The organism is Thermanaerothrix sp. (genome assembly GCF_056331585.1).
In genome coordinates this window covers 1-57,671 of record NZ_JBWGPQ010000003.1, presented here as the reverse complement: position 1 = coordinate 57,671, position 57,671 = coordinate 1, and the positions used below count along the sequence as shown (strand labels likewise).

Here is a 57,671-nt window from a genome sequence, read left to right as displayed (position 1 = left end):
CCTTGAAACGATCTGGTTTTTGGGTTTATGTCATTGGGTTAGTTGTCCTAATCGGATGCTTGGGTTTGCTTTTAGTGGTTAATCTTCGTTTATCTCAGATTTCTCGCTTAGGAACCGATTTCCTTTGGGGGTGGCAATCCGCACGTTTACTCCTTCAGCAGGGCGTAAGTCCTTATACGCCGAACGCGGTCAAACAAATTAATCAAACGGCAACTGATCTGGGGCTAGAGGTTAATGATGGTGGGTTTAATGCACCTCTGTATACTTTGATTTTATACTTCCCGCTGGCAATCGTAAAGGATTTTGCTTTAGCGCATGCTATTAGCATGATCCTATCTGAGTTATCTCTTGGTTGGGCGATTTATTTGGGGTTACGAATGACCACATGGCGTCCAAAGGCATGGGTTATTGGCCTATTGATTATGGTTGGATTAATAGGGTATCCAGGTGCGCTGGCAGTCCTGGGCGGCAGTGTGGTTCCGGCGGTATTGCTGATGGTCACCCTAGTCCTATGGGCTATCCGTACCCGTCACGATGAATTAGCGGGTGTGGCGTTGGGATTAGCGACTGTACGACCTCATATCGTTGGGATTTTTATTGGCGTGTTGGTATTGTGGGCGATTTTGAACCGAAGGGGATTGATTGTGTTATGGTTCTTCATTACTCTAGCGCTTTTGAGCCTCTTTTTTGCCCTTTTTCTGCCTTCGTGGCCCCTACAGTATTTAGCGATGATCATAAATCACCAACGTCCCTTATTGGGCCAAACGATTGGTGAGGCTTTGGGAGTGTTTTTTCCTGGTGTCGGGGCTCGCTTGGGCCAGGCTGCGAGCGTTTTTGCGGGTGTGTTATTATTGATTGAGTTAATCCTAAACCGTCGTTCTGGTGTGCGTGCTTTTTTATGGATTGGGGCATTGAGTCTGACCGTTACGGCGTGGTTCGGTGTGCGGTTCCAACCGCAAGATATGGTTCTCTTTTTTCCAGCGTTGATCCTGGCGGGCAGTTTATGGGTGGAGAGGTGGCGGCATTGGGGTTTGGGGGTGGCTTTAATGGCGATGGTCGGATTAAGCATTGGGTCTTGGGGGTTAATGTCTTGGCGCCTGACAGAAAGGCCCTCTGAGCAGAACCTGGCATTGCTGGTGCTGCTCGTTCCTTTAGTCGTCGGGGGATTATTATATTGGGTGCGTTGGTGGGCTATTCACCCTCCTAGTGTGTGGTTGGAGCTTATCCAGCGGGAAGACATTGAACCTGTGGATTAGAGGGGGCGGATGAAGCGTGTCCATTTCTTTATCTTGGGCCTTATAGGAACCGGAATCGCGGCTATGATGCTATGGACGCAGCCGGTAGCAGCCGTCATGGATAGTGATTATTATTATGCGCTTGGTCAGCAGATTTTCTGGGGTCGAGGGGGGGAACAACCTTTTATCTGGAACTACCTGGCGGATCCGAAAAGCGTACCAATGCCCTCGTTTGATTATTGGATGCCGCTACCGGCAGCTGTAGCAGCGATAGGGATGTGGTTAATCGGAACCCCTGCCTTATGGGCGGCGCGATTACCCTTTGTTGCCCTCCATGGTGTAAACGTTGTTCTGGTTGCTTATTGGGTATTTCGAAAAACTGGGCAAAGGTTATTGGCCTGGTTGGGTGGGTTGGCGGTGTCTTTTCCCATCTTTTATGCTGGTTTTATCACCTTTCCTGAATCTTTTACCCCGATCGTAACGTTGGGTACTTCGTATTTTATCCTTGTGTTTGGGGCTGAGCGTATTTGGGGAGAGAGAGCAGAATTTCTGCGTTCGCTTAGTGTTGGCGTCTTATGTGGCCTGTTTCACCTCTCTCGAGCCGATGGGGTGGTCTGGTTGCTAGCCAGCATATTTCTCCAAGTAGGCATGGTGCTTAACCTGGTGATATCCAAACAGGTGAACGGTATCTCCACAAAAATGCGTGTAGCCATTCTAAATATCTTGGTTATGGGTGTAGGTTACGGCCTTACGATTACACCGTGGCTTTGGCACAACCTACAGGCGTTTGGCACGTTGTTGCAACCGGGCTCAGGACGGGTGTTGTGGTTGCGAGAGTACAACGAATTATTTTACTATCCAGCCTCGCAACTGACCTTTGAGCATTGGATTGAGCAAGGGTGGGGTGCGATCATAAGAGATCGTCTTTGGGCGTTGGGGCAGAATCTGCTTACTGCCATTGCTGTTCAAGGGCAAGTGGTTTTCTTCCCTCTTATCATATGGGGCATAGTGAAGACGTGGCCCCGCTTCGAGACACGCTTTGGACTTGGGATGTGGCTTGTGATGGGGTTGATTTTTACGCTGGTTTTTCCCTTTGCGGGTGTTAGAGGGGGATTTTTTCACTCGGGTGCCGCTCTCCAACCCTTCCTTTGGGTATTGGGTTGGCAAGGATTTCAAGCCCTGATCGAGTGGGGCACACAACACCGGCGGTGGCAACCAAAGGTTAGTCAGGGCTTTTTGGGAGTCGGGATTCTGTTGATAGTTTTTATAGCATCGGCTGTCATTTACATCCGACGGTACATTGGGGATAAGGACAGGCCTCCGGCGTGGCAGATGACGCAGGATAGGTATCTGGCCATCAATCACAAACTGTCAGATTGGGGATTCTCTGCCGAATCTTCACTGGGAGCTGTCAATAACCCACCTACGTTTTTTGTCTTTACCCATCGTTCCAGCATCGTTATCCCCGGCGGTGATGTTTCCCAATTGTTGGCGGCGATGTGTCGCTACCAGGCTGATTATGTGGTATTGGAGCCTGATCAAATTAACCTTAATACGTTGTATGCAAACCCAACAAGCATTGAGGCTTTAAGATATTTAGAAACTGTGCAGGGTGCGCATATTTTAGCGCTGAAAGATGCCGAAAAAACCTGCCGCTAATTTTTAGGAGCAAGCATAGACAATTGTGCTATACTTACGCTTGATTAGCGCCCCTTTTTACTAAAGAATCGAAAATGATTTCGCTAATTGACGTGGAGTTGAAGCATGGTGATTCAAGCAACCGACGAGTCAAATGCGTGGGAATCGTTTGTGGATTTTGTTGCCTCTGAACTCGAAACATCGCGACGTGCCTATGATGAAGTCACCCAGATGATTGAGCGCAGTCAAGTGGAATTAACACGATTGACGCAACGGAACGCTAATATTAATGCGCATTTACAGCAACTCCACACTCAGTTTGAATCGGTGCCCAGGAGCGATATTCGGGTGGTTTATGACTCGGCTCTGGATGCCCAGCGAAGGCTTCTGGTAATGCGTAGTCAGGTTGAAAAGTTGCAGAGCGATCAGGTGCATTTGGAAAAGTATATTAACCTCTTAGAAAGGGTGCAGAACTTTTTGACCGAAGGTTCGCTAGCAGGGGGTAAACGAGGGGGAAACAGCGGCATGGCTATGCTAGAAAAACTCATTGATGCTCAGGAAACCGAACGGCAGAAACTATCACGGCAAATGCATGATGGTCCAGCTCAAGACCTTTCTAATTTTATTGTGCAAGCCGAAATTGCGTCACGCCTCTTTGATTTAGATCCGCTAAAGGCTCGAGAGGAATTGGAAAATCTAAAGAACGCAGCCATGGCGACTTTTCAAAAGGTGCGCCTATTTATTGCTGGGTTGCGTCCAATGATGTTAGATGATTTGGGACTTTTTATCACTGTGCAACGGTATGGGGAAACATTTAGCAGCGAAACCGGCGCTGAGGTTAACGTGATCACACGCGGTGCTCAGCAACGCTTTGTGCCTTATGCTGAGGTTATGATTTTCCGCGCCATCCAGGAACTCATGAACAATGCATACCGCCATAATCAAGATACATTACGGAAACTCTCGATTGAAGTCTTCTTGGAGGTGGGTGATCAATTCGTGCGGGTTGTGGTTCGGGATGATGGTAAGGGTTTTGACCTCCATCAACTTCAAGAAAGCAGCGGCCTGGGATTGCGCTTGATCCGTGAGCGTGTCGAGATGCTTGGCGGCACAGTGGATATTGACACGGCGCCAGGGCAGGGCTGCCGCGTAACCTTGCAAATCCCCCTGAGTAACATTACACTCTAGGGATTGACTGACACCATAATCGAATTCTTTCACGGGAGGATCTGCTTATGACACTGACGATTGGGATCTTAACCGGTGGTGGGGATGTGCCCGGGTTGAATCCCTGCATCAAATCGGTGGTGATGGGGGCATTGGAACTGGGCTATCGCGTTATTGGCATTCGCCGGGGGTGGGCTGGCTTACTTCATTACAACCCGGACGAGCCCTCTACGCGTGATTATTACATTCGTGAACTGCACGCCGAAGATGTGCGCACCATAGATCGAACTGGGGGAACCGTGCTTCACACATCACGCACTAACCCGCAGCGTGTTTCTCCCAAGGATACACCGGACTTCTTGAAGAATTCAAAGTGGGGGAAACCTATCCCTGAGGAAGGGAAAACTGATTACACCGACTATGTTCTCAACGTGCTAGGTCATCTGGGAATTGATGTACTTGTGCCAATCGGTGGAGATGATACGCTCTCGTTTGCGGTGCGTCTACACCGTGAGGGCTTTCCGGTGGTAGCCATTCCTAAGACCATGGACAACGATGTTTTTGGAACGGATTACTGTATTGGTTTTTCCACAGCAGTTACCCGTAGTGTGGAATTTATCACGAACATGCGCACCTCAGTGGGCTCCCATGAACGGATTGGCGTGGTGGAACTGTTCGGGCGCTATTGTGGTGAAACATGTTTGATCAGTGGTTATCTGGCTTATGTGGATCGGGCAGTCATCCCTGAAGTGCCGTTTGATATTCAAAAGTTATGCGATTTCTTGATGTACGATAAACGCAACAACCCTTCAAATTACGCCATTATGACCATCTCAGAGGGTGCAATTATGGAAGGGGGAGAAATGTTTGTAACTGGTGAGGCTGACGCATATGGTCATCGCAAATTAGGGGGAATCGGGATGCTTGTGAGTGAGGAAATCAAGCGGCGCACCGGTCAAAATACGATGTATCAACAATTGGGGTACCTGATGCGTTCTGGGGCACCAGATTCCCTGGATCGGATGGTAGCAATGTCCTTTGGTAACCTTGCCATCCAATTGATTCGGCGCAAAGAGACCGGCAAGATGGTCGCCTTACACGGCGGTAAATACACAACCGTACCGGTGGAGATTGTAATGGCCGGTCGTAAGCGTGTGGATGTGCCTTCCTACTACGATATTGAAACTTATCGCCCGCGGGTTAAGGATTTTATGGGCGTTCCAATGTTTTTGAGTTAAGAATTAGAGAAGAGGCCCTGACCAATGCCAGGGCCTCAATTTAGAATTTGGATTGGAACTTCTGCCATGGGACGAGAAGAACAAGGCGTTTTTAGGGACCGATACACCATTATTCCTCGCACCCTCATTTTTATTACCCATAATGACAAAGTGCTCCTCTTAAAAGGAGCACCACAAAAGCGGCTCTGGGCTGGACTTTATAACGGTATCGGCGGACACGTTGAGCAGGGTGAAGGAATTTTGGCTGCTGCCAAGAGGGAAGTTCAAGAGGAAACGGGACTGGAGGTTGCTAACTTACGGTTATGCGGTGTGATTATGATTGATACGGGTGAAATGATCGGAATCGGGCTTTATGTCTTTCGCGGGGACTATGTAGGGGGGGAAGTGAGGTCATCTCCAGAAGGAAATGCCGAATGGATTGCCCAGAATGACGTCAGTAGATTGCCGCTGGTATCTGATTTGTATGTCTTGTTACCCCGTGTCTTGAGGCATCAGGAGGATGAGACCCCCTTTGTGGCGCGTTATTACTATGATGACCAGGATCGTCTCCAGGTGGAGTTTGAGACCTCTTAACCTTCTATTTTGAAGTGGCGATTGCCTCTTGAGAAGGTTTGAAACGGTAGAAAATCAATTGGGTTGATCCATAATGACGCCGATCTTCTTCGGCAAAATGTCGTAATGAGAGGGGCTTATATTCATTGGGGTCTATTTGAACGATAATTGTGCCGGTAGGAGAGAGCCAGGTGGGGTTTGCGTCCAACACCGAGAGGGCCTTCTCCCATAAGCCCTTATACTGAGGTGGAGCCACAAAGATAAAATCAAAAGCGCGGGTGGGAGGACGGCGCAGAAAAACAAAGGCGTCCATGTGTAATATTTCTGCCCCTTGCTCTAAATGGGTAAGGCGCAGGTTTTCCTTAATGGTTGAGATAGCCTGACGACTTGCATCTATAAAGCACACATAGGATGCCCCCCGGCTCAATGCTTCCAAACCTACGCTACCCGTTCCAGCAAATAGGTCCAAGAAGGTTGATCCCTCGATCTCAGGTCCGAGGATATTAAATAGGGCTTCTTTCACCCGATCGGTGATCGGGCGGGTTCCACTACCCGGAACGCTGCGGAGACGAATTCCCCCGGATTTACCACCGATAATGCGTGGAGGTGTCATATGAATTCTTTATGCCCTATACCAAGTTCGTCGCTTGGCAGGCCGCTAAGATATTCCCATGTGGGGTAATGATGGGCAAGACACAACCGGTACCCAAGATAAATCGTTTTCTTTGGGTCTCTTGAATGGCTTGGCGCGCTTCGCGTTGCACATCCTCCGGATTACCCAATGCCATTGTACTCCATTGGGAAAGCCCACCGCAGACAGCAGCAGAAACCCGGGTAAGGGCTTCGTGCAGGGATGGCATAGTTTGCCGATCGTGCCAATTCAGAATTTGTACCGGATAATCTTGAATCATGGAGAACATAATATGCTCACCGTGAATATGCCCCACATTTAGCCAGAAATCATGCGCTGCATCTAAAATTTTGAGATCATACGCTCGACCGAATTCGCTGAATTCTAACGGAGAAAGCACATCATAGCGAGCATGCTGGACTGCATAAAAAATTCCATCAATACCAAGTTTCTTCAGTGCACCCACAAAAGCGAGGGTGGATTCAGTGATTCTCTGTAGGCCGGCATGGAGGGCGTCAGGTGCGGTACGTAAATGTAGAATAAGGCGTTCTTCACCGGCCAGATTTTTGGCTTGGGCCAAGGGGGAAAAGATGGTCTGAAGAATCGGCGCCTGCTCTGCAAAGTGGTGCTTCAAAGTACGAAGGGTGATCAGCATGTCGCCTAATGCACCCTGATAAGGGTTTAGAGGGGGTAATTTTAGCCAATCCTCAGGATGGGCAACAGGATGATGGAGATAAGTACGAGTACCTTCAGGATCTCCCTTCCACTGATCCGTGATACCCCAATCGCGGAGACAGTAAGATGAGGCAGGGGTCACCTTTATAAAATCGAAATCGTACGTACTTTGAAATTGGACGATGGCCTTGGCCAGACGCTCAGGGTGCTGGTCATCTACTGGAAAGTGTCGCCACAGGGCGATGGGAATGCGGTCAACATCTTCGCCAGCCAGGCAGCGTTCTAGGCGTGTGTAGTGATTAAGAGCGGGGGGCATCTTTATCCTCCTGAGCGGGGGCTACCGATAAATTAGGCTCCACTTGAGAGGAAAAGAGTTGCAAAATTTCCTCATCCTCATTGCTTTGATTTTCGAGGTATTTTTCCATAAAGATTGAGCGGCGCATACGCAAAGCCATGGGAGCAACTTGGCGAATATCTTCAAGGGTGACTTCGGTGCGATTATCAGCGGCAGTGTAGGCACGGGCGGCTTCAAGTAACGTGATCTCTGCACGCAATGAATCAATCCTAAGGCGCTGGATGAGTCCGATGGCTTCCAAGGCAATTTGATCTGAAATTTGTACCGACGGTAATAAGCGGCGGGCCATAGTGATTTCTTCACGCATCAACGCAGTCTCTTCAGCATAGTGAGCCACAGTCGCGCGAGGGTTTACCCGATAAAACTGAGTGCGTCGGTAGGCTTCGAGCCGTTGGTGTGGATCTTTCAGACCATGGACAAGGACACGCAACCCAAATCGGTCAAGGATCTGGGGGCGTAAGTTGCCCTCTTCGGGATTCATAGATCCGATGAGGACAAAACGGGCACGATACGTGGCTGAAAGTTGACCTCTACGCACCGTGTAGGTACCGCTTGAGGCTGCATCCAGAATGGCGTCTACGATTTCATCCGGGAGAAGATTGACTTCGTCAACATACAGGATATTTCGATCCGCCTGAGCAAGAATGCCTCGCTTGAGGCGGAACCGTTCATGAGCAACGGCGCGCTCATCCAGCCCTCCTACCACGTCTTCAAGGCGGGCGTTTAGGGGCAGTTCGATTAACTTGACGCGATCCTTTACTGTGAGTGGGCGCCCCTCAGCATATTTGCGCGCACAATCAGGACAAACAGCATCCATGCCCCCAGTCTCAATGTCCTCGGGTAGACACCCGTAAAAACAGGCGCTGCGTTCAGTTTCAGGAAGTAGATCTAACAGGCTGCGCACTGCCGTGGTTTTGCCGGTACCGCGAGGGCCGATTAACAGAACACCACCAATGGCGGGATTAATGAGGTTAAGGCACAACGCCAGGCGCATTTCAAATTGGCCTACAATGGCTAAAAAGGGGAAAGGCAAAGGTTCGGCAAGACCTGCGTCCTCTTGGGGAAGAATGTCTTTGAGGGCTCGTCCAGAGACAATATCAATTAATTCCCGCAAGGAACGCGGTTGTGGGGCATTGGTGGAGGATGTATCGGGGTTAGTCGTGAGAGGTGAGTCGCTCATTGGTTGAACTTAAACATCATTATACGTCCAATAACGATTAGCAAAGAAGTTCCATAGCATAACAACGCCAATGACAATAGCAAGCGCAACATTATGAGCCACAATAATAGGGGAGAGGATGGCCCATTTCCACCATGCCTGGAAAAAGCGGATCAGTATTGGCTCAAGAAAAGCAAAAAGGGGGGTGCGGATGAACAGGCCTATGGTGCTAACCAATAAAAACTGTGCGCCTTGTTGGGCCAGGGGTTTGCTCCGGGAATCGGGATAGGTCCAATAACGATTCCAAACGAAATTGCTCGTTACGGCGGCAATAAAAGAAATGACACTTGCCCATACGGCATTTTGACGAAAGAAGGCAGAAGCCTGGGTCAAAGCATTAAACAGCCCAAAGTCAATCACTGCGCCAATGGTTCCCACGACTGCAAAGCGCAGGAAGCGCCCCAGTTCTTTAGTATCGGTGAAAATGGCGATTAGAGCCCCATTTTTTGACGGAAATACGGTATGGTCAGTCGTATGCCCTCCTCTAAACTTGTTTGGGGTTCCCATCCCAAGATGGTGCGGGCGCGTGTGATATCCGGTTGGCGGCGTTGAGGATCATCCCCAAGACGGCTCCCCGGCTTGAAGACGACCCCAGCTTTGTTGCCGGTTAGGCGGTTGATCACTTCGGCAAATTCCAAAATTGTGATTTCCTGCGGGTTACCCAGATTTACGGGGTAGTGCTCATCTGAAAGTAAGAGGCGATAAATTCCCTCAATTAGGTCATCCACATAGCAAAAGCTACGGGTTTGTGAACCATCTCCGTAGATAGTTAAAGGCTCTCCGCGCAGGGCTTGTTGGATAAAGTTAGGCACCACACGGCCATCATCAAGACGCATCCGTGGGCCATAGGTGTTAAAAATGCGAACGATGCGGGTATCCAACCCATGATAACGGTGATAGGCCATGGTCAGTGCCTCGGCGAAGCGCTTGGCTTCGTCATAGACCGAGCGCACTCCAATGGGATCTACATGCCCCCAATAGGTTTCTTTTTGGGGATGTTCAAGGGGGTTACCGTAAATTTCGCTGGTCGAGGCAAGCAAATACCGCGCGTTATGCGCCCGCGCAACCCCTAACGTGTTGTGCGTCCCTAATGCACCGGCTTTCATGGTTTGAATGGGGAGGTTGGTGTAGCCGTAAGGGGAATTAGGGTTGGGACTGGCCGGTGAGGCAAAATGGAGCACAGCGTCCACTTTACCGGGCACAAAGATGAAGTTGGACACATCATGGCGAATAAAAAGAAAGCGCGGGTTTCCAGCCAGGTGGGCGAGATTATCAGGACTGCCGGTAATGAAGTTATCCATACCGATAACTTCGTGGCCTTGAGACAGTAGATAATCACAGAGATGTGATCCTAAAAAACCTGCCGCGCCAGTAACTAAAACTCGCATAAATCTTTCTCCTTGGACATGATCACTTCCAGTCTATACGACGGATGAGTCCGTCACTTGTAATCTGGCGGACTTGCCCAGATGGCACTTCAACTAGCCAGAGGTTGCCCTGATAAATTACCCCAATCCATCGTGGTGAGGAAGAGGGCGACCAAACTGGTCGTTGAGGTTCCAAGCCGATTGAACCCTCAGGCGGGAAAAGGATGCGTTGATCTGAGCCATCTCGGTCCATGAGGACTAAACGGTAACGACTGGTTTCACTTTGGGTGGGGAACAATGCCTGAAGATAGGCGACCCACTGTGGAAATGGTTGAGGGTCGGGCTGGGGGGTGGGGTTGGCAAACATACCGGCATTTTTAACCACATCCACCATCAGGTCAGAATCAAGTGAAAGCGCACTCAATGAGAAAAACAGTGGGTCAGATTCGCTATTAGTTGGGGTAAATAGGAAATGCCCATCTGCAGACCAGGCTATCGCAGGAACCCATGCCCAGTTTCCTCCGGTTTCCAGAGGCTGGAGAAAGAAGCGTGGTTCGAAAACCTGTTCTTTGAGATTTACCAAGCCGACCGAGTCGGGACGAGCATAGGCCAAAGCGTTTCCATTAGGCGACCAGGCGTAGGTTGTTCCCCACCAGCCGTAAATTCCCCCAGCATTTGTCTCTATTATTTTTTCGTTTTTCAGAATTCTCCCCTCAGGGGAAAAGCTTAGGCGGTAGAGATCATTATTGGCTTGCCACCCTGGCGGGGCGTTGCGGGGTTCGACGGTAGAGTAGGTGATAGTCAACGACGTGCTGGGCACCCATTCGGCATAATGCACAACATTACTGACCTTAAGATTAATTGGCTGGGGATGCTCTTTCGTCAGGTTTACCACCCAGAGAGAATTGATTTCATTTGTAGTGCTACTCTGTCGGGTATAGAGCAACCATTTTCCATCCGGTGATAGGGTAAAAATGCGTCCATCTAGATCGCCAGTTGTAACGATGGGATAGCGGTTGGCGCTGTTCTCGCGGATCAGCCAGGCATTCCCGCCGGCCAGGTAAACCAAGGATCCAGGTAATTCCAAAGGGGTAACGGGTGATTGTACACCAACCATAACGATTTCAGGCCGTGGTTCGCGGATGGTTTCAACCTTAAAGACCGTTCGCGCGACCTCTTTACCGTTTTCCAGTAAACGGCGATAGGTAATTTGCTGTAAGCCATTTTCGCCGGGTTGAACTAGTCGGGTTTCTCCCTCGGGGAGCGACTCGTTTCTGACCATTTGTCGTTCAAAGGGAACGACCACCTCTTCAGTCTCAAAAACTTCTTTAACGCGTATAATAGTAATTCTTGAATCACGATTTAACACAGTGAATGTGGGCGGATCCGTGCGATCCAGTACCTCTAATGAAAGGTTTAGACGATCAAGCACGGCTTGAACGGTGGTGCCCACGGGCACATTAGTCTGGTAGCGTTGTTCGTTATCTTCCACAGTAATATTTATCTCTTGGTGAGACGGAAGGAAAACCGTGCACGCACTTAATATCGGTTGCCACAAGACAGTGACTATGAGGCTGATGAGTTTCAGGAATCGAAAGGTTGTACTCATGAAGTCCGTGAGAGGCACACATTTTTAAGGCGGTTTCAATTATAGCATGCAGTCAGGCGAACTCAGTGCGTCTTCACTTCCTCTTGAAAGCATCCTCGAAGCCTTGATCTTTGTCGCTCCGGCGCCGGTTTCCGTTGCCCAATTGGCGACGGTGGTTGGAACGGATGAGGAAACCGTTATAGCCGCCCTTTCGCGATTGCAAGAAGGTTACCAACAGCGAGGGTTGCGTTTGCGCTTACATCAGGGCCGTTATGAACTCACCACAGCCCCTGAGGTTTCTGTTTACGTTGAGCGGTTATTGGGTTTGGAGGTGGGGGCAAAGTTAAGTAAGGCAGCATTGGAGACTCTAGCCATTATTGCTTACCGCCAGCCGATCACTCGGGCCGGGATTGAGGCTATCCGCGGGGTGAATAGTGATTCGGTTGTGCGCAGTCTATTGGCTAAGGGGTTGATTGAAGAACGAGGACGGGCTGACTTGCCGGGACGTCCACTTCTCTACGGCACTACGTCTGATTTTCTGGCTTATTTTGGTCTCGAATCATTGGAACAACTACCACCGATTGAAGAAACTGAAGGGCAAGATCAATCATTGTTAAAGGATTAAAATTGTTAAAGGATTAAAAATGGCAGAAGAACGGTTGCAAAAAATTCTTGCGCGCGCCGGCTTGGGATCACGGCGTGAAGCAGAAACCTTAATTGCTCAGGGACGGGTTAAGGTGAATGGGGTCACGGCAACACTAGGGATGAAAGCCGATCCGGAGCGCGACCAGATCACCGTAGATGGGCATCCGATACCCAGGCCGGTCTCTCAGTTTACCTATATCATCCTCAATAAACCCCAGGATGTGCTTTCAGATCATGCGCTTCATGAAAAACGCCGCACCGTTTATGATCTGGTGCCTTTTCCGGGACATTTATTTGTAGTTGGTCGTTTGGATTACGACAGCGAGGGATTGATCCTCCTTACCAATGATGGTGAATTGGCTAATCGTCTCACTCATCCTCGCTATGGGAAGGAAAAAGAGTATCGGGTCTTAGTGGTAAAGCGTCCAGATGAAGAGCAACTCGAGGCCTGGCGTCATGGGGTGGTGTTACCGGATGGACGGCGGGCGGCGCCGGCCGAGGTGACCTTGGAAGGTGTGGTGCGTGAGGGGGCTTGGTTGCGCGTGGTTATGTGCGAGGGGCGTAAACGCGAAATCCGCGAAATTGGGCGGACGATTGGGTTGCCGGTTAAGCGGCTAATTCGCACCCGCATTGGGCCGATTGAATTGGGCAAATTAAAACCCGGCGAATGGCGCCATCTAACTTCAGAAGAGGTGCAACGTTTACGCGCTTATGCGATGAGCGATTCGCCGGGGTCGGTGTCTAAACGTCCGCGACGCGTTAAGACTCGAGGCTAGGCTCTAGCTTCCTTCCCATTTCTCATTGGGCAGCGCCTGTTGCAAGGCTTGAATAATGGACGCAGGTGCTGGATTCTCCTTGGCTTGGCGGCGCATGAAGTCTTTTAATTTGGCTAAAGGCACAGCCGGGATCGGCGATTCTTCAATTTCCAGCACGGCTTTGGGATTGGTAAAAACCAAGACGGCTTGGGGGGTTGGAATAGGATTGGTAGCCTCTCCTAAGGTCTTCTTGAGAAATTTGGTTAAATCCTCGATGGCATAACTGGCTTCTAAGTCGGGTCGTCCGATGTTTTCCTGTCCAAAGATTTTGAGGTAAATATTGCCACCCTTTTGGCGAAAGCGGCGCTTGTTGGCATCATAGGTGATTGTTCCGGCAACAGTGACCGGAATTAGTGCCCAGATGCCCGCCGGTCCAATAAGCATATGAGGAATTCCTGAGACATAATGATAAACCGCGAATTTATCTTCTAAGCCTTTCAGGGCGTTGGTAAGGAGTTCATCCGGTCGTGGAGAGCGCCCCCAGCGGTTTCCGAAATAAATTCCGGCCTGGGAAAGCACAAACCCGATAATCAATGCCGTAAGGCTTAAAGTGTATCGTTCGGGATGGACAAAAGAAATATAGAGCCCAAAACCGAGGACGACTAATGCAATTATGGTGGCTATTTGACCAATGCGACGGTTGCGTTGAATCAGGCGTGTATTTCGGATGACCTTCATGGTTAACCTCATGGATTATCGGAGATGGTGTTTTCAACGGCGGAAAGTTTTTCCCGAATTGCTTCTCGGATGTTACTCAGTAGGTTGGCTTGGATGGCCTCATGGGCAACGTGCAGAGCGTTCATGATTGCACGGGCATCCGAGCGGCCGTGGCCGACAAAGACCAAGCCGTCAATGCCCAACAGGGGAGCCGCACCGATTTCCGAAGGATCAAGCATTTGGCGAATTTGGGCGAAGGCGGGCTTGGCTAAAAGGGCGCCCAGTTTGGTACGCCAGGATGCCATAAGCGATTCGCGTAAAACGTCAGTGATCAATTTAGCCACGGCTTCACTGGATTTGAGCATGATATTACCCGTGAAACCGTCCGTGACCACGACATCGGCATCACCGTTGAACACTTCTTTGCCCTCGACATTGCCGATAAAATTCAGGCCACTCTTTTCTAATAGGGGGTAGGTCTCCTTTACCAGTTGATTCCCTTTGCCAGGTTCTTCACCGTTGGAAAGTAATCCAACGCGAGGGTTGTGTTTGTGGAGGACTTTCTCGGCGTAAACACTGCCCATAATGGCGAATTGAAGTAGAAACTCAGGTCGGCAATCGGCATTGGCACCAATATCTAAAACGATGGCGTGACCACCGCGAACCGGAAACATGGCGGTTAAAGCAGGACGGGCCACGCCGGGGATACGTCCAAGGATACGCAATGCATTAAACATGACGCCGCCAGTATTTCCGGCGCTAACAAATGCCTCGGCATCACCCTTTTTGACCAGTTCTAGCCCAATGGCCATTGAATTACGCGGTTTCAATCGGGCGCCTTCAACCGGTTTTTCGCCCATTTCTAAAACATCAGGCGCATGTTCGATCCGCACTGATAAACCTCGGGTGTTAAGGGCTCGCAATTGGGGTTCCAGGCGAGATTGGTCACCCACGAGGATGATTTCGAGGCCCCACGTTTCGGCAGCCCATAAAGCCCCCTGGATTTCCGGCTCGGGGTAACGGTCACTTCCCATAGCATCAAGTGCGATTGTCATAATTACTCCTTCTTCGGAATAGATTAGGGTGGGTAGAGGCTAACATTGGCTTGACATTAATACCTAGTGAATTATATAATAAGCCGCGGATAAATGCGCTGGTGCTGGAATTGGCAGACAGGCATGGTTGAGGGCCATGTGCCGAAAGGCGTGCGGGTTCAACTCCCGCCCAGCGCACAATCAGGAACCCACCGTGATGGTGGGTTCTACGTTTTGCGCTGCGTGACGAACCAGGTTAGTTCTTCCAAATACTGTTGTTCTGGGCTGTTTGGGAGGGTACGAAGGTCGTCCAGCGCATTTTTTATAAATCGTTGAGCTTCCTGATGTGCATCCTCAATGGCGTCACTGTGGCGGAGACGTTCAATAAACGCCAAGATGTCTGCATTGTTTTGCAAACACTTACCCTGAAGAATCATCTGAGAGAAAGGATCTTCGGGATGTGTGTGCAAAAACCGAATGACCGGCAGGGTTATGATTCCTTGTCGCAAGTCACTACCAATGGGTTTGCCAAGTTGGGTCTCGTCGCCGGTGAGATCAAGGATATCGTCAATGATTTGAAATGCCATACCTAATTCGCGTCCAAAGTGACGCAATCGCATGATCAAATCGCTATCTGTGGTGCTGATCATAGCGGCACACCCGGTTGAGGCCTCAAACAGCGAAGCCGTCTTGGCATAAATACGTTGGTAATAGTTTTCTAAGGTGCTGATACATGGGGGATTGAACATTTGGCTGATTTCACCATTGACGATGATGGTCAGGGTTTCGGCAAAGAGGCGCATTACGGGGATGGAATTCGTTTCGGCAGCAAGTTTTGCGGCTCGGGCAAAGAGGAAATCACCGGTGAGGACGGTTGCACCCGGTGACCATCGGGCGTTAAGGGTGGGAATGCCGCGGCGGAGCAGTGCTCCATCAATTAGGTCATCATGAACCAGCGTGGCAGTGTGTAACAATTCAATTGAAGCCGCCAAGGTAATGAGTTGGGGCTCAGGGGCTCCGAGCATGCGCCCAACCAACAACGTCAAGGTCGGGCGAATCCGTTTGCCTCCTGATTTGAGAAGGTGCTCTAGCGCGGCTTGTAAGTCGGGATGATAGCCCTCGGCCTGAGCGCGAATTAGATCTTCTACCTGATGAATTTGATCCAGTACTGGGACAAAGAAAGAAATCATGGCGCTCAATGCGAACTCCAAGAAGATGGCAGATTAAAAAGACGAATGGCGTTCATGCTGGTTATGTTGGCTAAGGTGGGCAGAGGAATATTAGAGAGGGACGAGATCTTCTCGGCGATAAGAGGGATGTAGGTGGGCTCGTTTCGTTTTCCACGATGGGGAACGGGGGTTAGATAAGGTGAATCGGTTTCGAGTACCACATGGTCCCAAGGTAAAAGTTGAAGCAGGGATTGGGTACGTTCAAGAGAGCGATATGTGATTGCACCGGCTAACCCTATATAAAAACCGTGTTGCGTGATCCAGGTGAGTTCCTCGGAGCCGCCCTCGAAAGCGTGAAAGACGCCTCGCGGTCCTTGGGTTGGGGTGTTTGGGGATTCTGTACCTTGAAGCCACGCCTCTAAAATAATTTGAAGATCATAAAACGAATTTCGTTGGTGCAGAATAACCGGAAGGTTGCGCTCTGCAGCAAGTTCCAATTGGGCTATTAAAGCGGCCTTTTGCAATTCAGGTGGCGCATAATCCCGATAGTAATCCAACCCAATTTCTCCAATAGCAACAACTTTGGGGTGCGAAGAAAGGGCCCGCAGTTCTTGGAGTGAGGTGTTTTCCCACCGGGTTGCATAGTTGGGATGTATACCCACTGCCGCAAATACACTGGGATAGCGCTCACTTAATTCGATGGCAGCCCGACTGGTTTCGAGATCAATTCCGGGTACCACGTATCCCATTACCCCTTGGCGTTGGGCGCGTGAAAGCACCTCAGGTAGTTCGTCGCGAAAGGGCTCCATATAGAGGTGACAATGGGTATCTACCCAGAAGGTCTCAGGCAAGTCCGGCAATGCGTAATCCATCCTGCAATATAGGTTGAACCCGATCGGGATGCGTGGTTTCGCAATATACGCGAATGATGGGCTCCGTGCCCGAGAAACGGATCAACATCCAGCCACCATCCTCTAACAAGAATTTGTAACCATCCAGTGTATTCAGCCCAACGACCTTGAGCCCCCCGATGGTTTGGGGATTGGCGTTGAGGATCATAGCCTCGCGTGTTTTGCGGTCGCCGCTGAACTGCTTGTCAACGCGGTCATAATAATGGGGGCCTACTTTACTGAAAAGAAGTTCCAAAAGTTGTGAGGGTTTTCGATTGAGGCGCACCATCATGTCCAAGAAGTAAAGCCCGGCCAAAATGCCGTCCCGTTCCGGTACATTACCGCGAAAAGCATAACCGCCGGATTCTTCACCACCGATAAGCGCATTGGTTTCTAAGAACTTGGGTGCTACATACTTGAACCCCACGCCAGTTTCATAGACTGGGACACCATAGATTTCCCCTAATTTTTCAAGCATGCTGGTGGTGGACAGGGTTTTAATGATCGGCCCGCGTTCGCCACGGACTTCAAGCAAGTAGAATGCTAATAAGCCATACACTTGAAGTTGATTGACGAAACGACCGTTCTCATCACCAATGCCGACGCGGTCAGCGTCTCCATCGGTAACGACGAGGACATCAGCACCTTGTTCGACGGTTGTACGTAGCCCAACATCAATGTTAGGCGGGATCGGTTCGGGGCGCTTCATTTCGGGAAAGATGGGGTTACGGATGTTATGAATTTCGACAATCTGAGTTTTTCCTCCACTGAGCAGACGAGGGAACCAACCTGCGCCATTGCCCCACATAGCATCAACTACGATTTTCAACCCGGCATCGCGGATGGGTTGCATATCAATTAGGGTGTGAAGGTGATCAATGTAAGCCAGTGCCGGATCAAAGCGCACTAATCGCCCTTGCAATTCAGCCTCAGCTGCGGGTATTCGTTGAACAGCGTTCATCTCGTCAGGAATGGCGCTTTCGATCTGTTTAAGGCCCTCTGGGTCAATGGCGCCACCGCTGGAATCGCGTACTTTAAAGCCGTTGTCGGTAGGTGGATTATGAGAAGCCGTGATATTAATGGCGCCGACAGCCTTGCGGTCAATTACGGCATAAGAAATAACCGGGGTGGGGGTGGCTTTATCGGTGAGATAAACCCGAAATCCGTTGCCGCATAAAACTTCAGCGGCAGCCTGGGCAAAATTCTCAGAGTGGAAGCGCTTATCATAACCCACTACTACCCACTCATCATGATACCCTTTGCTTCGAAGATAATGTGCAAAGCCCTGAGCACACCGGCGCACATTATCAAATGTGTAGTTCTCGGCAATCACGCCGCGCCATCCGTCGGTGCCGAATACGATTTTATAACTCATGGCGTCCTCCCCGTTGCAGCCGAATGTGATAATCCTAACAAAAGTAGCCTTATTATATCAAGGGAAACATCAATCTGGCGTGGTTCGAAGAGGGTTTATTCTAGACCTTAGACAGTTGAGATGGTGCAGGCATTCACAATCTGACTTATAATTGGGAACGTGTTTTAGAGATGTTGGATTGGAGTGGTTAAAGCCCGTAGGAGGAAGGGGTATGGACTTGGCGAAGGTGAGGGCTGATTTTCCGAGTTTACAAGGCCAGAATGGCCGCAAGGCTGTCATTTATTTTGATAATGCCTGTCAGACATTGCGACCACGCCAGGTCATTGAAGCCATTAATCGCTACTATCATGATTTTCCGGCCTGCAGCGGACGGAGCATGCACCGCATGGCGGCTGAAGTAACTCGCGAGGTGGATCAGGCGCGAGAAAAGACGGCCAAATTTTTGAATGCTGGGCGGAAAGAAGAAATCATCTTTACCCGCAATACTACTGAGGGGGTAAATTTATTAGCCTCGGCATTGAACTGGAGGCCGGGCGACGTTATCCTGGTAACCGATAAAGAACATAACTCGAATCTCATCCCATGGCAAATGGTAGCTAAACGGTGGGGTGTGGTTCTGCGGGTTGTTCGAACTCGCGATGACAACACCTTTGATTGGGATAATTTTGAACATGCGTTTAAAGACGGCGCGGTAAAATTGGTAGCCATGGGATACACCTCTAATCTAGATGGAGTTACTCTCCCCGCAACCGATATTATCAAGTATGCACACCGTCGGGGGGCTCTGGTATTCCTGGATGCAGCACAGACTGTGCCACATCAACGGGTGAATGTGCGTGCATTGGACGTTGATTTTCTGGCATTTTCGGGCCATAAGATGCTCGGCCCTTCAGGAACGGGTGTGCTCTATGGCAAGTATCGTCTTTTAGAGCAGTTGGAGCCCTTTTTGGTCGGTGGTGATACCGTTTCTACATCTACTTTCAACTCCTGTCAATTTTTACCTCCACCTGAAAAGTTTGAGGCTGGCTTACAGGATTATGCCGGTATCATGGGTTTGGCGGCTGCCGTGCAATACCTGAGTCAAATTGGTTTTGACACGATTGAAAAACAGGAAAGACTACTCAATGAATACCTGACTAAAGCACTCAGCGAGATCCCAGGCCTCAAAATTATTGGTCCGGCGGATCCACGCCTCAGGGGTGGAATTGTTTCTTTCTACATCGAGGGGATTGATCACCACCGCATCGCACTAATGCTTGATCAGATGGCGAATATCGCCGTACGATCGGGGCAACACTGTGTGCATTCTTGGTTCAATTCGCGAGGTGTATCGGGATCGGTACGCGCTTCGGTGTATTTCTATAATACCCTGGAAGAGGCCCAACAATTTGTGGAAGCCTTGATCAAAATTCGGAAGGTGTTATAGCCATGTTCTGTGTCATCGCGTTTATCGTATTGTCTATTTTGGGGATATTCAGCGCCTCCAATCGCCAATTGGCACGCGAGGCCTTGGATTGTGTGCTGCGCCGGGTGACTCTGCGCCCCTGTACGACCGGCTTTGACGAAAAGATGAAGGCGAAAATTTTGGGTTATGTGATAACACGTTCTGAGGCTGGGGCGCGCTTTCTTAATCGTTACTTTGAACCTCTCTCCTGGGCGTTTTTCTTCCTCCTGATTGGAAGCACTTTTTTTGCAGTCCGAGGTTTCTATCTCTTCTACACGACCGGTAGTTGTAACGGATTGAATCAATCGGGGTTTTGTGTCTTCGATCCAACGGGACAAAATACCCAGTTTTCTACCGTAGATGAGAGTTGCCCCGTAGTGCCAGGAGGAAGCACAACATTAACTCTCGAAGGGATAGATATTAGTGGTTTTCCTAAGATTAGTGGTGCAAGCGCTGAGCCAATTGTGTTTATTGGCTCGTATGGATGTGATTACTCGCGCAAAGCCTATCCCCTGCTGCGCCGCCTGGTTCAAAAATATGGGGTGGAACTGATTTTCCTCTACTATCCGGTCAAAGAACACAGCGATTATTTGGCCAAAATAGGCTACTGTGCTTACCAACAGGATCAAGCCAAATTTTGGAATTTAACCGACCGTCTTTTTACCACGGAAAAGGGGCACCTTGAGGATGAAGCGTTTATCAAAGATCTATTGAGCGAAGTCGGTTTTAATGCTCAGTCAGTGCAATTTTGTGCCAAAAGTCCTCAAACCGAGTGGGCAGTTAAGCGCCAATTGGCAGAAGTGCGTAAAACGAATTTTTATGGTACACCCACCGTTTTCATCCGGGGAAAGGCGTTTGTAGGACCTAAGCCTTACCGAGTCTATGCCATTGCTCTGGAAGGCTTGTTATACTGGTTGAAATAGCCATAAGAACGCCTAAAAACCTAATGCAATGGGTAAGTGGATCGGAGTGGTTGATTATTACTCCGGGATGCCTTATAATCTTCGCCAGACAATTTTTGCCTGAAGAGACTCGTGTGTTAGAGGCAGCCTATGACCAACAAACGATTTAGCGGAGCCTATATCCGACAATCCTTTATTGACTTCTTTGTGGAACGTGGGCATACGTTTGTCCCTTCGTCCTCCTTGGTGCCGGGCGGAGATCAGACGTTGCTCTTTACCAATGCGGGTATGGTCCAATTCAAGGATGTCTTTCTGGGCACTGATCAGCGTCCCTATAAGCGTGCGGTTAATTCCCAGAAATGCATGCGTGTAGCCGGAAAACATAATGATCTTGAGGATGTGGGACGTGATGATACCCATCACACCTTCTTTGAAATGTTGGGCAATTGGTCGTTTGGCGACTATTACAAGAAAGAGGCCATTGCCTGGGCATGGGAGTTATTGACAGAGGTCTGGGGGCTGGATAAGGATCGTTTATGGGTCACCTGCTTTAAGGATGAATACGGTGAGATTCCAACCGATGAAGAGGCAGCCGAAAACTGGGCGAAACAGCCAGGGATGGACAGCGCTCATATCCTCTTCTTCGGACGCAAGGATAATTTTTGGGAGATGGCCGAGACGGGGCCGTGTGGCCCATGTAGTGAGATTCATATTGATCTCGGGCTCGAGTTTTGTGATAAGCGCGATGTGCCGGGACATATATGTCGTGTCAACGGCGATTGCAAGCGTTTTTTGGAGTTGTGGAATCTGGTCTTCATTCAATATAACCGGTTAAGTCCGACCCGTTTAGAACCCCTGCCAGCTCGTCATGTGGACACCGGAATGGGGCTGGAACGCATCACGGCTATTTTGCAAGGCGTTTCCTCAAATTATGCTACGGATTTGCTTTCCCCCCTTTTGGACAAAGTCCAGCAATTGACCGGCCACACCCTTGAAGAACGGAAGGCCAATATCACCCCTTATCGTGTGATCGCCGACCACTCTCGTGCAGCCACCTTTCTCATTGCCGATGGGGTTGTGCCGGGTAACGTGGGGCGTAATTATGTCTGTCGGATGATCATTCGCCGCGCAGCACGTTTTGGTCGCAAGATTGGTCTGATGGATCCCTTCCTTGCTAAAGTGGCCGATACGGTGATTGAGATTTACGGTGAGGCCTATCCGGAATTGGTTAAGAACAAGGATGTTATTCGGGAAAATTTGACCCGCGAAGAAATCCGTTTCCGACGCACTATTGAACAGGGTTTGAGTCAACTCGATGTCTATTTGGAAGATCTCAAAGCCCGTGGTGAAAAGATTCTGGATGGCGAACGCGCCTTTGATCTCTACGCTACCCATGGGCTTCCCCTGGAACTGATCCGTGATGTAGCCCAAGAGGAAGAATTGGATGTGGATCAGGAAGGCTTTTTACGGGCGATGGAGGCGCATCGCACTATTTCAGGGGCTGGGAAAGCCTTTGGCCCGCTGGGGGGTGAAAGGGTGGATATTTATCGCTCGATTTTAGAGGACTTACAGCGGCGAGGTGCTTTAGGGCCGGAAGGGGTGATCTATGACCCATACAGCAGTCTAGAGGTCGAGGGACAGGTGTTAGCGCTGGTCCGGGATGGCGAACAGATTGAGGAGGCCATCGCAGGCGATGCCATTGAAGTCATCCTGCCTCGCACCTGCTTTTATGTGGAAGCCGGTGGTCAGGTTTCCGATACGGGACGGATTATTGGCTTGGAAGATGCGGATTGGGAGATCCGGGTTAACGATACCCGCAAGCCGGCTGCAGGAGTGATCGTCCACATTGGAGAAGTGGTACGGGGGCGCCCTCGGGTTGGCGATATAGCCCGTGCCCAGGTGGATGTTGAACGACGCCGAGATATTATGCGCAATCACACGGCGACCCATCTCTTGCACGCTAAATTGCAAGCCATTTTGGGTAAAGAAGCGCGGCAGGCAGGTTCATTGGTGGCGCCAGATCGTTTGCGATTTGACTTTACGTATCCTGAAGCATTGACGCCGGAGCAGTTAGAAGCCATTGAAGCCGCAGTTAACCAGGCTATTTATGAAGATTACGAACTGGAAATCGAGTACAAGCCGTTGAGCCAAGCGCTTCAGGAAGGCGCCATGGCCCTTTTTGGTGAAAAATATGGGGAGGTCGTGCGCACCATTGTGATTGGTGATGAGCAGCCGATATCCTACGAATTGTGTGGTGGGACGCACGTTGAGTCCACAGGGGATATTGGGATCTTTATTATCACCAGTGAAAGCAGCGCCGCAGCCGGAATTCGCCGCATCGAAGCGGTGACCGGACGCGAGGCTTATGCCTTAATTCGCAAGCGCCTGAACGATCTTTCGCGGATCGCCGAAGTTTTGAATTGTGGTGTAGGCGAGGTTCCGGATAAAGTTGTGGCATTGGTTGAAGATGTGGAGCGTCTGCGCAAGCAAAATGCGCAGTTACGTCAAAAGGTCGCCATGGCGGAATTTGAGCCTTTGCTCCAAAATGTTCAAATGGTAGATGGTATCCGTGTTCTGACAGCCATAGTTAATGAAACCGATGCTGATGTGTTGCGTCAATTATGCGACCGTTTCCGCCAGCAGTATCGCGAGAAGGGGATAGCAGTACTGGCAACGACTAGTGAGGGGCGACCAATTATCGTCGCAACTCTGACCGACGATCTGGTTAAACAAGGCTTCCATGCGGGTGAATTGGCTAAAGAGGTGGCGCAAATTGTCGGCGGTAGTGGAGGTGGCCGCCCTCATCTTGCACAGGCGGGCGGCAGGGATGCAAGTATGCTTCCCACCGCTCTAAATCGCGTCCTTCCCTGGGTGAAACAGCGCCTCAGCCAACGGTAGGCTTGGCTTTAGGATTGAAAAAAGAAGAAGTCCCCTTTAGGGGACTTCTTCTCGTTAGGTTCAGACTTTATGAGTTTTTTTCTTTTTGCTCAATGAGGGCTTGAATCAGTTCGCGACAGAAGTCAGGGATATCGGCAACGACACGTCCCCAGACGATATTACCCGATCGGAAGGCCGGAGCATCGCGCCAAATGGCGCCGGCGTTGATTAAATCGTCTTTGATACCTTCGCTACCGGTGGCCTCGTGCCCTTTAACAATTCCCGCGCTGATACCAACTAAACCGGCGTGGCAAATCATTGCGACCACTTTGCCTTGATTGTAAAAGTCGCGTACCAGTTTTTTGATAGCCTCGTAGCGGCGCAGTTTATCCGGTGCCCATCCTCCTGGAACAACAATGGCGTCAAAATCCTCGGCTTTTAGATCAGCGACATTGACCTCAGCACGTCCGGTTAGTCCACCTTTTCCAATCAGTTCTTCACCGGCTTTTAGCCCAGCGACGACCACGTCTGCCCCCTCCTCTTTTAAGCGCATCAAGGGCACATAGAATTCCAAGTCCTCGAAACCAGGACCGATTAAATAAACAACGCGCATCCCTTTGAGTCTCATGGGTCAGTTCTCCTCTCGAGATATAATTTTGGCTTTGGTTATTATAATCCGGATGAGAAGCAGAGAATTTGTCTAAAGAAAATCTGAGCCGCCTGGTTCTAGGCGGCTCGACTTCCGTTACTCATTGGGTTCGATTAGGTTGCTGATGGAGCCCTTTCTGTCGTTTGAGGCTCTTTCTGGCGGCGGAAAAGTAGTCCCGGTTGCCAAGGAGTGCCAATGTAGACCAATAGCCAGCGGTCAAGCCCAATCCAACCTGCAGTTCTCCAGGCCAGAATAAGCAAGATTGATAGCACCAACATCACTGGATTGGTGCTAGCCGTGCCGGCCATCATAAAGTTCCAATTCATGAAAGCGCCCATGAACGCTGAGAACCAGACGAAAATGCCCAAAATCAGTGCGATTCCGACGGCAATCTCGCCGAACACAACGAGCTTAGCAAACCAAGTGTAACTACCACTGTCAAGAAGCATTTGAATAAAGGCGCGGTACCAATCAAAGGCAATCGGGGGGCGCGCGGGTGGTTCAGGAATCGCAACTGCGCGTTGCCAAAAACCCTTGAGCGCCTCACCGGTTTGCACCCAAGCCGGATTTGAAAGCTTCTCCAAACCGTGCTCGAACCAGGAGTATCCTAAATAAAGCCGCACGATCAGCCATAACCACGCTGAGGTCGTCTTGTTAAACAGAAAGTCAGTCCAAGGTGGACTAACAAGGCGGTACTCTTTAGTCAATTGCGAACTAGCCATGGTTATCACTCCTTGTAGTTTGAGGAATAACAGTCTGTTGTCAATTTTAGGTAGGCGAATTCGGTTCTTAAAGAGGAGGAATGCTTAATTTGGTATAGGCAGTTTGGCTAATGAAGAAAGTTACAAGTGGGGGGGTGATAAATGTAAAAACGGGACGGACATTGCGTTGGCCGTCCCGTTTTGGGCGTTGGGGGGCGAGAAAGGTGGCTTATGAGGGTTGTGTTTCTTTTTCAGGGAACCAGCAGCAAAGGACGAGTTCTTTGGCTGCTTTTACCTCATCTAGCCGGCCGACTGGCGTGTTATGGGGTGCGCTCTTAAGTAATTCGGGCTGAGTATGCGCTTCTTCGGCGATTTTGATCAAGGCATCAGCGAATTTATCCAGCGTCTGCTTGCTCTCGGTTTCAGTGGGTTCAATCATGAGCGCTTCGCGCACAATTAATGGGAAGTAGTTAGTGGGTGGGTGGAAGTCATAGTCAATTAACCGTTTCGCGATATCCAGGGCGTGAATGTCTGGCGCGTCATCCCAAACCCCTTCCGCGACGAACTCATGTTTGCAAATACGATCATAAGGCACCTTGTAGACATGGCGCAGACGGGCTAAAAGATAGTTGGCGTTTAACACGGCATGTTCGGCCACTTTGCGAAGTCCCTCAGCGCCATGCATCATAATATAGGTATACGCGCGCACCATCATACCAAAGTGACCATGGAACGCCTTGACACGGCCAATCGAACGGCTGGGCATCTTAAACCCGTATAAGGGAGGAACTTCATCTGTGCCTTCCTCGAGAATGGTCACGATGGGACCAGGTAGAAATTCGGCCAGGGCTTCGGTTACGGCCACTGGGCCAGAGCCGGGTCCGCCACCACCGTGAGGTGTGGAGAATGTTTTATGTAAGTTGAGGTGAAGGATATCAAAGCCCATATCGCCAGGACGGGCAATACCTAACAGCGCGTTGAGATTAGCGCCATCGCCATAAACCAGACCGCCGGCCTCGTGGACAATGCGGGTTACCTCGAGGACGTTTTCTTCAAACAGCCCCAGAGTATTGGGATTGGTTAGCATGAGCCCTGCCACGGTATCATCGCAAGCCGCCCTCAGAGCTTCCAAATCCACATTGCCGCGTTTGTCGCTAGGGAGTTGGATAACCTCGTAACCGCTCATAGCCGATGAGGCGGGATTGGTGCCGTGGGCGGAGTCGGGGATGAGAATCTTGGTGCGTTTGGTGTCACCGCGAGATTTGTGATAGGCACGTATAATCAGCACCCCAGTCAATTCTCCATGTGCTCCAGCGGCAGGCTGCAGGCTAACGGCTCCCATCCCGGTGATCTCTTTGAGCAGTTCCTGTAATTCATACATTAAAGCCAGGCTGCCCTGCACAGTATCAATAGGTTGCAAGGGATGCGCCAAGGCAAAGCCGGGTAAACGGGCCATATCCTCGTTGATTTTAGGATTGTATTTCATGGTACAGGAGCCAAGGGGATATAGCCCATAATCCACGGCATAGTTTTTCTGGGAAAGGCGCACAAAGTGGCGCACAACGTCCACTTCGGCCAGTTCGGGCAGGGGTAAGTCCTTACGCACCAATCCCTCAGGTAGTGGGCTCTTGGGTACATCTGGATCGGGAAAGCGTACACCCCGGCGCCCAGGTGACGATAATTCGAATAACGTAGGCTCAGTCATGGGTGAACTCCTCCAAATACTCGGCCAGTGTTTCAATTTCTTCGCGGGAGTTCATCTCGGTCACGGCAATAAGCATGTGGTCCTTGAGGGCAGGATAGTCTCGCCCTAGATCATAACCGCCTAAAATGCCGTAATCGAGCAGATAGTTGTTGATCTCTGCGACCGGTTTGGGACACTTAACCACGAATTCATGGAAGAAGGGGCGTTGGTTCAAAACGTGATATCCACGGATTTGGGCAATCCGATCTGCGGCATAGTGGGCTTTGTGATAGCAAAGTTCAGCAACCTGGCGTAGGCCCTCTTTACCGACCAGGGCGAGATAGACGGTAGCGGCCAGCGCCATCAAACCCTGGTTGGTGCAGATGTTCGAGGTGGCTTTTTCGCGTCGGATATGCTGCTCGCGGGCGGTGAGGGTCAATACATAACCCCGGCGTCCCTGAACGTCTACAGTTTCACCGACCAAGCGGCCAGCAATGCGGCGCACATATTCTTTGCGCGTGGTGAAAATACCGAGATAAGGGCCACCAAACGAAAGCGGAATACCCAAGGGTTGCCCATCACCGACCACAATATCTGCCCCAAATTCCCCTGGTGGTCTCAAGAGCCCCAAGGCGATGGGATTAACTACCACGGCAAAAAGCCCCCCTGCTTGATGCACTTTTTCAGCCAAGGAAGCAAAATCGTGGATTTGGCCAAAGAAATCGGGATACTGAACCACGACCAACGCTGTGTTGGAATTGATCAGACTCTCTAAGCCTCCCAGGTAGTTCATCGGGTCGCCTTCGGGCTCATCGCCCAAGATTTCCAAGCCCTCGTAACCGGACATATAGGTGCGAAAGACCTGGCGGTACTGGGGATGAACGCCGGGAGAGAGAACGAAGCGAGTACGCTTACCACGAAAAGTGTGATAAGCCATGATGCCGGCTTCTGCGGTGGCAGTGGCCCCATCGTAGTGGGAGGCGTTGCTTACTTCCATGCCAGTTAGGGCGCACATCAGGCTTTGGTATTCAAAAATCGCTTGTAACGTTCCCTGGGAGACCTCGGGCTGATAAGGGGTATAGGCAGTATAAAATTCATTGCGGCGCAGGATGTGATCCACTGCGGCAGGGATGTAGTGATTGTAGGCACCCGCTCCGAGGAAACAGGCTAGGTCCTGGGTCGTCTCGTTGGCCAAGGCCATCTGTTGGAGTTGCGCCGCAACCTCCATTTCGGTCAAAGCCGGAGGGAGGTTGAGAGTAGGATAGCGCACTTTTTCGGGGACGTCCTGGAAGAGTTCATCAATGGAAGACACCCCGATAGCCTTCAACATCTCAGAACGTTCAGAATCCGTATGAGGTAGGAACATATCAATGCTCCCTTTCTTCGCAATACTTTTGATAGGCGGAGGCATCCATCAGGTTATCCAATTCCTGAGGATTGCTCATTTCAATTTTCAACATCCAGGCTTCGCCGTAAGGATCGCTGTTGACCAATTCAAATTTCTCGGTCAGGGCTTCATTGCGGGCAACGACTTTCCCTGATACTGGCGCATTGACATCGGCAGCGGCTTTTACCGATTCCAAAGTTGCAATTACGCCTCCCTTTTTTACCTCATCCCCGATTTCAACTTGAAACTCAAAAAAGACGATATCGGAAAGTTGAGACTGAGCGTAATCAGTAACCCCCACAATGGCAGTGTTCCCTTCCACTTTTACCCATTCATCCGTGGTGGTGTACTTGAGTTCACTGGGGATATTCATAATTTAACCTCCTGGGGTTGATTTAAGAGTTTTCAGGTCGCCACTTGACCTGTATTTACCCGCCCAAAATTATTATACTCTTTGACCAGGATAAGAATGTTACTATCCATAAGGTTCTAGAAAATTCAGCGCTGCTTGACATCCAATTGTATGGGGACAAATTGATTCTCGGCTTCAGTGACTTCGCGAAAAGAGGCCGACTGGGCTCGTCCTTCACGCAGCCAGTTGCGGAGCATCTCGATGGTCTCGCGCTGAGAGCGCGACAGAGGCACCTGTTTGCTCAGGGCGAGCAGGATATCTTCGGTGGTGAATTCGCGCTGTCCATCATTAAAACCGATATACATGGCGTCAATAATGGCTTGTTCGATTTCGGCACCGACGTAGCCCTCTGATGCTGCAGCCAAGCGATCAAGGTCGTAGTCTTCTGGAACACGGTTGCGTTTGCGTAGGTGAACGGCAAAGATCTCACGCCGTTCTGATAAAGTGGGCAAGTCCAGAAAGAAAATCTCATCGAATCGTCCCCGTCGCAGTAACTCGGGTGGAAGGGCTGAAATATCATTAGCCGTTGCTACGACGAAACAGGGTGCGGTCTTTTCTTGCATCCAGGTCAGGATGGTCGCAAAAACGCGGGTACTGGTACCACTATCCAACCCGCCATGGGCTAAGGCTTTTTCAATCTCATCAATCCAGATAATGCAAGGGGCAATGGTCTCGGCCAGGCGCAGGGCGCGGCGGGTGCGTTCTTCTGATTCGCCGACCAGACTGCCAAAAAGGGCACCAACATCGAGGCGGATCAAAGGAAGGCGCCAAAGCCCTCCAATCATTTTAGCGGTCAGGCTTTTTCCCGTGCCTGGAATACCGATAAGGCCAATTCCCTTAGGGGCGGGCAAACCGTATTGGCGTGCCTCTTGAGTAAAGGCTTTCTCGCGTAGACGGAGCCATTCTTTGAGCACACCTAAACCGCCGACATCATCCGGGGTCTCGGTAACGGGATAGAACTCTAAGGCCTCGCTTTCGCGAATGATTTGCTTCTTTTCCTCAGTGATGAGGTCAATGTCACGGTCATCCAGGACACCATCTTCAACGATGGCCTTGGCAAACACTCGCTGGGCTTGGGAAGCCGTGAGGCCAATTGCAGCCTGAACTAATTTCTCTCGTCCCAATGGGGTCAAATTTACTCTTACCCCAGGAGTAGCTGTCAATCGGTTGAGCACCTCTTCCAGCTCTACAGCTGAGGGCAGGGCGAAGTCAACTAAAACCGCCTCATCATGCAGTTCGTCGGGAATATGTGAGGTTACGGTCGTAATTAGGATGGATTTCTTGGTGAATTTCAGGCGCTGAGCGAGGTTGCGTAACTTACGTTTGATTTGCGGATTTCCCCATGCTTCGTGAAAATCTTTGAGGATATAGAGAGTAGAAACTGTGGCTTCGGCATGATCAATTTGTTCGAGAGCGGTTAGGGGGTCGCGTGCAACGGGAAGGGCGCCACTACCTACTACCCATTGGAAGCCATCGGCAAGATCCCAGGCCAGGCAATGGCGTTGGGTGCGCTCGCATACCGCGCGAATCTTTTGCAATGCGCGTTCTTCCTCGGGAGTAACCAAAACCAGTAAGGTGAACCGCGCTCGCAGGTAGATATCGAGTTGCTCTTCAAATTGTTGGAATAGCCTTGGCATGGGAAACTCTCCTTTTGATTATAGCACGTGCTTGAGTCCTCGGGCAGGAAAATCCCAAAGGTTGTCTGATAACTTTGAATGCAAGTGTTACATAGTCAAGCCGAATTTGGTGTAAGGCTTTTGCCATAGGCAGGGTATAATAAAAAGAACGCATGAGGTTTTATAGATTGGAAGAAGACTCTTACATAAGGAGGTGTTGAAGTAGCCGTCATCCCCATAAGCGAGAAAAGGGAAAGTTAAGCGCAAGGCCTTGGGTCGGAGGGGGAGGTAGACCTAAGGTGACGAGGAGGAAGGTTCTCCACCGCGAGGTGGAGCTAACCGGTGAGAACAGGCCGCTAACCTGGTCGCCGGGAAAATCGAGAGATCAGCGGAAGCCTTCCCATTGCCTGGTCGGCAATGAATACTTTCCCCGAGAAAGATTCATAAAGAGTTCCAAAATTAAAGCCCAACAAAAGCGTTGGGATGGGGTGAAGTGTGTTGTGGTGCTTTGATTGCCCCAAGACACTTCATGAAACTTTGCCGTTCGGAGGATAGACCTATGTGTGGAATCGTTGGCTATATCGGCTATCGTGATGCAACACCGATCATCCTTAATGGATTGAAGCGCCTTGAATATCGTGGGTATGATTCGGCGGGATTAGCCGTTATACAAGATGGGCGAATAGAAGTCCGTCGCGATGCCGGGAAACTGAGTAAATTAGTGTCATTGGTCGAGAATCAACCCATTTATGGGCAGGTGGGAATTGGGCATACCCGTTGGGCCACACACGGTGAACCCAGTGCGCGCAATGCCCACCCGCATGTGGGAAGCACCGGTGAGGTGGTTGTGGTGCATAATGGAATCGTGGAGAACTTCTTGGAACTCAAGGCCGATTTGGAATCCGAGGGGGTCAAATTTAACTCTGAAACGGATACCGAAGTCATCGTGCATTTGATCGAACGGTTTTTGGCCAGTACAATCCCCTTGGAGGAAGCAGTTCGTTTGGCTTTGAAGCAATTACGTGGTGCGCATGGTATCGTTGTGCTCTCAACCCGTGAACCCGATAAGATCATTGCGGCGCGTATCGGTAATGCCGGCGGAGTCGTGATTGGATTGGGGGAAGGGGAGAATTTTGTGGCTTCGGACATTCCGGCCATTCTCGAGCATACGCGTCAAATGATTTTTCTCGACTCTCATCAAATGGCGATTGTTAAGTCGGATGGTGTTCTCGTGAAAACCCTGAATGGACAGACTGTGGTGCCTCAGGTTCATACGGTTAACTGGGATCCGGTGGCGGCTGAGAAGGGAGAATATCGTCATTTCATGCATAAGGAAATTCATGAGCAGGTCCGCTCGTTAACCGATACCCTGGCCGGGCGTGTTGATTTTGATGATGGCATAGTCCATCTGCCTCAACTCAATCTCACACCTGGATTAGCGCGGCGGATCAAGCGTATTTGCATTACAGCCTGTGGAACGGCCGCCCATGCGGGGATGGTGGGGAAGTACCTGATCGAACGGCTTGCGCGCATTCCAGTTGAAGTGGATATCGCCTCGGAATTTCGCTATCGGGACCCAATTGTTGATGAGGATACGGTTGTTCTGGCAATCAGCCAATCGGGTGAAACGGCGGACACCTTAGCGGCGATGGACGAAGGGCGCCGAAAGGGAGCAACGCTATGGGCCATCGTGAATGTGATTGGATCGCAAGCCATGCGCATTGCCGATGGTTATATCGCTATGCAGGCTGGGCCGGAGATTGGGGTGGCCTCGACCAAAGCATTCACGGCCCCTTTAGTAGATCTCTATATGCTGGCTATTCTATTGGGGGATTTGCGAGGTGTGCTTTCAGAGCGCGATCGTAAATGCCTGGTAGCCGATTTGCGTCTGATCCCTGACCTGGTGAGCCGTTGCTTGGATCGCGAACCTGAAGTGCTCCAGGTGGCGCGAGAATTGCGTTACATTCGTAATATTCTCTATTTGGGACGTGGCATCAATATGCCCATTGCTTATGAAGGAGCCCTTAAGCTTAAAGAGATCTCCTACATCCATGCTGAGGCGTATCCAGCAGGCGAAATGAAACACGGGCCGATTGCACTGATTGATCGAGATATGCCGGTACTTGCCATTGCGCCCAAGGACCCGTGGTATGAGAAGATGATCAGTCAGATTGAGCAGGCCAAGGCGCGGGGTGGAAGCGTTATCGCGGTAGCGACTGAAGGGGATGATCGTCTGCCTGATTTGTGTGATCACATCTTCTGGGTTCCAGAGACCCCATGGCTGCTCTCACCAGTGGTCACCGTTATTCCTTTGCAACTGTTTGCTTATCATATCGCGGCGTTGCGGGGATTGGACGTGGATCAGCCTCGTAATTTGGCGAAATCGGTTACTGTGGAATAAACTCCGTAACTATGCTATCGCCCGTGCCCCCAGCCTAATGCTGGGGGCACGGGTTTATATAGAAAACTACAATTGAAAGTTATTGCTATATCTTATCATAAAAGTGATGATTTTCACGGATGAATTATGACGAAAAAGCCCCTTATTACCTTAAGATTAATCTTGTATTAATGGTCTGAATTTTCTATAATGTAGCCATACCGTGGATTAAACTGTAACAGTGAATCGCGTCATTGCCGGGAAAGATCCTGATACTGTGGACGAAAAACTATCCTTCCGCAATGTGCACTACTTTGCCGCCGGCGCGACCCTATTTGGGACCGAGGCCAAGGGCATCTATGAATACGCGGGTAAAACCTATGTTGGGCCGTTCAAGCATGTCCAAGGTGTAGAGACCTGTACGGACTGCCATGATGCTCATAGCCTCGAGGTCAAGACGGCTAGTTGCCAGGGTTGCCATCAGGTAGACGATCCGGCCAAGATCCGCATGACCTCAAAGGCCGATTACGATGGCGATGGTGACACACAGGAAGGCTTGAAGGGCGAAGTGGAGACCATGAAGGAACTCCTCTACGCTGCTATTCAGGCTTACGCCAAAGAGGTGGCGGGTAAACCCATTGTTTATTCGCCGGTAGCCTATCCTTACTTCTTCGTGGACACCAACGCCAACGGTCAGGCCGATGCCGATGAAATTAATTTCCAGAATCGTTACAATGCCTGGACGCCACGTTTGCTTACCGCTGCTTATAATTATCAGTACGCTCAGAAGGATCCAGGCGGTTATGTCCATAATGGTCTCTATGTGATCCAGGCGCTGTACGATTCAATCGCTGATCTGGGCACAAAGGTCAAAGTGGATCTGACCAAGCTCGTACGACCATAAGGTTTTGCTACAGGAGCACCTCCACATTGCCTCCACGGCGATGTGGGGATGCTCCTCACTCTGAGAATAAGAGGAGCAGATCAGACGACGATGCGCACACGACTCCTTCCTTGGATTATCTTGATGGTAGTCTTCACCCTGGTCACAGGGTTTTTGGTTTTTATAGAGGAAGCAAGAAGTCAATCTTTAAGTGAATATGTTGCTAGCGGATTAGCGCAAAAACCCGATAACTCGATGTGTTTGAGTTGCCACCAGCGCGAAGAGATGACTTGGCCTTTGCCAAGCGGTGAGGTTCTTTCGTTAACCATTGATCCGAAACAATATGATCAGGCGGTGCATGCTCGCCTAAGTTGCCAGGTATGCCATACCAACCTCACCGGTTTTCCCCATCCGGAAAACAAGGCTCAAGATCGCCGAGATTATACCCTCCAATATCAGACCACCTGCAATCAATGTCACCCCAATCAAGTCAAAGAACTGGCAGACAGTGTTCACACTAAACTCCTCCAGGAGGGCAACCGAAATGCCCCCATCTGTGCCGATTGTCATAACCCTCATACTCAAATGCCCATTCAAAAAACGGCCGAAGGGTTACCCGCTCCTTCCGAACACGCACGGATAGCCCAAACCTGTGCTACTTGCCATGCGGCGATCTACGATGAATACTTGAATAGTGTACATGGTTCGGGAATTATCGAAAATCGCAATCCGGATGTGCCGGCTTGTACCGATTGCCACGGGGTGCATCGCATTACCGACCCCCGGACAGCGACTTTCCGTCTTTCATCCCCTCAGTTATGCGCAAAATGCCACACCGATGAAAGGATTATGAGCAAGTATGGGCTTTCGACCCAGGTGCTCAATACCTATGTAGCGGATTTCCACGGCACTACCGTGGTGTTATTTGAAAAGACCGATCCAGACCAGGAAACCAATAAACCGGTCTGTTACGATTGTCATGGTGTGCACGATATCCAAAGGGTGGATGATCCTGAAAAAGGAATCGCGATCAAAGAGAATTTACTTAAAACCTGTCAGCGTTGTCACCCAGATGCGACCACAAACTTCCCGGATTCCTGGTTGGGTCACTATATCCCCAGCCCGGAGCGCCATCCTCTGGTTTATTATGTCAATCTGTTTTATAAGTTTTTCATTCCAACCGTGTTGGGTGGGATGGCAATTTTTGTGGTCAGTGATATTTATTACCGGTTATGGGGACGCCGACGCCGCCAGCGGGGTGGTGGGGCTCCCATCCCTGCCTCGCCGTCACCGGAATCGGCGGAGTCTAAGATAGAAGATGAGAGTGTTGTTGCGAAAGGATCTACTGATCAAGGGACAATGTCAGGGACAGAGTCGCTGCGGTCGGAGAACGATGGCGCTGTAGCAGGAGATGACACACAAGAGATTGCACCGCGCGATTCTAACCCTGAGGAGTGAGAGATGGAAACGACAACCACGACCACAACCACAACCACAACCACAACCACAACCACAACCACAACCACAAAGATCTATCTGCGTTTTGATGTTTTACAGCGTATTGAACATTGGGTGCTGGTGGCTTCATTTACCACTCTGGCGATAACCGGATTGGTGCAGAAATTTGCGCTCTTTCCCCTTTCTCCCATCATTGTGCGTTTGTTGGGGGGGATAGAGTCGGTGCGTATCATCCACCGTATTGCTGCCACGGTGTTTTTAATTGAAGCCATTTATCATCTGATCTCGATTGGCTACAAACTCTATGTTGAAAAGAAATCGGCCAGCATGTTGCCAGGGATTAAGGATCTTCAGGACGCGTTTCAAACCCTGGCTTTCAATCTTGGGTTGGCTAAGGAACGTCCGAAGATGGGACGGTATAACTTTGTAGAGAAGGCCGAGTACTGGGCACTAGTGTGGGGATTGGTGATTATGGCGCTGACCGGGTTCATGCTATGGAATCCGATTGCCACGACCCGTTGGTTGCCTGGCGAAGCCGTTCCGGCGGCAAAGGCTGCTCACGGTGCCGAAGCGATTTTGGCTGTGCTGGCAATTATGCTGTGGCATTTTTACCACGTTCACATTCGGCACTGGAATTCCAGCATGTTTACCGGGCATCTTACCCGCGAGGAGATGGAAGAAGAGCATGCGCTGGAATTGGAAATGATAGAGCAAGGTCAGGTGGAGCCAGAAGTTAGTCCGGAGGAGCGGAAGCGCCGCCTGCGGGTATTTATTCCGGCGGCAAGTGTTCTTTCATTGTTATTGCTCTACGGGGTATTCCGCTTTGTGACTTTTGAACAAACGGCTATCACGACCTTACCCCCAGCACAGCGTGAAGTGCCAGTATTTGTGCGGGCTACTCCAACCCATACTCCGTTGCCTGCTTCAACACCAACGGTACAAGCCGCATTGCCCGCGGTGGGTGAGTTGACTTGGGAAGGGGGTATTAAGGATATCTTTGCGCGGCAATGTGGCGCTTGCCATGGACAAGCAGGGGGATTCTCGGTTTCGGACTATTCGTCGGTGATGAAAGGGGGGAGGAACGGGCCGGTTATTATACCGGGAAATGCGGTGGATAGCCGCTTGATCCAGGTGGTCGGTGCGGGAAATCACCCGGGTAAGCTCACCGATGCAGAACTTGCAGTGATTCGAGATTGGATAAACGCGGGAGCCTTGGAGCGGTAACCGATTTGGGATTATGTGTTGGCCCCGGTTCTTGAGCCGGGGCTAATTGTTTTAAATAAACATGTCGTAGGGTAACCGCTGTCGAGGTTGGCGCGTTGTATCTGCTCAAGTTGAAAGCCGCTCATCTTTTCGAGCAAAAAGCCATCCAATGCACAGATGTGGGGCGTTTTCACCGGAAGCGGCCAATAGGGACAATTAGAGAGGATCAAAACAGGGCCGGTAAAGTGGGCCTCCCAGTGTGCCTCGTATCCAAGTCCTTTTAGTGCTTCTATGGTTTGGTTGAGGCGAAGCGTTGGGCTTGGGGTGGTGGGAACGAGGGCCGAAAGATAAGGGCTTAAGAGGCGCGTTAATGGGTTTTCGGAGAAATCCTTCGACAATTCAGTTATGGCTTTGATTAACAAATCGCATAGCCATATTAGAGTGTGGGGAGAGGGAACGGTGTTAATCTTGAAAGTGGTTGCAGGGCGACCACGATTGGATGCCCTGCCGGGAGCATTGACCCGTTGAATTTTCCCTTCTCTGACCAGTATGTTAATGTGATAGCGAATATTCGCAGTGGTGAGATTAAGGGCATTACCGATGTCCTTGGCTGTGCAAAGAGGATGCTGTTGGATAAATGAAAGGATGGCGGAGCGAGTATCTTCCATAACTTGGTAATTGGGTCTTTTACTGGTTGTTGTTGAATTAAGTAAAAAATATTTTACTAAATTAATGGTTGACAGGAAAGTGATCCCCGGTACAATTAGGAAGATGTCAGAATGATTTTTTGGAATTCGCAACCAAGAGCGTTTGAGGTGCTCAGATGAATGACAGTAAAGATATTACTTCGCCAGGCTATGAAATTCCCCCCGAATTGCGCCATCAGGTTACAATCACCACCCTGGAACGAATCTATAACTGGGGACGGGCTAACTCCCTGTGGCCGATGATGTTTGGTTTGGCCTGTTGTGCGATTGAAATGATCGCCACCGCGGCCAGTCGCTATGACTTGGCGCGCTTTGGTATGGAGGTGATGCGACCCAGCCCGCGCCAGAGCGATGTGTTGATCGTTTCTGGGACGGTGACCAAGAAAATGGTGCCCCAAATTGTGCGGCTTTATAACCAGATGGCTGAACCACGGTATGTTATTGCCATGGGGGCTTGTGCCTCAGGAGGTGGGCCTTTTAAGGAAGGGTATAACGTTGTGTCGGGGATTGATAAGTTTATTCCGGTGGATGTCTACATTCCTGGCTGTCCCCCTACCCCTCAGGCTTTGTTAAACGGACTGATTGCATTGCAAAAGAAAATTGAACGCCAAAGTTTGCGTGATCTTCCCTGGTATCAAAAAGGTCCATCTGAACCGATTCCTGTGCCGGTATTGGGACCCGATCTGATGGATCCACGTAAATATGCTCTAATTCGTGAGGCAACCCACCGACAGACGCCCCAAGAAAGTCAAGGAGAGATGGCTCATGAGTGAAATTATCCCCAAAATTGCTCAAATCCCGGATCTGGGCGCTCTCTTTCCGGATAAGGTTCACCTGGATACTCGTCCCGGGTATCAGGGATATATTGTTGAGCGTGAACATCTGCTTGAGGTGGTGCGATTACTGCGTGATGAATATGGCTATGATTATCTTTCTTCAGTTACTGGTGTGGACTATTTGCCTGAGGGAAAGATGGAGGTAGTTTATCATCTTTACAAAACGCTGGGTGGGCCGGCGTTAGTGCTGAAAGTGCAGACCCCTCGTGAGGATGCCCGGGTGCCCTCGTTGGTGCCCCTTTACCGCGGAGCAGAATTCCAGGAACGTGAGGCGTGGGATCTCCTGGGAATTCGCTTTGAGGGGCATCCTGACTTGCGACGGATCCTCATGTGGGAAGGGTTTGCGGGCTTCCCACTGCGTAAAGATTGGCGAGAACCCTACTTCGAGGAAGAGGCCAAACCCTATAAGAGCCGCTGGCCGGAGGGTTTTGTCTTTCGTGCCGAGGATCGCAACCCGTTTGGGGATAACGTGCAGTATCCACCCGGGTTTGACCCGGAATCCTGGACGCCAGCAGATGATGAGGCTATTTATCGTGCGCTAAAACGTGTTGAGGATCAGGATGATCTTCATGCGGAGACGCTGGTCGTCAATCTAGGGCCGCAACATCCTTCAACCCATGGCGTTTTTCGTATGGTTGTTTCGTTAGTTGAGGAAACAATTTTAGACTTAAAGCCAGTAATGGGCTATTTGCACCGCAACCACGAGAAGATCGGGGAGCGTAATACCTTCCTCCAAAACATGCCTTTTACCGATCGCCTGGATTATATCTGTTCAATGAGTAATAATTTTGGTTATGCCCTGGCGGTTGAGAAATTAACGGGTATTAAGCCACCGGAACGGGCAGAATATATTCGGGTGATGATGGCCGAACTGACCCGTTTTCTTAATCATATTTTTGCCATCGGGTTCTTACTTAACGATTTAGGCGCTTATTTCACACCGGCACTTTATGCGATTGAGGAGCGCGAGTTAATCCTAGATATTTTCGAAGCCGTTTCGGGATCGCGCATGATGTGCAACTACTTCCGCTTCGGTGGTGTAGCGAGAGATGTGTCGGATGATATTTTGGAGAAGGTACGCCGTTTGGTTAATGATCGTTTACCGCGTAAAGTGGATGAGATGGATGAATTTTTGACTAAAAACGAAATTGTGCGGGAGCGGTGTGAAGGGGTGGGCATATTAACTGCCGAGCAGGCGATCGCCAATTCGGCCTCAGGTCCGGTGTTGCGGGCTTCGGGAGTGCCGTACGACGTGCGACGGGCTGATCCTTATAGCATTTATGACCGGCTGGAGTTCGATGTAGCAGTGCGCTACCATGGGGATATTTATGATCGCTACCTGATCCGCCTCGATGAAATGCGCCAGAGTTTACGCATTTTGCAACAGGTGTTGCGGGATATCCCCGAAGGTCCTATTATGAGCGGCAAGCCCCAATACCAGGTACGCGTGCCCCCCGGCGAAGCCTACGGACGCGTGGAAGGTCCTAAGGGTGAGTTGGGTTTCTATGTGGTTTCTAACGGGAAGCCCAATCCTTGGCGCTACCATGTTCGCGCCCCTTCCTTCATCAACCTGACCAGCCTTGCAGATATGGCGCGAGGGAATAAGGTGGCTGACGTTGTTGCCATCCTCGGTTCAATTGATATCGTCCTGGGTGAAGTGGATCGTTAAACAAGAAGGGAGACGAATCACATGACAGGATGGGGTATTTTAAAAAGCCTATGGGTGACCTTCAGGCATTTGATGGTCACTTATATAGAAGATATCCGCCATGGGAAGCGCCGCTATTTTACATCAGAAGGGATAGAGATGCGCCGCAATAGTGATGTGAAAGGCATCTTCACGGTGCAGTACCCGGAAGAAAAACTGCCGGTGCCCGAAGCCTTTCGGTATTTGCCCTTCCTGGTTTACGAAGAAGGGGCAAACGGTGAACGGCAACTGCGGTGTACCTCATGCGGTATTTGTGCCAAAGTCTGTCCGCCGCAGTGTATTTGGATTGTGCGCAAAAATGATCCACAGACTGGCCGACCTATCCCTACTCCTGCAGCCTTCTATATTGACGTGGATATTTGTATGAATTGCGGCTTTTGCGCTGAATACTGTCCGTTTGACGCCATCAAGATGGATCACGATTATGAGATTGCCTCATATGATCGCTTGCGCGAGCACATTTTTGATATTGAGAGACTCGCTAAGCCTGTTTCATACTACGCATCAATCCGGCCAACCGACTATGCTCTTGAAGAAGCGGCACGGGCTCAAAAAGGCAGCGCCAAAAAAACTGAAGGCACAGCGGGGTGATGAAGGATGTATAACGAAGACACCGAAATGTTGTTTCCGCTAAGAGTACTTCCTTACTTGAAGGATTTACGCAGTCCCTTGTGGCAAGATTTGGTTGTCCGCATTGAACGCATCTCAGCCTCTTTGATTGATCAAGTTGCTTTTACCTTACTTATGGCCCGCCTTAATAACTGCATGACGTGCAGTGCCGATTCCTTTCGTGGCATGCGGGGGTGTACGCAATGTGCTCGTACAACCGTCCGCCGATATCGTGGGCCAGATCAGGAATTGGTTGATTTATATGAGCAATGCCGTCATGAAGTAAAGGCATTCTTATCTGAGCACAAAAAAGCGTGAAAAGAAGCCGGGTTTGAATTACAATTGAAGCCACGAAAGGAGTAACCATGAGCGCTGATACGTTATCTCAAGAGGCTTTATTATCGGCTCTACGTCAAGTCAAAGATCCTGAATTGGGGCGGGATATTGTTTCGCTAAATATGGTTCGTCACCTGGAAGTGGATAATGGGGTTGTGACTGTTGAGATTGTCCTCACCACACCCGCATGCCCTCTGCGTGATCAAATTCAGGACGATGTGAAGTCGGCTTTGATGGCCTTGCCAGGTGTGAAAGAGGTAAGAGTAAATTTGCAAGCCAATGTGGCCACCGATGGGCGTATCCGAGGTAGTTTGCAATTGCCGGTTAAGAACGCTGTGGCGGTAGCCTCGGGCAAAGGTGGTGTGGGTAAGACAACGGTAGCAGTTAATCTGGCGGTGGCATTGGCCAAAGAAGGAGCCACGGTGGGGCTTTTGGATGCAGATATTTATGGCCCCAATGTTCCCACGATGTTGGGTGTGGATCGCCTTCCTCCTTTCCAGGGTGAAAAGTTGCAGCCAGCCGAAGCCTTTGGTGTAAAGGTGATGTCCATTGGATTTTTAGTACCTCAAGGTAAACCCCTGATCTGGCGGGGACCGATGCTTCACTCCGCGATTCGGCAATTTCTTTCGGATGTCGCCTGGGGTGAATTGGATTATTTGATTATTGATCTCCCGCCCGGGACCGGAGATGCGCCCCTAAGCCTGGCTCAATCCATCCCTCTCACCGGTGCCGTGATTGTGACTTTACCCCAAGCCGTTTCGGTGGAAGATGCAGCACGAAGTTTGGAGATGTTCCGCGAACTCAATGTGCCGGTATTAGGCGTAATAGAAAACATGAGTTATCTAGTACTACCGGATGGAAGCCGTATGGATGTTTTCGGCCAAGGAGGAGGGGAAAAACTGGCTCAGAAAGCTGGGGTTCCGTTTTTGGGGAACATTCCTATGGATCCAATGGTACGCATTGGCGGGGATCACGGCTCACCAGTGGTCGTAGCCAAACCTGATTCGGCTCCGGCCAAAGCATTGATAGAAATTGCCCGTCGTCTAGCCGCTCAAATCAGCGTGACGGCATTGCAGGCAGAGCGACTCGCTCCAAAGATTGAGATTACAGGTTAACCTCATGGCGTTAAGCACGGATATGTTTATTGTTGGGGTCAGATTTTCCAAAGTAGGAAAGGTTTATCACTATGATGCCACCCATCTTGAAGATGCTCAAGTGGGGGATCGGGTGGTTGTTGAAACAACGCGGGGATGGCAGATTGGGGAGATAGTGCAGATTGTAGATCCACCGGGTCAACCCCCGGAAGGTGGATGGAAGCCAATTACACGTTTGGCAACGCCGCGCGATTTGCTCTTGCGCCAATTGTGGCAGGCAAAAGAACAACAGGCCGTTTATCTCTGCGCTCAAAAAGTAACTGAACTGGGTTTGAACGGAATAAAAATCATTGGGGCTGAATACAGTCTGGATGGTACTTACCTGGCGATTCTGTATAGTAGTGATACCGAAGAGAAACAAGATCTCAAAGCTTTTCGCCAGGCAGTACAAAGGCTCTTCCCAACGGTGCAAATTGAGTATCGGTTGTTGGGACCACGCGATGTTGCCAAGTATATGGGGGGGATGGGGGCATGTGGTTTGGAGACACGCTGCTGTTCCAAATTCCTCACCGAGTTTAATTCCATCTCCATCCGAATGGCGAAGGAGCAGGATATTTCCCTGACACCGGCTGAAATTACTGGAATGTGCGGACGATTGCGCTGTTGCTTAATTTATGAATACGAACAATATTGCGAGGCATGTCGTGATCTACCTAAGCGCAATAAGCGTGTGCTCACTCCAGCAGGTGAGGGTAAAGTGGTGGATTTGAACATCCTGATGGGGAAAGTTAAGGTAGAAATTCCCGAGGTCGGAGTACGTGAATTTCCCAAGGAAGAGATTACCCCTGCGAATGGGAGCACGCCGCCTTCTAATCCCCCAACGGATAAATCAAAGGGAACCCAAAGCAAACGATCAACCTGAACCCTATGGACAGCAACGATCTGGAACTTTTCGTTGATTGGGATTCACCCCAAAAGATTCTTGTAATTCTGGCACACCCGGACGACCCCGAATTCTTTTGCGGGGCGTCTATTGCCTACTGGTGTGCGCGAGGCCATGAGGTAAGGTATTGTCTTCTAACCCGCGGAGATAAAGGAGTCAATGGTCGTGTGATTCCTCCGCAGACGTTGAAAAACATGCGTGAGGAAGAGCAGCGCGCTGCTGCAGCGGTATTGGGGGTGAAACAAGTATCCTTTCTCGATTACCCGGATGGCTATTTAGTGCCGACTCTGGAGGCGCGGCGGGACGTGGTCAGGGTAATTCGTCGCGAGCGACCGGATATTATTGTGACCTGTGATCCCTTGAATTATTTTCCGGCGCCAAATCGCATCAATCATCCTGATCACCGTGTGGCTGGGCAAATTGTGATGGACGCGGTTTTCCCGGCAGCAGGGAATCCAATGTTCTTCCCTGAACTCTTAACTGAGGAAGGGTTAGAACCGCATGAGGTCAGAGAAGTATGGTTTTCGCTGACTCGCCAGCCGAATGTCCGACTAGATGTTACGCCTTATTGGGGCCACAAGATCGAAGCCTTGCGTGCTCATCGCAGCCAGATACCGGATTTTAATGAATTAGAGGTGCGTATGCGGGCACGCCTTGCGCCGGGGAGCACCCCCGAGCAACCTCGTTATGAAGAATATTTTTATCGGGTCGTGTGGTGAGGAGGTGAGATGAAATCCCTCTTTGAGGAAGCCTCTAGGCTATTTCCACATGCCCAGCAATTGCGTCGAGACCTTCATCGTCATCCGGAACTGGGGTTTGAAGAATACCGTACCGCGGGGATTGTAGCACAGGAACTGCGGACGTTAGGGTTGGAAGTTAGCACAGGCCTTGGCAAAACCGGCGTGGTCGGTTTGCTAGAAGGTGCCCATGAGGGCCCCACCTTGCTACTGCGCTTTGACATGGATGCGCTGCCGATCCAAGAAGAAACGGGTGCCGAATACGCTTCAACTCGGCCGGGAGTTATGCATGCATGTGGCCATGATGGACATGTGGCGATTGGTCTAACCGTGGCCAGATTACTGGCTCATCATCGAGATGAAATTTATGGGAAGGTGAAATTTGTCTTTCAACCCGCTGAAGAAGGTTTGGGCGGTGCTCAAGCCATGCTTGAAGATGGAGTGCTTGAAAGCCCGCACCCAGACTTCTCCTTAGCGCTTCATCTTTGGAATGAGAAACCGGTGGGTTGGATAGCGGCTACCCCAGGTCCGTTTATGGCGGGTTCAGATGTGGTTGAAGTAAACCTACGGGGACGCGGAGGTCATGGGGCATTGCCACATCAGACGCATGATCCAATTGTTACGGCGGCGCAGTTGATCTTGGCGCTACAGACCATTGTTTCACGGAATGTGCCTCCATCGGATGTCGCGGTTCTTAGCATCACTCAGGTGCACGGTGGCGATGCGCATAATGTGATCCCGGAAAATGTGCTTCTCCGGGGTACACTGCGCACTTTTTCAAAATCTATTCGCGAATTGGTGCTAAATCGAATTACCCAACTTACAGATCATCTTGTGCATGCCATGGAATGCGAAGGGGAGATAAAAATCACCGATCTTACGCCGCCTGTGGTTAATGATGAGAGAATGACAGCTCTAGTTGCTCAAACTGCCTGTGAGGTATTACCTGAAGTTATCGTAGATACGTCATATCGAACCATGGTTTCTGAAGACATGGCTTTGTTGATGGAACGAGTGCCTGGATGTTACTTCATGGTGGGGAGTTCTAACCCTGAGCGTGGATTGATCTATGGACATCATCACCCCAAGTTCGATTTTGATGAACAAGCCTTGATCTATGGGGCAGCCTTGATGAGTGCAGTGGCGCTGAAAAGGCTGGGATCGAAATGAAAAGCAAAGACTTAAATAAACTTCGCCAATTGCCTTCATTTGACCTTTCGCCCAAACGGGTGATCTCTCTTGTGCCGTCAATGACCGAATCTATCTTACGTTTGGGGCTAGGCGATTCCTTGGTGGGGATTACGGATTACTGTATCTATCCGGAAGGGGTCGTAAATACCTACCCCCGCTTAGGGGGGCCTAAAAGCATTCGTGTGGGCGACGTATTGGCTCTGCAGCCCGACTTGATTATTGCTGATCAGGAAGAGAACTCACCTGAGGATATTGAAGCACTAGTGGAGGCCGGGTGCCGGGTTTGGGTTACGTTCTCGAAGACGGTGCGCGAAGCCCTGGCCAACTTGTGGGCCCTGGTGCAACTTTTTGCGCGAGATCGCGCTTTTCAAACCTTGCGGTTTTTGGAAAAGAGCGTAGAGGTTGCCGAACTGGCGGCAAGCGAGCGTCGGGGGATACGATATTTTTGTCCTGTTTGGGAAGAAGAACATCCGCGTTATGGCCGCTGGTGGATGACCTTTAATCGCGATACCTATAGCAGTGATCTCCTCCACCTTGTTGGGGGTGATAATGTCTTCGCAGATCGTGAACGCCGCCATCCCTTAGAGTCCGAGTTGGGTGAGACTCTCGGAGAACCAGCGGGTGATCGGGATACTCGTTATCCTCGTGTCAGCCTGGAAGAGGTCTTGCGGGCTGACCCTGAGGTCATCATCGTTCCGAGTGAGCCATACCCCTATCGATCAGAAGACCGCGAGCGCTTGGCGGAGATTTTCGCCGAAACGTCCGCCGCTCAGTTTGGACGGATCTATTATGTAGATGGCTCTTTGATTACCTGGCCGGGGGTGCGGCTGGGGGAAGCGCTGGCTCAATTGCCCTCTCTGTTCGAATTTTCAGAGTCAACCGAAGAATAACGTTTGCGGCCCTAAGTCCGTTAGGTTTTGATAAAAAAGGATAAGGGGGTAAAAATGACCCTTTCGGGTAATAGCCGTTAGGAAGGGTTGGCGCTATGATCGTAGGCAACATCACAACATCTCAACCTGGAGGCGATCATGAGCATTCTCCCTTCCACCCAACCGATCACCACAATTGGCATTCATGCCTATCCGGATGCCCAAGCTGTTGTTGAAGATGTTTATGCGGAGGTTGTGCGACGCAACCCAGGGGAGGTTGAGTTCCACCAGGCCGTGCATGAGGTTTTGAGTTCATTGGTTCTAGCCTTGGAGCGTTACCCGGACTTACGCCACGAGCGAATTTTGGAGCGGTTATGCGAACCCGAACGCCAAATAATCTTTCGGGTAACCTGGGAAGATGATCGCGGTCAGGTGCATGTGAATCGTGGTTTCCGGGTTGAATTTAACAGCGCTTTGGGCCCTTACAAAGGAGGGCTTCGTTTCCACCCTTCGGTTTATTTGGGGATTATCAAGTTTCTCGGTTTTGAGCAGATTTTCAAGAACGCCTTGACCGGCTTGGGCATGGGAGGGGCTAAAGGGGGGAGTGACTTTGATCCTAAGGGAAAGTCTGATCGTGAGGTCATGCGGTTCTGTCAATCGTTTATGACCGAGTTATATCGCCATATCGGGGAACATACAGATGTCCCTGCGGGTGATATTGGGGTGGGAACGCGCGAAATTGGTTACCTGTTTGGGCAGTATAAACGCCTGACCAATCGGTATGAAGCCGGTGTGTTAACGGGGAAAGGTGTGGATTGGGGTGGTTCGTTGGTCCGCACAGAGGCAACTGGCTATGGTTTGGTCTATTTTGTTGAGGAAATGCTTAAGATGCGGGGAGAGTCCCTGGAAGGGAAAACATGTGTGGTCTCGGGTGCGGGCAACGTGGCGATTTACACAATTGAGAAGGTTCATCAATTAGGTGGAAAGGTGGTGGCTTGTTCGGACTCAGATGGTGTGGTCTTTGATGAACAGGGTATTGATGTTCCTTTACTCAAGCAGTTGAAAGAAGTGGAGCGTCGGCGTCTCAAGGATTACACGCAGTACCGACCGCAAGCGAAATACACCCCGAAGGGGAATATTTGGAAGATCCCCTGTGATGTGGCTTTTCCGTGTGCTACCCAGAACGAAATCTCGGGCGAAGACGCGGCTACCTTGGTGCGCAATGGATGCCGTGTTGTTGCCGAAGGGGCCAATATGCCCACGACCCCTGAAGGGGTGAGAATATTTTTAGAGGCCAGCGTTCTTTATGCGCCGGGAAAGGCAGCAAATGCAGGCGGCGTGGCGACTTCAGGGTTGGAAATGTCTCAAAATGCCAGCCGTGAACAATGGGATTTTGAGACCGTGGATCAGAAACTGCGCAAGATCATGCAGAATATCCACCATCAAGTCTATACCACCGCCGAAGCCTTTGGCGTTCCGGGAAACTATGTGCATGGCGCAAATATTGCTGGGTTCCTGCGCGTGGCGCGAGCGATGTTAGCAATGGGTCTGGCAGGATAACAGACATCTTTTTCTCCTGGGGTGTTGGTTCTATGCGCGGGGTGCCTGGATGTAGGCACCCTGACGCGTTTTGGGTCTTTACGCCCACGCAATCCTGCATATAATATCCCCCTAATCATTGCCTTTCTTGTCCGAACAGGTGTCCGGTGGCTTTATGTCAAGTGCGGAGAGCGAACTCACGCGCATTCTCAATGTTCTAAACCAGTCTTCTACCCTGGTAAATCACCTGGGATTGAGCGATTCCATCACCCTTGAGGGTTTGCTCAACTTGGTGGTTAACAGCGTTGTTGGTATCGTGCCGGGTAGTTGCGCCGTGCTTTACCTATATGATGCTAGCCGAGAGAGTTTTGTCCTTGAATCACGAGCGGCAGCGGGCGAACGTCTTGTGCGTCCCGGTCTTGAGCCTGCTCCCCCGCGTCCTCAGGGCTTGGGTTGGCGGGCGATTAACCGGCAGCGTCGGGTACTGCTGGAAGAAGAACCTGATTTGGACCTTCCTTTGCAGCGCCAGCGTGAGGGTGCGATCACAGGAGCGGCATTTCCACTGATTGTGGCCCGTCGGGTGGTGGGGGTTTTGTATGTTTACCTCTATGAGCCACGTGCGTTCACACCGATCGAGATTTTCGCCTTGGAGAATTTTGCCAATCAAGCGGCGATGGCGGTTTATCATGCCCGACAAGCCGAGCGAGCACGAGAAGCCATCTGGCGGCGGGATGAGGAATTGATACGATTGCGGCGAGCGGGGTTGTTGATCTCCTCTCGCCCTCGATTGGAAGATACCCTGGAAACTATTCTTAGGATGGCACTAGAGGTGACCAATGCTGAATACGGTAGTTTTCGCCTGGTGGATGCAAGTGGAAAGTATTTATTGCCCAGCGTTGTGATTGGTAAATCTATCCATAGTCAAGAAGCCGAGAAGTTACCGATAGATGCAGGAAGCGTTACCGGGTGGGTAGCCTTGCATCGTCAGCCTCTATGCATCCCCGATGTGACCGAAGATCCTTGGGCTAAAATGTACTCTCCGTTAGACCCGGGGCTTGAGATCCGTGCTGAATTGGCCGTGCCCTTAATTGGCGCTAGTGGAAGGGTTGAGGGTGTGTTGAATTTAGAAAGCCCCAATCCCGGCACATTTTCAGAAGAGGACAGCCGTCTCGTACAGGCTTTGGCAAACCAGGCAGTGATTGCCATCCAAGAAGTTAAGTTGCTGGATGCGTTGCAAGAATTGACCGAGAAATTACTAACCGAATCTTGTTCTAAGGTCTTACACTACTTAGTTAGTGTGGCTTGTCATCTTTTGAATGCAGCCACGGCAGCTATCTGGCTTTTAGAGGGTGAAAGTTTACGTCTGGCGGCATCCTTGGAAGGTCATCAGCACGTTGAACGCTTACCACTCAACAGTTCTTTGATTGGACGAGCGGTCCTTCATCGTGAGGTGGTTATATCCACCAATTTACCGGAAGAGGCATGGTTCTTTCGTCCAGAATTAGCCCGTCAACAGGGATGGCAACGGGCTCTGGTAGTGCCGCTGATCGAGCACCATCAAAGCGCCAAAGCAATAGGGGCATTTGCGGTGTATAGTACTCAACAAGATCCGGGGCATTTCATTGAGTCAGATTGGGATAAAAAGGTGCTTACCATCTTAGCGCGATATGCTGTGCTGGCGGTAGAAAGCGCGGAGCGCCAGGAGGCCATTCGGGCGGCACATGAGCGTCAGATGCTAAGTGAAACGTTTGCAGCTTTAGGCGATGTTGCTGCCAATCTGCTTCATCAGATGAACAACAAAATCGGGATCATCCCGGTCAAAATTGAAAGCATACAGGAAAAGAGCCGTTCAGTATTAGAAAAAGACGCCTATCTTGCGCGCAACTTGGAGGAAATCAAGGAAACCACGCGCAATGCCCTAAATGCTTTACGCGAGAGCCTGATCCTTTTACATCCGATCCAACCTGGCCCTGTTTCAATCCTGGCTTGCGTGCAAGGAGCATTGCGCTCGTTGTCTTTGCCCTCAGGGATCGAAGTGTCTCTGATAAACTTGGAGAAGTTGCCCTGGGTAGTTGCCAGTGAGCCCAATCTGCGTTTGGTATTTCAGAATCTCATCGAAAATGCGTGTGAGGTCTTGGGAGGAAAGGGCAAAATTGAGATTTCTGGTCATCTTGAAGGCCAATGGGTCGAAGTCAGGGTTACCGACAATGGCCCTGGTATTCCTCCTGAAATTCAGGATCGTATTTTTGAACTGCACTTCTCCAACCACAAGCCAAGTCATATCGGCTTTGGACTTTGGTGGGTCAAAACGCTGATGACGCGTTTAGGGGGTTCGGTTAAGGTGAGAAGCCATCCTATGCAGGGTACGAATTTTTACTTACGACTTCCGGTAGCCTCTGAGAGCAAGGAGGATAGTAGTGAGGCGTAGCCGTTTGGGACGGGCGCTTATTGTTGAAGATGATTTAGCCTGGCGTTCTGCGATTGGTGAGGTGTTGACTGAGGAGGGGTTGGATGTAGACTTTGCTGAGACCGTGACTGTGGCGCAGGCATTAATGCGGCGTCATGCCTATCGCCTGGCTATCGTTGATCTCTCGCTGAGTGAGTCGCAACCTGATCAGCAGGGGTTATTGGTTTTGCAGGCAATCCGTCAGCAGGCTCCGCTCTGTCCAGCAATTTTGCTTACCGGGTATGCAACGGTAGAAATTGCCGTGATGGCCTTACGTGAGTACGGTGCGCTAACGTGCTTACGTAAAGAAACCTTTGGTCGGACGCATTTTCGTAGTTTGATCCGCGAGATCTTAGCAACTGCTCCAGTGGTGGTTGGGGAAGAAAAGGATTTTCCTGAGCCCTCTCTAATTGAAGGGGGTAGAGAAAAAAGAGAAGAGAATCGACAAAGTGCCTTAGTGGTGGACGATGATGCGGGATGGCGTAACCTCCTTGGCGAGTTATTGGGAGGAGTGGGCTTTCGGGTTCAAACTTGCGTTGGTTTGGGAGAGGCCCTAAATCGTTTGCGTCGTGCCTACTTTGATTTGGCTGTGGTTGATCTCTCTCTTATAGAGTCGATAAACACAAACCGGGAAAACGTTCAAGCGGGGACTGGTGAGGAGTTAGGTGGAGTGCGGTTATTAGATCATACCTATGCACGAGGAATTCCCACCATTGTGGTCAGCGGTCTTTCATCACCGCGATTGATTGAGGCATTGTATCAGGGGGGTAAGATAGTCGCGTATATCGAGAAACGGACCTTTGAACGAAGAGTTTTTCTGGAAATCGTTGGGGAAATTCAAGCTCAGCAAGGGAAAGAAACACCGTTGGGTTTACTCTCAGATCGAGAACGGCAGGTGTTAAGTTTGGTGGCCGAAGGGCATTCAAATCCCCAAATTGCACAGGAACTGTTCATTTCCCTTAATACAGTTAAGCGTCATTTGAAGTCCATTTTTGCTAAGTTAGGGGTACGCAATCGTGCCGAGGCAGTTGCGTTGGTTTTAAGACTCCGGGAACGAGATCGCACTTATGGGGCCTAAAAACCTTGGCAACGACCAAGGAATACAGTAGTAATCTATAGTGAACTTTTATCATTACGACTTGGGCAGGTAACAGTTGGTATGAAGGCCAAGGGTGAAAATCCTTGCCGAACGTGTGGCGCTTGTTGTGCTTATTTTCGGGTTTCATTCTATTGGGGAGAAACCGATAAAGCACCTGGGGGCTATGTGCCATCTGAACTCACGGCTCCCCTTCCCCCTTTTTATCACCTTATGCGTGGTACAGACCGTAATCCACCGCGGTGCATTGCCTTGGAGGGTGAAGTCGGACATTCGGTGCGTTGCCGTATTTATGAGCGGCGGCCTTCACCCTGTCGTGATTTTGGTGTCCAATGGAGAAATGGGCGGGTGGAGATAACCCCCGAGATGCTCGAGCGATGCAATTGGGCACGAATGGCCTGGGGGTTGCCACCCTTGAGCGTAGAAACCCAGCGGACGCGCACCAGCCTTTCTTCTAAGGTGGCAGAAGGGACTACACGGCGCAGGAAACCAATTCGGCATTTTCCTTCTTCAGCAAGAAATCAACCGGCAGTTTAACGTTTGCCGGTTGATGAATATCTCTCTAATGGGTTGGAGGGGTTTCTTTTAGCCTAGTTCCGCAATAGGGACAAACCAGCCAATCAGATTGGATTAGGCGTTTGCATTGTGGGCAGAGCAAAGCGTTTGGCGGTTGAGGCGTCGAGGGTGTATTGGGGGAGACGTAGCGCATTAACCAGACAATCCCCGCAATCAACAGGACCAGGAGTAGAAGTGGGGCGAAGAGCATCAGCAACGGCCAAAGCCAAACGACTGCGGGAGGGTAAACCCAGTGATGCATACCCCAGAGATGCATGGGCATTCTATAAACGCCATAGGTCCACTGACGGGCAAAAAAGAGCACCAGGCTGACCAGAAGTGCGAGGATTAGTAATCCTCCAATAATGAGTAGGACGGTTGTCCAGGGAGATTTCTTGTTCATTCTCACCTCCACGATACAAATCTAAACGTAGTTTGGTAACAACACGTTTCAAATCTTAAGCCAATCTTATGAAGATTTCATCAATGGGTTATGAAGAAGATTTGAAGATGGGAATAAGGCTACTTAACTTGGGATTCGCTATTCGACTTGGATGTACGCAGAGGGAGAATGACCTCAAAACGGCTTCCTTGGCCTGGGGAGCTTTCTATTTCGATTCGCCCCCCATGAGCATGAATGAGGTCCCGGGCAATGGTTAGGCCAAGTCCCATGCCTTGGGGGAAGCGTCGGGCTGTGCTACCACGTTGAAACGGCTCAAAAATGAGAGATTGCTCATCCGGGGAGATACCGGGTCCGCTATCAGCTACAATGAAGTGGAATTCAGACTCATCAGCAAAGACTTGAACAACAATTTTACCGCCACTCGGTGTGTAGCGAATGGCATTGTGGATAATATTGCCCAGTGCTTGGGCGAGGCGATCTGGGTCAACATTTAGAGCAGGCAGTACACCGGCAATTTCCACATACCACTGCTGATGTTTCTCGCGAGCGGCCTGCGCCCAAGGGGCAAGGAATCCAGCAATCCACTCGGATGTGTTAATCGTTTGGGTGTGGAGTTCAAAGGTGCCAAAGGCTTGATCATGGAGATGAGCCAGTTCATCGGTCAACCTTCGGAGACGGTTCAATTCTTGATCCATCCCCTGAAGCAGATCATCGCGCAACGCAGCATCGTTTGTGGCTCCTGAACGAAGGGCTTGGACAGCGGAAATGAGAGCACTTAGTGGAGTTCCTAGTTCATGAACCAGATTGGCCAGGAGACGCTTTCGACTGGTCTCTAGGGTCTGCAGTCGCTCGAGAAAGGCGTTGAACGCCCTTGCTAAAAGTCTCAATTCTTGCGGTCCGTCCTCAGGAATGGATTGAGGGGGAGTCATACCTAAAGCCAGGGAATAAGCGGCATGGCTCAACCGTTTAATGGGGCGTTCAAGATCTTGAGTAAATCCCAAGGCAAGGAAAATACCTAGAATGAGGCCTGCGCCACCGGTGAGCAAAAGAATCCACACCAAAGCCGTTGTGCGGCGCGTAAATTCGGCAAAGGGCGTACTGAGAAAAATGTATCCTTGTAGGTTGTTTAAGGAATCCCGAACAGGAGTAAGAAGTCCTTCATCGTTTCCAACTTGTGCCAAAACAATATTGCCTTGTGAAAATGCATTGTTCGTGCTGGGAAATTCAAAACGGGTGCCGATAAGCAACGTATCGCCCGAATTCGATGATGCAATAAGTTCGCCTTGGGGATCGAAAAGAAGCAGGCGGGTGGGAATAATCTCTGCCATGCGTATCAGGACATCCTGAGCGAGGCGGCGATTTTGCCACACATCAGGGCGATTTGCAAGCAACTCAGAGGCAAGAAGCGCCTGGCGAGAATAATCGTTAAGCAGATTGTTTAGAATGATCTGGGAACGCAGTAGGGATGAACTGGCAAATATCACCACTGGTAATATGATGACCAGAGGAGCAATGCTTAAAAGTAACAGGCGAATGCGTAGACGGTTCATGTTTTGTTTTCCAGAGGGACATAACGATAGCCAACTCCACGAACGGTCAATATTCGCTCGGGATGATTAGGATCGGATTCAATTTTTTCGCGTAGCCATCGAATATGAACATAGACCACTTGCGGTTGCCCTTCGAACTCCGATCCCCAGACCTGAGTCAATAGATCCTCTGTGGAAACGACCTGGGGGGAGTGACTAGCCAGGAGATATAGTATGTCAAATTCGCGCGGAGAAAGTGAAAGGGGAATACCTCGTAGTGTGGCCTGCCGGGTTTGAGGGTCGAGTATGAGGTCCCCGAGTGTAATCGGCTTTACTGAGATAGGTTGAGGTGGACTCTCGGTGCGGCGTAGGACGGCTTTAATATGGGCGACAAGGACATCAATATCGAAGGGCTTGGTTACATAATCATCGGCGCCTAATTCTAACCCCAGGATCTCATCCAATTCGCGCCGGCGGGCGGTTAAGAGAATAACTGGTAACGATGGCCACTCTCGACGTAATATGCGCAGCGCTTCCAGACCATCCATTTCGGGTAAAGTGAGATCCAACAGGACTAGATCGGGTTGATTGATCTTAAGCCAAGCTAAGGCATCTTCCGCTGTGGCAACTGCATGCACCTTATAGCCGACACGTTCCAGGTTAAAACCCAGGGAGCGGCGGAGCAGGACATCATCATCCACAAGTAAAAGCGTTCGAGACACGGATGATGCTCCCCTTAGGATTGCTCAGGAAAGTTTGAGAGCAGGTGTTTCGCTAAAGCGACGGCCCGACTGGCATCTGGAGCGTAACCATCGGCACCGATTTGACGTGCAAACCCCTCGGTCACCGGGGCACCTCCAACCATCACACGCACCCTATTACGCATCTGCTCGCGCTCTAGAACTTCGAGGGTGAGTTTCATATTAGGCATGGTGGTGGTTAGAAGAGCCGACATACCGAGTATGTGAGGTTGATGTTCTTCAATGGCAGCTAGAAATTTTTCGGGCGAGACATCAGTGCCCAAATCAATCACCTCAAAGCCAGCCCCTTCCAGCATCATACCGACCAGATTTTTGCCAATATCGTGCAGATCGCCCTTTACTGTTCCCAAAACAACTTTACCCAGTGGCTGAATGCCTTGCGCCACTAAGAGGGGCCGCAGGCGGTTAAGACCGGCTTGCATGGCCCGGGCGGCAACCAACATCTCGGGGACGAAAAATTCGCCCTCTTCAAATAAACGTCCAACTTCACGCATGGCGGCGATAAGACCCTGATTTAATGTCGCTTCGGCGGTCAGTCCTTGTTCCAGGGCTCGCTCAATTCCTTCAAGGGTGCCCCTTGTATTACCATCTACTACGGCTTGAAATATTGTGGCAATGATTGAATCGGGCATGATTCCCTCTCAAGTATGTGACTAATTCAATTATAACTACTTGGACTGAGGAGAAACTATAATTGATTGAAGAAGCGTTGAGGGTATTCGACCGCTATGCCAAACGTCATTATTTATCCTGATGGTAAAACAGCATCTCTTAAACCAAGGGAGAATCTACTTGAGGGACTGCGAAGCGCAAACATTGATTTGTTTGCCCCGTGTGGTGGAAAGGGGTGGTGTGGAAAATGTGCTGTCATCGTAGAAGCAGCAGACCCAGAAGCACTTTCTGCTCCCACACCGGAGGAAATAGCGTTTTTTAGACAAAGAGGAAACACCCATAACTGGCGCCTGGCTTGTCAGGTTGAGGTTCGAGGGAATGCCGTTATCCGTATTCCTGTCGAGAGCAGGCAACGCCGCTGGATTAAGGAAAAAACACTATTCATTAATGAATTCCAGACCGAGCCGGTTATACGACTGTGCCAGGTGGTTCTTCCGGTTCGAGGTATGCATAATCCTAAGGGATGGTTGGACCAGGTGGTTGAAACGGTGGAGACTGTAGCTGGAATTCATCCCTTAGCCTGGTCACAAGAGGTCAAAGAGACTTTATTGCTTAGCAATGGCTCGGAATGGGCCAGAGCTACCTTTACGCTGCGTGATGAACAAGAAGTGGCTCATGTTCAGCCAGGCTTTTGTGACCATAGTTATGGCGTTGCGATAGATATTGGGACAACCACATTGGCAGTATATCTATGCGACTTAATCGAAGGGCGTATTTTGACATCAGGCTCTGCTCTTAATCCTCAGATTACCTACGGGGCAGATATTATCTCGCGGATCGCCTATGCTCAGACCGATTTAGAACGCTGTAAGCATTTACAAAAGATTCTAGTTGAAGCGCTTAATTCATTGATCGGGGGGTTAGCCCATCAAACGAATATCCGGACAGAGGATATTATCGAGGTCGTTCTGGTTGGAAACAGTGTGATGCATCATCTTGTGTTAGGATTAGATCCTTCTGGGCTGGGAAGGACACCTTTTAATCCTGTGGTGCAGACAGCATTGGACTTACCGGCGGTTGAAGTCGGCTTAAAATTAGCGCCTACAGCGCGATTACATGTTCTTCCTTTGAAAACGGGCTACGTCGGTGCTGATGCTGTGGCAGCAGTTTTGGGAAGCGGATTGGAGACAATCGAAGGAAATGCCTTGTTAATGGATATGGGGACAAACGGTGAAATTATCCTGAAGCATGGGAAGCGTCTGTTCTGTACTTCTGTGCCATTGGGGCCGGTTTTTGAAGGGGCTCAGATTACCCATGGGATGAGGGCTGGCATCGGGGCGGTTGAGCACGTGCGTTATGATCCACGTCGAGGAAATTTTCAAGTCACATGGATTGGACAGGATAACGGTTCAAAAGGGCATGGGGCGGTCAAGGCAAAGGGCTTTTGTGGTTCTGCAGTTATCGAGATCGTTGCCGAGGCGCTTGCAGCGGGCTTAATCCGTCCCGATGGACGGATTGTAAACAGTGAAGCGCCCTGCGTGACCCAGGCCGATTCTGGCGAACGGGCAATAGAAATTGTGTCTGCTTCTGATACTTATAATGGTTTGCCTCTTCTCTTTACTCAGAAGGATGTTCGTGCGGTGCAATTGGCGAAAGGGGCTTTAAGTGTGGGGATTAGACTTTTGATGGAATATGCCGGTTTGGAAAAGCGTGATCTTGCCAGGATATTCCTTGGGGGCATTTTTGGGACGATGATCAGTCCACTTCATGCGTTAGCATTGGGGATGCTCCCACCTGTTGATCCTCAGCGGATTCGAGCCGTGGGGAACGTCGCCGGGGCAGGCGCATGCATGGCATTGCTAAATCGGTCTCTGCGCAAGCGTGCAGTTACGTTAGTCGAACAAATGGAATATGTGTCATTGCCCCAAGACCAGGAATTTCAAGATTATTTTATTGAAGCCCTACAATTCTCAACATCTGAGAAGGCACGTTATATCCTGGGCTGGGATTGAAAGGCGTGCAACCAATTCAGAGCCTTTCGCACCGCATCTTCGATGAGATCGAATCTTTGAGTTACTATCCATTCACGACGCAATAATTCACTTCCCATTCCAATAGCAACTGCGCCGGCTTCCAGCCAGGCATGGATCGCCTTCTCTTCCAGCGGGATTCCTCCGGTGGGAAGGATCTTAACCCAGGGCATGGGACCACGCAGGCTGCGAAGATAAGCCGGTCCACCCAATGCAGCAGCGGGAAAGAGTTTGATAATTTCCACTCCGTAGGAAAGTGCATTCACGATTTCTGTGGGTGAAGCCGCGCCGGGGATATAGGCAACACCATGACGATGGCAAAGGGAAGCAAGGGATGGATCAAAGATGGGGCTGATAATAAAATCCGCCCCTTGAGCAATGTAGAAGGTAGCCGTAGGTGCATCTAAAATGCTTCCAACCCCGAGCACACAGTCTTTATTAAACTCCTGGCGCAGCGCAGCGAACACAACCGCCGCTTGTTCACCCCGATGAGTAAATTCAATTACTTTAGCGCCGGCCTGTAAACAGCATTTCGTTATGTCAAAGGCTACAGAAATCTGCGGTGTATAAAAGAGAGGAACTAACCGGGTTACCAGAATGGTGTTGTAGACTACAAGACGGTCCATGAATACCTCGGTTACTTTTCCACCCACGCCAGGAACCGAGCCGGGTTTTCGACCAGAAAGCGCTGGACAATGGCCTTATCAATCCCTTCCTCAATTAGACGGGACACAAACCGCCATAAGATAAACGTTAGGCCGGGTCCTTTTCCGAAACCAAAACTGGGCCAGTAACTCTTACGTGCCAGATCGGCTGAGAGCATGATCTGATCGGCATGACCATTAGCAATCAGCATCTTGATCACATCTATCCGTAGGTTATCAGATGCATATTTTTCTTTACCAATCTGGTCAAAACCTAAATAAACCCCAGTGCGGGCGATGGCGAGTAGATAGTCCGACTCTAATTTGCGATCGAGGTGACCAATGAGAATACAATGCGGAGGAACACCTTCTGCGGTCAGGTGCTGAATTTGCTCTAAAGCCATGGTGCCGGCTTCGGTGTGGGTGGAGATAGGGGCTCCAGTGGCACGGTGCGCTAAAGCCGCAGCCGTTAGAACAACGGCTTCGGTTGAGGTTATCTCATTTAGGCTGCTGGAAGCTTTAATCACCCCAGCGCGCACGTCGGTGTTATCTATACCTCGTATTAGGTCGCGGATCATTCCTTCGGCTAGAGTTTCGGGTGATTTATCTGCCACCCATGGAGCGCTGAACTTAGCCTTGTTGTACCCGGTGGTAGCGATGATGTGGACACCAGTGGTTTCAGAGATCCGCCGTAATACCAATGGGTCCCGTCCCAACTCAGGCGTGGTCATCTCAACAATGGCACTACCGCCGGCCTTTTTGAACCAAGTAACTTCGCGGATTGCAACACCGGGATCGTCCAGGCGTAAATCGGGGTCTTGAGTTGCATAAGGTTCCGGTGGCAGAAAATAAAGGTGTTCGTGCATATAAGTGATACCCAATTCACGGGGATCTACATCACCACGTACGGTACGGATCCAAGCCATTAGTCTTACCTGCCTTTCTTTTAATTTGAGATGGGATAGTGTCCGAATTCCCGTGCGGCTTTGAAAAGGGTCACTACGTTTTGAGGGGGGATATCGGGCTGAAGATGATTACTGGGAGCCAGGATATATCCTCCCCCTCTTGCCAAAAGATGCAGTCGCGTCTTGACCTCTTCAATTACGTGTTCGGGTGAACCCTGTAAGGCATTCTTAATATCAATACCGCCCCAAAAAGTCAACCTATCCCCATATTGCGC

53 protein-coding genes, 1 tRNA gene and 1 pseudogene are annotated in these 57,671 nt (G+C 50.4%); 30 read left to right on the top strand and 25 right to left on the bottom strand.

What is annotated here, in order from left to right:
- Positions 1-2 precede the first annotated feature (2 nt).
- The 5 genes from AC01YT_RS02095 to AC01YT_RS02075 all read left to right on the top strand — a co-directional run bounded on the left by AC01YT_RS02095 (position 3) and on the right by AC01YT_RS02075 (position 5,851).
- A complete protein-coding gene (locus AC01YT_RS02095) occupies positions 3-1,256 on the top strand; it encodes a hypothetical protein (RefSeq protein WP_476672568.1) in 1,254 nt (417 codons plus the stop codon).
- A 9-nt stretch (positions 1,257-1,265) separates the two neighbouring features.
- Entirely contained in the window at positions 1,266-2,894 is a 1,629-nt protein-coding gene (locus AC01YT_RS02090) for a hypothetical protein (RefSeq protein WP_476672567.1), read from the top strand.
- Positions 2,895-2,999: 105 nt separating this feature from the next.
- Positions 3,000-4,061, top strand: coding sequence for a sensor histidine kinase (locus AC01YT_RS02085; protein ID WP_476672566.1), 1,062 nt, complete (start codon positions 3,000-3,002; stop codon positions 4,059-4,061).
- A gap of 47 nt (positions 4,062-4,108) precedes the next feature.
- Positions 4,109-5,278, top strand: coding sequence for a 6-phosphofructokinase (locus AC01YT_RS02080; RefSeq protein WP_315623889.1), 1,170 nt, complete (start codon positions 4,109-4,111; stop codon positions 5,276-5,278).
- 24 nt (positions 5,279-5,302) lie between these two features.
- Positions 5,303-5,851: an NUDIX hydrolase gene (locus AC01YT_RS02075; RefSeq protein ID WP_476672565.1), complete on the top strand. Its 549-nt coding sequence runs from the start codon at positions 5,303-5,305 to the stop codon at positions 5,849-5,851.
- Between the two features lie 4 nt (positions 5,852-5,855).
- Here AC01YT_RS02075 and rsmD read toward each other — a convergent pair whose 3' ends face one another.
- From rsmD to AC01YT_RS02045, 6 genes are read right to left on the bottom strand one after another with little or no spacing between them, the layout of a single operon-like run.
- Positions 5,856-6,443 carry a 16S rRNA (guanine(966)-N(2))-methyltransferase RsmD gene (rsmD, locus tag AC01YT_RS02070; protein ID WP_476672564.1) on the bottom strand — a complete coding sequence of 196 codons (588 nt, stop codon included), beginning with the start codon at positions 6,441-6,443 and terminating at the stop codon, positions 5,856-5,858.
- A 16-nt stretch (positions 6,444-6,459) separates the two neighbouring features.
- Positions 6,460-7,452, bottom strand: a complete 993-nt coding sequence (locus AC01YT_RS02065; RefSeq protein WP_476672563.1) for a uroporphyrinogen decarboxylase family protein — start codon at positions 7,450-7,452, stop codon at positions 6,460-6,462.
- Positions 7,436-8,671 carry a magnesium chelatase ATPase subunit I gene (locus AC01YT_RS02060; RefSeq protein WP_476672562.1) on the bottom strand — a complete coding sequence of 412 codons (1,236 nt, stop codon included), beginning with the start codon at positions 8,669-8,671 and terminating at the stop codon, positions 7,436-7,438. Before AC01YT_RS02060 ends, AC01YT_RS02065 begins: the two co-directional genes overlap by 17 nt.
- 9 nt (positions 8,672-8,680) lie before the next feature.
- Positions 8,681-9,088 carry a GtrA family protein gene (locus tag AC01YT_RS02055; RefSeq protein WP_476672561.1) on the bottom strand — a complete coding sequence of 136 codons (408 nt, stop codon included), beginning with the start codon at positions 9,086-9,088 and terminating at the stop codon, positions 8,681-8,683.
- A 53-nt stretch (positions 9,089-9,141) separates the two neighbouring features.
- A complete protein-coding gene (locus AC01YT_RS02050; protein ID WP_476672560.1) occupies positions 9,142-10,098 on the bottom strand; it encodes a UDP-glucuronic acid decarboxylase family protein in 957 nt (318 codons plus the stop codon).
- Between the two features lie 22 nt (positions 10,099-10,120).
- Positions 10,121-11,569, bottom strand: a complete 1,449-nt coding sequence (locus AC01YT_RS02045; protein ID WP_476672559.1) for a G5 domain-containing protein — start codon at positions 11,567-11,569, stop codon at positions 10,121-10,123.
- A 163-nt stretch (positions 11,570-11,732) separates the two neighbouring features.
- On the opposite strand from AC01YT_RS02045, the gene scpB reads away from it, so the two are divergent.
- Together scpB and AC01YT_RS02035 are read left to right on the top strand one after the other, a co-directional pair.
- Positions 11,733-12,290 carry an SMC-Scp complex subunit ScpB gene (gene scpB / locus AC01YT_RS02040; protein WP_476672558.1) on the top strand — a complete coding sequence of 186 codons (558 nt, stop codon included), beginning with the start codon at positions 11,733-11,735 and terminating at the stop codon, positions 12,288-12,290.
- A gap of 19 nt (positions 12,291-12,309) precedes the next feature.
- Entirely contained in the window at positions 12,310-13,086 is a 777-nt protein-coding gene (locus AC01YT_RS02035; protein ID WP_476672557.1) for a pseudouridine synthase, read from the top strand.
- A gap of 3 nt (positions 13,087-13,089) precedes the next feature.
- Here the strand turns inward: AC01YT_RS02035 and AC01YT_RS02030 are convergent, their stop codons facing one another.
- Positions 13,090-13,803, bottom strand: coding sequence for a hypothetical protein (locus AC01YT_RS02030; protein WP_476672556.1), 714 nt, complete (start codon positions 13,801-13,803; stop codon positions 13,090-13,092).
- Between the two features lie 8 nt (positions 13,804-13,811).
- On the bottom strand, positions 13,812-14,837 hold the full coding sequence (plsX, locus tag AC01YT_RS02025; RefSeq protein ID WP_476672555.1) for a phosphate acyltransferase PlsX: 1,026 nt from the start codon (positions 14,835-14,837) through the stop codon (positions 13,812-13,814).
- 95 nt (positions 14,838-14,932) lie between these two features.
- Between plsX and AC01YT_RS02020 the strand changes: the two genes are divergently transcribed.
- Positions 14,933-15,014: transfer RNA gene (locus AC01YT_RS02020), tRNA-Leu, on the top strand.
- A gap of 29 nt (positions 15,015-15,043) precedes the next feature.
- Here the strand turns inward: AC01YT_RS02020 and AC01YT_RS02015 are convergent.
- Genes AC01YT_RS02015 through AC01YT_RS02005 form a run of 3 tightly spaced genes read right to left on the bottom strand, consistent with a single transcriptional unit; the run spans position 15,044 to position 18,250 of the window.
- Positions 15,044-16,006 carry a polyprenyl synthetase family protein gene (locus tag AC01YT_RS02015; protein WP_476672663.1) on the bottom strand — a complete coding sequence of 321 codons (963 nt, stop codon included), beginning with the start codon at positions 16,004-16,006 and terminating at the stop codon, positions 15,044-15,046.
- Positions 16,007-16,011: 5 nt separating this feature from the next.
- Entirely contained in the window at positions 16,012-16,845 is an 834-nt protein-coding gene (locus AC01YT_RS02010; protein WP_476672554.1) for a TatD family hydrolase, read from the bottom strand.
- Positions 16,829-18,250 carry a phosphoglucomutase/phosphomannomutase family protein gene (locus AC01YT_RS02005; RefSeq protein ID WP_476672553.1) on the bottom strand — a complete coding sequence of 474 codons (1,422 nt, stop codon included), beginning with the start codon at positions 18,248-18,250 and terminating at the stop codon, positions 16,829-16,831. The genes AC01YT_RS02010 and AC01YT_RS02005 overlap by 17 nt, the downstream gene beginning before the upstream one ends.
- A 211-nt stretch (positions 18,251-18,461) precedes the next feature.
- Between AC01YT_RS02005 and AC01YT_RS02000 the strand changes: the two genes are divergently transcribed.
- The 3 genes from AC01YT_RS02000 (at position 18,462) to alaS (ending at position 23,494) form a co-directional block, all read left to right on the top strand.
- Positions 18,462-19,676 carry an aminotransferase class V-fold PLP-dependent enzyme gene (locus tag AC01YT_RS02000; protein ID WP_476672552.1) on the top strand — a complete coding sequence of 405 codons (1,215 nt, stop codon included), beginning with the start codon at positions 18,462-18,464 and terminating at the stop codon, positions 19,674-19,676.
- 2 nt (positions 19,677-19,678) lie between these two features.
- The gene (locus AC01YT_RS01995) at positions 19,679-20,617 is read left to right on the top strand and encodes a DsbA family protein (RefSeq protein ID WP_476672551.1); all 939 of its coding nucleotides are present in this window, start codon (positions 19,679-19,681) and stop codon (positions 20,615-20,617) included.
- 129 nt (positions 20,618-20,746) lie between these two features.
- Positions 20,747-23,494, top strand: a complete 2,748-nt coding sequence (gene alaS / locus AC01YT_RS01990; protein ID WP_476672550.1) for an alanine--tRNA ligase — start codon at positions 20,747-20,749, stop codon at positions 23,492-23,494.
- Positions 23,495-23,561: 67 nt separating this feature from the next.
- On the opposite strand, the gene AC01YT_RS01985 is transcribed toward alaS, so the two are convergent.
- The 6 genes from AC01YT_RS01985 to AC01YT_RS01960 all read right to left on the bottom strand — a co-directional run bounded on the left by AC01YT_RS01985 (position 23,562) and on the right by AC01YT_RS01960 (position 29,943).
- Complete coding sequence (locus tag AC01YT_RS01985) at positions 23,562-24,101, bottom strand: type 1 glutamine amidotransferase domain-containing protein (RefSeq protein WP_476672549.1); 540 nt, start codon at positions 24,099-24,101, stop codon at positions 23,562-23,564.
- 134 nt (positions 24,102-24,235) lie between these two features.
- Positions 24,236-24,844, bottom strand: a complete 609-nt coding sequence (locus AC01YT_RS01980; RefSeq protein WP_476672548.1) for a DoxX family protein — start codon at positions 24,842-24,844, stop codon at positions 24,236-24,238.
- A gap of 208 nt (positions 24,845-25,052) precedes the next feature.
- Positions 25,053-26,528 carry an aminomethyl-transferring glycine dehydrogenase subunit GcvPB gene (gene gcvPB, locus AC01YT_RS01975; protein ID WP_476672547.1) on the bottom strand — a complete coding sequence of 492 codons (1,476 nt, stop codon included), beginning with the start codon at positions 26,526-26,528 and terminating at the stop codon, positions 25,053-25,055.
- The gene (gcvPA, locus tag AC01YT_RS01970) at positions 26,521-27,873 is read right to left on the bottom strand and encodes an aminomethyl-transferring glycine dehydrogenase subunit GcvPA (RefSeq protein WP_476672546.1); all 1,353 of its coding nucleotides are present in this window, start codon (positions 27,871-27,873) and stop codon (positions 26,521-26,523) included. The genes gcvPB and gcvPA overlap by 8 nt, the downstream gene beginning before the upstream one ends.
- A 1-nt stretch (position 27,874) precedes the next feature.
- Positions 27,875-28,267: a glycine cleavage system protein GcvH gene (gcvH, locus tag AC01YT_RS01965; protein WP_315623866.1), complete on the bottom strand. Its 393-nt coding sequence runs from the start codon at positions 28,265-28,267 to the stop codon at positions 27,875-27,877.
- A 125-nt stretch (positions 28,268-28,392) separates the two neighbouring features.
- The gene (locus AC01YT_RS01960; RefSeq protein WP_476672545.1) at positions 28,393-29,943 is read right to left on the bottom strand and encodes an AAA family ATPase; all 1,551 of its coding nucleotides are present in this window, start codon (positions 29,941-29,943) and stop codon (positions 28,393-28,395) included.
- Between the two features lie 538 nt (positions 29,944-30,481).
- On the opposite strand from AC01YT_RS01960, the gene glmS reads away from it, so the two are divergent.
- The 4 genes from glmS (at position 30,482) to AC01YT_RS01940 (ending at position 35,867) form a co-directional block, all read left to right on the top strand.
- Positions 30,482-32,323 carry a glutamine--fructose-6-phosphate transaminase (isomerizing) gene (gene glmS / locus AC01YT_RS01955; RefSeq protein ID WP_476672544.1) on the top strand — a complete coding sequence of 614 codons (1,842 nt, stop codon included), beginning with the start codon at positions 30,482-30,484 and terminating at the stop codon, positions 32,321-32,323.
- 220 nt (positions 32,324-32,543) lie between these two features.
- On the top strand, positions 32,544-33,206 hold the full coding sequence (locus AC01YT_RS01950) for a polyheme membrane-associated cytochrome C (RefSeq protein WP_476672543.1): 663 nt from the start codon (positions 32,544-32,546) through the stop codon (positions 33,204-33,206).
- A gap of 90 nt (positions 33,207-33,296) precedes the next feature.
- Positions 33,297-34,643: a cytochrome c3 family protein gene (locus AC01YT_RS01945; RefSeq protein WP_476672542.1), complete on the top strand. Its 1,347-nt coding sequence runs from the start codon at positions 33,297-33,299 to the stop codon at positions 34,641-34,643.
- Between the two features lie 3 nt (positions 34,644-34,646).
- The gene (locus AC01YT_RS01940) at positions 34,647-35,867 is read left to right on the top strand and encodes a cytochrome b/b6 domain-containing protein (protein ID WP_476672541.1); all 1,221 of its coding nucleotides are present in this window, start codon (positions 34,647-34,649) and stop codon (positions 35,865-35,867) included.
- An 11-nt stretch (positions 35,868-35,878) separates the two neighbouring features.
- On the opposite strand, the gene AC01YT_RS01935 is transcribed toward AC01YT_RS01940, so the two are convergent.
- The gene (locus AC01YT_RS01935) at positions 35,879-36,646 is read right to left on the bottom strand and encodes a helix-turn-helix transcriptional regulator (protein WP_476672540.1); all 768 of its coding nucleotides are present in this window, start codon (positions 36,644-36,646) and stop codon (positions 35,879-35,881) included.
- A 23-nt stretch (positions 36,647-36,669) separates the two neighbouring features.
- Here AC01YT_RS01935 and AC01YT_RS01930 point away from each other — a divergent pair, with 23 nt between their 5' ends.
- The 14 genes and pseudogenes from AC01YT_RS01930 to AC01YT_RS01865 all read left to right on the top strand — a co-directional run bounded on the left by AC01YT_RS01930 (position 36,670) and on the right by AC01YT_RS01865 (position 50,494).
- A complete protein-coding gene (locus AC01YT_RS01930; protein ID WP_476672539.1) occupies positions 36,670-37,326 on the top strand; it encodes an NADH-quinone oxidoreductase subunit B in 657 nt (218 codons plus the stop codon).
- A pseudogene (locus AC01YT_RS01925) lies at positions 37,319-37,702 on the top strand (NADH-quinone oxidoreductase subunit C); the annotation flags it as partial. The gene AC01YT_RS01930 and the pseudogene AC01YT_RS01925, both read left to right, overlap by 8 nt.
- Before the next feature lie 213 nt (positions 37,703-37,915).
- Positions 37,916-39,058: an NADH-quinone oxidoreductase subunit D gene (locus AC01YT_RS01920; protein ID WP_476672662.1), complete on the top strand. Its 1,143-nt coding sequence runs from the start codon at positions 37,916-37,918 to the stop codon at positions 39,056-39,058.
- 21 nt (positions 39,059-39,079) lie between these two features.
- Positions 39,080-39,688, top strand: a complete 609-nt coding sequence (locus tag AC01YT_RS01915; RefSeq protein ID WP_476672538.1) for a 4Fe-4S binding protein — start codon at positions 39,080-39,082, stop codon at positions 39,686-39,688.
- 6 nt (positions 39,689-39,694) lie between these two features.
- Entirely contained in the window at positions 39,695-40,024 is a 330-nt protein-coding gene (locus AC01YT_RS01910) for a hypothetical protein (RefSeq protein ID WP_476672537.1), read from the top strand.
- A gap of 47 nt (positions 40,025-40,071) precedes the next feature.
- On the top strand, positions 40,072-41,157 hold the full coding sequence (locus AC01YT_RS01905; protein ID WP_476672536.1) for an Mrp/NBP35 family ATP-binding protein: 1,086 nt from the start codon (positions 40,072-40,074) through the stop codon (positions 41,155-41,157).
- Positions 41,158-41,161: 4 nt separating this feature from the next.
- Positions 41,162-42,058: a PSP1 domain-containing protein gene (locus tag AC01YT_RS01900; RefSeq protein ID WP_476672535.1), complete on the top strand. Its 897-nt coding sequence runs from the start codon at positions 41,162-41,164 to the stop codon at positions 42,056-42,058.
- A gap of 5 nt (positions 42,059-42,063) precedes the next feature.
- On the top strand, positions 42,064-42,798 hold the full coding sequence (locus AC01YT_RS01895) for a PIG-L deacetylase family protein (protein WP_476672534.1): 735 nt from the start codon (positions 42,064-42,066) through the stop codon (positions 42,796-42,798).
- 9 nt (positions 42,799-42,807) lie between these two features.
- A complete protein-coding gene (locus tag AC01YT_RS01890; protein ID WP_476672533.1) occupies positions 42,808-43,986 on the top strand; it encodes a M20 metallopeptidase family protein in 1,179 nt (392 codons plus the stop codon).
- Entirely contained in the window at positions 43,983-44,897 is a 915-nt protein-coding gene (locus AC01YT_RS01885) for an ABC transporter substrate-binding protein (protein WP_476672532.1), read from the top strand. The genes AC01YT_RS01890 and AC01YT_RS01885 overlap by 4 nt, the downstream gene beginning before the upstream one ends.
- Before the next feature lie 138 nt (positions 44,898-45,035).
- Complete coding sequence (gene gdhA / locus AC01YT_RS01880) at positions 45,036-46,436, top strand: NADP-specific glutamate dehydrogenase (RefSeq protein WP_476672531.1); 1,401 nt, start codon at positions 45,036-45,038, stop codon at positions 46,434-46,436.
- A gap of 154 nt (positions 46,437-46,590) precedes the next feature.
- Complete coding sequence (locus tag AC01YT_RS01875) at positions 46,591-48,843, top strand: GAF domain-containing protein (RefSeq protein ID WP_476672530.1); 2,253 nt, start codon at positions 46,591-46,593, stop codon at positions 48,841-48,843.
- The gene (locus tag AC01YT_RS01870) at positions 48,833-49,939 is read left to right on the top strand and encodes a response regulator (RefSeq protein ID WP_476672529.1); all 1,107 of its coding nucleotides are present in this window, start codon (positions 48,833-48,835) and stop codon (positions 49,937-49,939) included. Before AC01YT_RS01875 ends, AC01YT_RS01870 begins: the two co-directional genes overlap by 11 nt.
- 81 nt (positions 49,940-50,020) lie before the next feature.
- Positions 50,021-50,494: a YkgJ family cysteine cluster protein gene (locus tag AC01YT_RS01865; RefSeq protein ID WP_476672528.1), complete on the top strand. Its 474-nt coding sequence runs from the start codon at positions 50,021-50,023 to the stop codon at positions 50,492-50,494.
- Between the two features lie 25 nt (positions 50,495-50,519).
- Here the strand turns inward: AC01YT_RS01865 and AC01YT_RS01860 are convergent, their stop codons facing one another.
- The 4 genes from AC01YT_RS01860 to AC01YT_RS01845 form a co-directional block, all read right to left on the bottom strand.
- Positions 50,520-50,915, bottom strand: a complete 396-nt coding sequence (locus AC01YT_RS01860) for a zinc ribbon domain-containing protein (protein WP_476672524.1) — start codon at positions 50,913-50,915, stop codon at positions 50,520-50,522.
- Between the two features lie 119 nt (positions 50,916-51,034).
- The gene (locus AC01YT_RS01855) at positions 51,035-52,465 is read right to left on the bottom strand and encodes a sensor histidine kinase (RefSeq protein ID WP_476672522.1); all 1,431 of its coding nucleotides are present in this window, start codon (positions 52,463-52,465) and stop codon (positions 51,035-51,037) included.
- Complete coding sequence (locus AC01YT_RS01850; protein ID WP_476672520.1) at positions 52,462-53,166, bottom strand: response regulator transcription factor; 705 nt, start codon at positions 53,164-53,166, stop codon at positions 52,462-52,464. The genes AC01YT_RS01855 and AC01YT_RS01850 overlap by 4 nt, the downstream gene beginning before the upstream one ends.
- A gap of 14 nt (positions 53,167-53,180) precedes the next feature.
- Positions 53,181-53,837 (bottom strand): corrinoid protein, encoded by a 657-nt coding sequence (locus AC01YT_RS01845; RefSeq protein ID WP_476672517.1) that lies wholly within the window; start codon positions 53,835-53,837, stop codon positions 53,181-53,183.
- 96 nt (positions 53,838-53,933) lie between these two features.
- On the opposite strand from AC01YT_RS01845, the gene AC01YT_RS01840 reads away from it, so the two are divergent.
- On the top strand, positions 53,934-55,829 hold the full coding sequence (locus AC01YT_RS01840) for an ASKHA domain-containing protein (protein WP_476672515.1): 1,896 nt from the start codon (positions 53,934-53,936) through the stop codon (positions 55,827-55,829).
- On the opposite strand, the gene eda is transcribed toward AC01YT_RS01840, so the two are convergent.
- The 3 genes from eda to AC01YT_RS01825 all read right to left on the bottom strand — a co-directional run.
- Entirely contained in the window at positions 55,808-56,473 is a 666-nt protein-coding gene (eda, locus tag AC01YT_RS01835) for a bifunctional 4-hydroxy-2-oxoglutarate aldolase/2-dehydro-3-deoxy-phosphogluconate aldolase (RefSeq protein ID WP_476672513.1), read from the bottom strand. The two genes, AC01YT_RS01840 and eda, sit on opposite strands and share 22 nt — an antisense overlap.
- 11 nt (positions 56,474-56,484) lie before the next feature.
- Complete coding sequence (locus AC01YT_RS01830) at positions 56,485-57,417, bottom strand: phosphotriesterase family protein (protein WP_476672511.1); 933 nt, start codon at positions 57,415-57,417, stop codon at positions 56,485-56,487.
- Between the two features lie 20 nt (positions 57,418-57,437).
- On the bottom strand, positions 57,438-57,671 hold a 234-nt coding region (locus AC01YT_RS01825), incomplete at its 5' end, for a uroporphyrinogen decarboxylase family protein (RefSeq protein ID WP_476672509.1).

Coding starts and splice junctions, on each gene's coding strand:
- AC01YT_RS01915 (WP_476672538.1), top strand. CDS start 39,080: ATGACAGGATGGGGTATTTTAAAAAGCCTATGGGTGACCTTCAGGCAT.
- AC01YT_RS02080 (WP_315623889.1), top strand. CDS start 4,109: ATGACACTGACGATTGGGATCTTAACCGGTGGTGGGGATGTGCCCGGG.
- AC01YT_RS01865 (WP_476672528.1), top strand. CDS start 50,021: ATGAAGGCCAAGGGTGAAAATCCTTGCCGAACGTGTGGCGCTTGTTGT.
- AC01YT_RS02015 (WP_476672663.1), bottom strand. CDS start 16,006: ATGATTTCTTTCTTTGTCCCAGTACTGGATCAAATTCATCAGGTAGAA.
- AC01YT_RS01905 (WP_476672536.1), top strand. CDS start 40,072: ATGAGCGCTGATACGTTATCTCAAGAGGCTTTATTATCGGCTCTACGT.
- rsmD (WP_476672564.1), bottom strand. CDS start 6,443: ATGACACCTCCACGCATTATCGGTGGTAAATCCGGGGGAATTCGTCTC.
- AC01YT_RS01960 (WP_476672545.1), bottom strand. CDS start 29,943: ATGCCAAGGCTATTCCAACAATTTGAAGAGCAACTCGATATCTACCTG.
- AC01YT_RS02050 (WP_476672560.1), bottom strand. CDS start 10,098: ATGCGAGTTTTAGTTACTGGCGCGGCAGGTTTTTTAGGATCACATCTC.
- AC01YT_RS01945 (WP_476672542.1), top strand. CDS start 33,297: ATGCGCACACGACTCCTTCCTTGGATTATCTTGATGGTAGTCTTCACC.
- AC01YT_RS01855 (WP_476672522.1), bottom strand. CDS start 52,465: ATGAACCGTCTACGCATTCGCCTGTTACTTTTAAGCATTGCTCCTCTG.
- AC01YT_RS02000 (WP_476672552.1), top strand. CDS start 18,462: ATGGACTTGGCGAAGGTGAGGGCTGATTTTCCGAGTTTACAAGGCCAG.
- gcvPA (WP_476672546.1), bottom strand. CDS start 27,873: ATGTTCCTACCTCATACGGATTCTGAACGTTCTGAGATGTTGAAGGCT.
- AC01YT_RS02005 (WP_476672553.1), bottom strand. CDS start 18,250: ATGAGTTATAAAATCGTATTCGGCACCGACGGATGGCGCGGCGTGATT.
- AC01YT_RS02060 (WP_476672562.1), bottom strand. CDS start 8,671: ATGAGCGACTCACCTCTCACGACTAACCCCGATACATCCTCCACCAAT.
- glmS (WP_476672544.1), top strand. CDS start 30,482: ATGTGTGGAATCGTTGGCTATATCGGCTATCGTGATGCAACACCGATC.
- AC01YT_RS02035 (WP_476672557.1), top strand. CDS start 12,310: ATGGCAGAAGAACGGTTGCAAAAAATTCTTGCGCGCGCCGGCTTGGGA.
- AC01YT_RS01985 (WP_476672549.1), bottom strand. CDS start 24,101: ATGAGACTCAAAGGGATGCGCGTTGTTTATTTAATCGGTCCTGGTTTC.
- gdhA (WP_476672531.1), top strand. CDS start 45,036: ATGAGCATTCTCCCTTCCACCCAACCGATCACCACAATTGGCATTCAT.
- AC01YT_RS02085 (WP_476672566.1), top strand. CDS start 3,000: ATGGTGATTCAAGCAACCGACGAGTCAAATGCGTGGGAATCGTTTGTG.
- AC01YT_RS01910 (WP_476672537.1), top strand. CDS start 39,695: ATGTATAACGAAGACACCGAAATGTTGTTTCCGCTAAGAGTACTTCCT.
- AC01YT_RS01980 (WP_476672548.1), bottom strand. CDS start 24,844: ATGGCTAGTTCGCAATTGACTAAAGAGTACCGCCTTGTTAGTCCACCT.
- AC01YT_RS01995 (WP_476672551.1), top strand. CDS start 19,679: ATGTTCTGTGTCATCGCGTTTATCGTATTGTCTATTTTGGGGATATTC.
- AC01YT_RS02075 (WP_476672565.1), top strand. CDS start 5,303: ATGCCAGGGCCTCAATTTAGAATTTGGATTGGAACTTCTGCCATGGGA.
- AC01YT_RS01940 (WP_476672541.1), top strand. CDS start 34,647: ATGGAAACGACAACCACGACCACAACCACAACCACAACCACAACCACA.
- gcvPB (WP_476672547.1), bottom strand. CDS start 26,528: ATGACTGAGCCTACGTTATTCGAATTATCGTCACCTGGGCGCCGGGGT.
- AC01YT_RS01895 (WP_476672534.1), top strand. CDS start 42,064: ATGGACAGCAACGATCTGGAACTTTTCGTTGATTGGGATTCACCCCAA.
- AC01YT_RS01890 (WP_476672533.1), top strand. CDS start 42,808: ATGAAATCCCTCTTTGAGGAAGCCTCTAGGCTATTTCCACATGCCCAG.
- plsX (WP_476672555.1), bottom strand. CDS start 14,837: ATGACAATCGCACTTGATGCTATGGGAAGTGACCGTTACCCCGAGCCG.
- gcvH (WP_315623866.1), bottom strand. CDS start 28,267: ATGAATATCCCCAGTGAACTCAAGTACACCACCACGGATGAATGGGTA.
- AC01YT_RS01840 (WP_476672515.1), top strand. CDS start 53,934: ATGCCAAACGTCATTATTTATCCTGATGGTAAAACAGCATCTCTTAAA.
- AC01YT_RS02030 (WP_476672556.1), bottom strand. CDS start 13,803: ATGAAGGTCATCCGAAATACACGCCTGATTCAACGCAACCGTCGCATT.
- AC01YT_RS02065 (WP_476672563.1), bottom strand. CDS start 7,452: ATGCCCCCCGCTCTTAATCACTACACACGCCTAGAACGCTGCCTGGCT.
- eda (WP_476672513.1), bottom strand. CDS start 56,473: ATGGACCGTCTTGTAGTCTACAACACCATTCTGGTAACCCGGTTAGTT.
- alaS (WP_476672550.1), top strand. CDS start 20,747: ATGACCAACAAACGATTTAGCGGAGCCTATATCCGACAATCCTTTATT.
- AC01YT_RS02090 (WP_476672567.1), top strand. CDS start 1,266: ATGAAGCGTGTCCATTTCTTTATCTTGGGCCTTATAGGAACCGGAATC.
- AC01YT_RS01860 (WP_476672524.1), bottom strand. CDS start 50,915: ATGAACAAGAAATCTCCCTGGACAACCGTCCTACTCATTATTGGAGGA.
- AC01YT_RS01830 (WP_476672511.1), bottom strand. CDS start 57,417: ATGGCTTGGATCCGTACCGTACGTGGTGATGTAGATCCCCGTGAATTG.
- AC01YT_RS01900 (WP_476672535.1), top strand. CDS start 41,162: ATGGCGTTAAGCACGGATATGTTTATTGTTGGGGTCAGATTTTCCAAA.
- AC01YT_RS01930 (WP_476672539.1), top strand. CDS start 36,670: ATGAATGACAGTAAAGATATTACTTCGCCAGGCTATGAAATTCCCCCC.
- AC01YT_RS01885 (WP_476672532.1), top strand. CDS start 43,983: ATGAAAAGCAAAGACTTAAATAAACTTCGCCAATTGCCTTCATTTGAC.
- scpB (WP_476672558.1), top strand. CDS start 11,733: ATGCAGTCAGGCGAACTCAGTGCGTCTTCACTTCCTCTTGAAAGCATC.
- AC01YT_RS01875 (WP_476672530.1), top strand. CDS start 46,591: ATGTCAAGTGCGGAGAGCGAACTCACGCGCATTCTCAATGTTCTAAAC.
- AC01YT_RS01845 (WP_476672517.1), bottom strand. CDS start 53,837: ATGCCCGATTCAATCATTGCCACAATATTTCAAGCCGTAGTAGATGGT.